This is a genomic window from Leisingera sp. ABM4_060 (genome assembly GCF_056158765.1).
Genome location: NZ_JBSWTX010000001.1, coordinates 3,015,279 through 3,070,851, shown reverse-complemented (window position 1 = coordinate 3,070,851; position 55,573 = coordinate 3,015,279). Strand labels below are relative to the sequence as shown.

Here is a 55,573-nt window from a genome sequence, read left to right as displayed (position 1 = left end):
AAGCGGGAGTCCACCGTCACCGCCTCGCCCGAGCGGTCCGGCGCGGTAAAGGACAGCTCCTCGAACACCCGCTCCATCACCGTATAAAGCCGGCGGGCGCCGATGTTCTCGACCGACTGGTTTACCTCCGCCGCAATCTTGGCCAGCGCCGCGATACCGTCTTCGGTGAAGGTGACCTCAACCTCTTCGGTGCCCATCAGCGCAGTATACTGACGGGTCAGCGCGTTGTCGGTCTCGGTCAGGATACGCACGAAATCGCCCTCGGTCAGCGCCCGCAGGTTTACCCGGATCGGCAGGCGGCCCTGCAGTTCCGGCAGCAGGTCCGAGGGTTTGGCGATATGAAAGGCGCCCGAGGCGATGAACAGGATATGGTCGGTCTTCACCGGCCCGTGCTTGGTGCTGACGGTGGTGCCCTCGATCAGCGGCAGCAGGTCGCGCTGTACGCCCTCGCGGCTGACATCGCCGCCGCGGGTCTCCTGCCGGGCGCAGACCTTGTCGATCTCGTCCAGGAACACGATGCCGTTCTGCTCCACCGATTCCAGCGCGCTGCGGGTGACGGTTTCATCATCCAGCAGCTTGTCGGCCTCTTCGCCGATCAGCACCTCATAGCTTTCAGCAACGGTCATCTTCTTGCGGGTGGTGCGCCCGCCCATCGCCTTGCCGAACAGGTCGCCCAGGTTCAGCATCCCCATATTGCCACCGCCGGGCTGGCCGGGGATGTCGAACATATTGCCCATCGGGTTGGAAGTATCGGCCACGTCCAGCTCGATCACCGTATCATCCAGCTCACCTGCCTTCAGCTTCTTGCGGAACATATCGCGGGTAGCCTCGCGTGCGTCAGTGCCGGCGATGGCCTCGACCACACGGTCCTCGGCGGCCTTGTGGGCATTGGCCTTCACCTCTTCGCGCATATACTCGCGGGTCTGGGCAATGGCGCTGTCGACCAGATCACGGATGATCTGCTCCACGTCGCGGCCGACATATCCGACCTCTGTGAACTTGGTGGCTTCGATCTTGATGAAAGGCGCGCGGGCCAGTTTCGCCAGTCGGCGCGAGATCTCGGTCTTGCCGACGCCGGTGGGGCCGATCATCAGGATGTTCTTCGGATAGACCTCGTCGCGCAGGTCGTCCGGCAGCTGCTTGCGCCGCCAGCGGCTGCGCAGGGCCACGGCCACGGCACGCTTGGCCTCCTTCTGGCCGATGATGAAGCGGTCCAGTTCGGAAACGATTTCGCGCGGGGTCAGATCGGTCATGTCTCTCAGCTTTCTTGTTTCACCGGGAACCTAATCATGGAGGCGGAAAACACAAGCCGATCACGCCTTGATCACGGATACCTCACGCCGGAACACGCGCCAAACACGCCAGATAATAGGCCGGTGAGCCCCGGTATCTTTTTCACCGCGAACCTGCCCAGATGCAGCCAGCATCTTGTTCAGGAGCCAAAGGGAGACAAACATGCTGAACCGCCGATCCTTCTTTGCAGCCGCCGCTGTAACCACCGCCGCCGTGACCCTCACCGGCGCAACCGCTGCCATTGCCGGCGGCGCCAAAGGCCACTTCGAGGGCCGTTCGAACCACGTGACTTCAGGCGTGGTCAAAGTGGTCGAAGAAGGCGGCCGCTACATCGTCGAGCTGGGCGACGATTTCTCGCTGGACGGCGGCCCGGACCCGCGTGTTGCCCTGGGCAAGGACGGCAAGTATGACCCCGACACCAAACTGGGTGCCCTGCTCAGCCTGACCGGCAAGCAGCGTTATGCGGTGCCCGCCACCTGGGACATTTCCAAGCACAACGAGGTGTACATCTGGTGCGAGGTTGCCGGTGTGCCGCTGGGTGTTGCCAAGATCAAATAACCGGCCTGCCACTCACGCAACACGGCCAATTGGAGGGCTGGGCATCTGCTCAGCCCTCTTTTGCTGCGCCTCAATGAGAGGGCGGCAGCCGGTGCAAGGGCAGCACCGAGGCAAGCGGCGCCAGCAGCGCAGCCCGGATCCGGCTCCAAAACGCACCCAGGGCTACCAGGAAAACGCCAAGCGCCAGGATGGTGATCGCCGTGCCCTCGCCGTTGAACACGGTGCCGGCCAGGGTGACGCTGTAACCGATGGCGGCGATCAGGAACGAGCGGCGGTCGATGATGATCGCGATCAGGGCAAACAGCAGCAGCACACCCAGCAGCAGCATGTGCGACCCGGAACCGCCGGTGTCCAGCAGGCTCAGCGCGATGGTGTTGACCAGGGCCGGCGCGGCTACCACATGCAGCCAGAACCCCTGCGCCGACCGCCGCGTCACCCGGTGCGGGTCGCTGAGGTCAAAAGCCATCGCTACTGCAAAGACGGCAAAGCCGACGGCCAGGGTGATCCACGCAAAGGGCCCGCTTGCTGACAGCAGGAACAGATCGCTGATCCCGGCTGGCGTGCCGCCCCGGATCGCGGCGGTCAGAAAGGCAAAGACAAAGACACCCAGCGCAATCAGCGCCATCGCGAAAGGCACCCGGAAGCGCAGCCAGAACACCGCAATGGCAGCGGTGCTGAGTGCAAATGGCAGCGGCAGGCTGGAAAAGTCGTTCTGCGCGATCATGAAGGGCTGCGAGAAATGCGCGGCAAAGCCGGTGCCTGCGTTGCCGGCCCACAACAGCGACAGCGCAATGGCCGGCGCCACCATCCGGCGGCGGCGGATGAAGTATTCGGACAGCAGCCACAGAACCACGGCGCCGGCAACGGCGGACCAGACTGCCTTTTGCTGATAGCCGCCCAGCGAACCGGCCAGATCCACCGCGGTGAAGGCCATCCAGCCCGATGCCAGGATCAGCAGGCCGATGACAATGAAGATCTCGTTGAACCCTTTGAACAGCTCAAACGGCTCATCGCCCGGGGCCAGGTTCTCCCGCGCGCCGCGGCGGCTGTCGGCCAAGGCCAGCAGCGACGCCGCCTGCGCCTCGCTCAGCAGGCCGGAGCCAACCGCCGCCCGCAGATCGTCCTTGCCGATCCCAGCCACATCAACCCTCCTGGCCGATGGATTCGACGGTCAGCTTGCCATTGGTGTAGACGCAAATATCGGCGGCAATGGCCATCGCATCGCGGGCCACGCCTTCGGCGGACCTGTCGCTGTCCATCATGCCGCGCGCCGCAGCCAGGGCGAAATTCCCGCCCGAGCCGATAGCCGCAACATCGTGTTCCGGCTCCAGCACATCGCCGGCGCCAGTGATCACAAACATGTCCTTGCCGTCTGTGACGATCAGCATCGCCTCCAGCTTTTGCAGGTACTTGTCGGTGCGCCAGTCCTTGGCAAGTTCAACGCTGGCCCGCGCCAGCTGGCCGGGGGTGGCCTCCAGTTTCGCCTCCAGCCGCTCCAGCAGGGTAAAGGCATCGGCAGTCGAGCCGGCAAACCCCGCCACCACGTCAAAGCCTCCGGGCGACAGGCGGCGCACCTTGCGGGCGGTGCCCTTGATCACGGTCTGGCCCAGCGACACCTGTCCGTCGCCGGCGATGACCACCTCACCGCCCTTTTTCACGCCGATGATGGTTGTGCCGTGCCAGCCGGGGAATTGATCGTCTGCCATTCATGCCTCCAATTTTCTGCCCTCTATATGGAACCATCACTTGCAGGGCACAAGGGATAGGATGCGCTGGGATCCGCCTGCATACGCTATGCAGTGCGTGCAGATCGGGGCTGAGATTCCAGCAATTGTGGGACTCATAAACACATCCTACATGGGGCTCACAACCGGCACAGGGTCGGCTGTTTCTCAGAAGGACTAGCGCTATGACTACCGCAAACATCTACGCGCCGCTCGGAGCAGTCACCGTTCTCCGCGTGGTCGACGCACTGATCAACGTGAAAACTGCTCTCGTGGAATGGAACGAGACCCGCCAGACGCGCAACGCGCTGGACAAGCTGTCGGACGCCCAGCTGGCAGATATCGGCCTGGTCCGCGGCGACATCGCTGCGCTGTAACCCGCCGGCCAGAACCGAATTCAAAAGCCGCCCCGTTCCGGGCGGCTTTTTCTTTGTTAGAGCCTGTTTTCAGCCGCGGATCTTGTACTTCCCGGCCTGATCCGGAACCCAGGCCTCAATCGCGGCGGTGGCCACCACATGGCGGCTGCCGGCCTCAGCGTCCTCCACATCCAGCCCGCCCTTGACCGCGCGCACGCTGGCCCGGCCCCGCGGCAAGTCCTCAGCCACCAGACCGCAATCCACCGCCTCCGGCTGTTGCACGCCGATGGTCACCTCCACCCGCATTTCGCTGTGATCGATCCCCAGCTTGGAAAACAGCGTGATCGAGGAGTGATGCAGCGCGTCCTGCACCGCCCGCCGCGCCGCCTTGGTATAGTCCTGGCCATACAGATCATTGCCCATGCCCATTTCCAGGATGATGCGTTTTTCGCTCATTCTGCGGCCTCCATGTCAAAGGACACCACCACCGCGGCATTGGCGATCACCGTGCGCCCGCCGTGGGGTTTGTCGATGTTCAATCCGCCTTCCACAACCCGGATGCTGGGCCGGCCGTAGGGGAAGATCTCCATCAACGCGTCCGTGTCCACCGCTTCCGGTTTCTGCACCCCGATCTCGGCGTCGATGATCATGTCTTCCTTCTGGAAATCAAACAGCTCCGCCATGCTGACGGAGTTGTGCCACAGCGCATCCTTGATCGCGCGGCGGGCGGCTTCGGTATAATCCTCACGCCTCAGCGACGTGCCCATGCCGAATTCCACCAGTACCCGTGTCTTGGCCATAATGCCTCCTGTACCTGTCTCAGCGCGGACCGTCGCAGGGCGGCGGCGCAATGAAAAGAGCCAGTTTGCAATCACCCGCTACACCAGTGGCCCCGGCACAAAAAGAGCTGTCCCCGCGGGGACAGCCCTCTGAAACCCTTGAGAGGGATCCGGCTTAGATGGCTTCTTCGATCCAGCTCTGCAGCGCGGCCTTGGGGGCGGCGCCGGCGCGGTTCGAGATCACCTGGCCGTCCTTGAAGATGAACAGCGCCGGGATGCCGCGCACGCCCATGGCGGCGGCGGCGTTCGGGTTGCTGTCAACGTCGACCTTGGCAATCTTTACCTTGCCGTCGAATTCCGCGGCCAGCTCTTCCAGAGCCGGGCCGATCTGCTTACAGGGACCGCACCACTCAGCCCAGAAATCCACCACTACGGGGATGTCTGAGTTCTTGACTTCGGCGTCAAAGGTGGCGTCGGTGACGGCAACGGTGGACATATGCATGTCTCCATAGAGTTATGTGGCAACTGGAGTTGGAACCTAGGTACGGCTTAACGGATCGTCAAGGTTCCATCCGCCGCATCAGCGCCGCTGTCACGCGCTCGTGCGGCAGCGGCATCAGGGATGCAGTGCGGGTCCACAGTAGCGCGGTTTCAATGGTGCGATCGGGATAAATCTGTGCCAGCGCATGGGCATAGGCGCCCATCTGCCGCAGCAGGCCTTCGGGGCATTGGTCAACGGTTTCAGGCACTGTGGCGTTGGATTTGAAATCCACCGCGAGGATTTTCCCTGGCGTGACTATCAGCCGGTCGATGATGCCATGCAGGCGGCTGCCGTGCAGCTCCGCAGTTACCGGCACCTCCGCCAAAGTTTCCGGCTGGAAGATGTGCGACAGCTCCGGGTTTGTCAGCACGGCTGACGCTTCCGCCAGCAATTCTGCGGTGTCTTCGGCCCCCTGCAACAGGTTCCGCGCCAGTTGCGGCCAATCCGCTCCAGCCGGCCCGGCAGGTGCTCCAGCAGCAGGTGCAGCCGGCTGCCGCGGGCCTTTGCGGCGTCCTCATCCAGACCCTGATCACCGGGCAAGGCCTTGGCCCCGCCCAAGTCCGAGGGGCTCAGCGTCGGCGCCGGCGCTGTATAGGCGCGGGCAGGCCGGGTGAAGACCTCCGGCAGCCTGTGCGTTTCGGCTTCAACAACCGTCGGAATGTCCAGCGGCAGCCCGTCCCAATCGCCATGCTGCAGGCGCAGGCCGCTGCCGCCTCCGGTCTCACACTCCTGGGCGCCGCCTTCGCGCATGGCGCCTTCAACCATGCGGTACCAACTGTCGCCGGCGTCTCCCGCATCGCCAGCCGCAGCCACGATCAGCCACTTTTCAGCCCTAGTTAGAGCCACATACAACAGCCGCAGCCGCTCATTCTGCAACTTCTCCTGCGCTGCTTCGCGGGCCGCCAGCATGGCAGCGGGCATTTGCTCTTTCGGCACCTTCCAGACGGGGGTGCCCTCGGCCAGCATGATCTCCGCATCCCGCGGCGCTTGCCGTTTGGCGGTGTCCGGCAGGATCACGATCGGCGCCTCCAGACCTTTGGAGCCATGCACCGACATCACCCGGATCATGTCGCCGGCGGCACCCATCTGGCGTTTGATCTCCAAATCGTCGGTCTGCATCCAGACCAGAAACCCGGTGAGGCTGGGCACGTCCGTCCGCTCATAGGCCAGCGCCTGCGACAGCAGCGCGTTGATACCGTCCTCCGCCTCCGGCCCCAGACGGCCCAGCAACTTCTGGCGGCCGCCGTGGCGGGTCAGGATGCGTTCGATCAGGTCAAAGGGGCGCAGGAAATCGGCATTGGCGCGCAGGTCATTCAGCACCGCCATGGTCTCAGGGAACTCCCCTGACCGGTCGCGCAGCGCCGGCCACAGATACATCGCCTCGCGCCGGTGCGCGAGATCGAACAGCGCCTGCTCGCCCCAGCCGAACAGCGGCGATTTCAGAGCCTCCGCCAGCGACAAAGAGTCTTCCGGCAGCGCCAGGAACCGAAGCAGTGCCGCAATATCCTTTACTGCCAGCTCCGCCCCCACCTTCAGCCGGTCGGCGCCGGCGATAGGCAGTTCGGCCTTTTTGCAGGCGCGGATGATTTCCGAGAACAAATCCGAACGGCGCTGGACCAGAACTAGGAAATCTCCAGCTGTCACAGGCCGGCGCCGGAATGTACCGCGCTCCGGGCCGTCCTCGGGAATTGTCACGCCGGTGTCGATCATCTCCTTGATCGAGTGCGCGATCCGTTCGGCCAGGATCACCGTGTGATGGCGGCTGCTGGGGCGGTCGACGGGGCTGGTCCAGTCGGGGTCCTCGTCATCCGCCACCTTCTCGACCACCGGCCACAGGTCCACCCGGCCTGGCAGGTCCGACTTGAAGGCCCTATGCAGCGCCTCCTTGCGGAAGCCAGCGCGCGGGCTGTCTTGAAATACCAGATCAACCAGTTTCAGGATCGCCGCCGACGAGCGGAAGGAGAAGTCGAGCGAGGCATCCTGCAGCCCCGCCCCGGTTTCCGCCAGCCGTTTGCCAAACTCCTGCTGCATCCGGTCAAAGGCATCCGGGTCCGCCCCTTGGAAGGAATAAATCGACTGTTTCTTGTCGCCGACCACAAAAATGGTGCGCTCCACACCCGAACGCGCGCCCTCGCCGGCGGTGAATTCCTGTGCCAGCTTCTCGATCACGTCCCATTGCACCGGGCTGGTGTCCTGCGCTTCGTCCACCAGGATGTGGTCGATGCCGCCGTCCAGCCGGTAGAGCACCCAGGCCGCCACGCCCGGGTCGTTCAGCAATTGCCGGGCCTTCAGGATCAGGTCGTCAAAGTCGAGCCAGCCGCGCAGCTGCTTGCGGCGCTCATACTCCGGCAGGAAGGCGGCGGCAAAGCGGTGCAGATCATGGCTCTTGCGCGCGGCGGTGAGGCCAAGGCGCTTGGCACGGGCATCCTCCACCCGCAGCATCAGCGGCTCCAACTGGTCCATCAGCGGCAGGTGGGATTCGCGCAGCTTCTTGGTGGGGAACTTGCCCAGTTTGGCCGTAAATGGCTCCTTGGCGCTCGCACCAGTCAGAAAGACGCCTTCCAAAGTGCTCAGATCAGCAAGCGTGGGTTTGCCGATGCCCGCCAGCTTGGCGGCGGCCTTCTGATCGGTCGCACCGCCCTGCCCCAGCATGTCGCGGCTGCGTTGCAGCAGCTCTTCCTCGCCGCCAAGGAACACCAGCGCTTCCAGCGCGGCCTCATCAAACCCTTCGGGCAGCTCAAACAGTTCCAGCAGCCCGGCCCACTCAAGCGGCTGGGTGAAATCGGCACGGCGCTGGCAGATGGCCGCTGTCAGAGTCTCAAAATCGCTGTCGCTGACATGGCGTGCCAGCGCATCGACCAGCGGGGCCTCCTCCCCTTGGGCAAAATCTTCCATGATTTCAGCCCGCAGCAACTGGCCCGCGCGGTCGTCCATTTCCGAGAACTGCGGGCTGACGCCGGCCTCCAGAGGGAAGCGGCGCAGGAGCGACGAACAGAATGAGTGGATGGTCTGGATCTTCAGCCCGCCCGGCGTCTCGATGGCGCGCGCAAACAGGGTGCGGGCCTTGGCCAGATCCTCGGCCGCGGTGTTGACTTCGCCCAGCTCGGTCAAAGCTCCAATCAGCGCCGGATCGCCCAGCATTGCCCATTCACCCAGCCGTTTGAACAGCCGGTTCTGCATCTCGCTGGCGGCTGCCTTGGTGTAGGTGAGGCACAGGATATGCTGCGGCTGCACGCCCTTCAGCAGCAACCGCGCCACCCGGTCGGTCAGCACCTTGGTCTTGCCGGAGCCGGCATTGGCCGCCAGCCAGGTCGAGGCATCGGGGCGAGCGGCGCGGAACTGCGCCTCGGAGGCGGCGTCGCGGATGGTCATGCCAGATCCTCCGGCTGCGGCGTGGCGCTGCGGTCCCATTCCCCGTAACGCGCCAGGTGGTCATAGTCGCCGGCGATGTCGTCGCGGTGCACCATGCGCCGGCTCGAATAGCCTTGATCAGTCTCGAAATAGGCCCCGATCAGCGCGCGCAGCTCATCCCAGACCTTGGCGGGCGGCTCTTCATCCAAGGGCGCGCGCACCTCCTTCATTTTGCTGCCCAATCCTATGAACAGCGCGCGGGCGACCTCGGCCGGGCCAAGATCGTCAAAGGCGCCTTCCTCGGCCATGGCAGCCTCGATCAGAAGCTGTTTCTCGAACTTCTTCTGCTGCGTCTCTGTAGGCGGCGCGCCGGTCTTGTAGTCATAAAGATGCAGGAAACCGCGCTCATCCATGTCGATCCGGTCGGCGCGGCAGGCGATGGTAAAATCCAGCGGATCCAGCCGGGCGCTGCCCTTGGCCTCAAACGCCACCGGCCTGGCGCGGGACTGGCGCTCCTGCTCCGCCAGCACAAAGTCGCCGGCGATCTTGCGGATGCGGGTGTGCCACAGGATGCGGGCGACGGGCCAGGGAACATGGGTGTCCAGCAGCTCGCGCGTCTTCTCTATGAGGTGATCGGTGGTCAGCAGTGAAGGATCGTCCTGGGCTTCCTTGATGAAATGCTCGAACACCTCATGCACCACGATGCCGCGCAGCAGGGCGTCGGGCTCCTGCACCAGCGAATTCAGCGGCTTCAGCCGCAGCACATGCTTGGCGTAGATCGCATAGGGGTCGCGGATCAGCCGCGGGATTTCGGTGATCGTCAGCCGCCGCGGCCGGCTCGCCACCGGCGGGCGCGGCGAGGGGCGCGGCATTTGCGGCACCGGCGCCGGTGCCTCCAGCGCTTCGGCCCAGCCCAGCCACTTGCGGCCCTTGGCCTGCATCTCCTTCAGCGCATCGCGGCCGCCTTGTTCCGGCAGGCCGGACAGCAGGTTGGTCAGCCGGTTCAGCCAGCGCGAGGGCACGGTGTCGGCCTCCTCAGACCGCTCTGACCGGGTCAGCCAGACCTCGGGCGCGGCAATCGCCTGCTGAAAGTCATGCGCCGACAGGCCGATGCGGCGTTCCGGCAGCAGCAGCCCCGCCTGGTTGCGCAGCTGGCGGTTCAGCCAGGGATCGGGTGCGGCCGCCTCGGGCCAGCTGCCCTCGTTCAACCCGCCAAGGATCACCAGATCGGCGCCCTGCACCCGTGCTTCCAGCGTGCCCCAGATCATGATCGAGCCATAGGGCGCATCGCGGTCGCGCACTTCGCCCTGGCTGAGGAGAGCGCCCAGCAAGTCGGCAAAATCGCGGGCGGTCATCTCGCCGCCATAAGGCGCTTCAGCTTCCAGATTTTCGATGCAGGCAAGGGCGGCCTGGCCGGCCTTCTTGTCCCACAGGGTGCCGGCGCCATCGGCCTGACTGCCCGCAGCAATGCGTTCGGCCAGACCGCGCAGGCGTTCCACCCAATCCGCCAGGGGCAGGGTGCCTGTGATCTCCTGATCCGCAAAACAGGCTGACAGCCAATCGGTCCAGCCAGGCGTCAGCTCACGGCCTTTCTCAAACCCGGCAAAGGCCGCGGCATCGGGAAAGGGCGGCCCGTTGCGGCGCAGGGACAGCTCCAGCTCGCGGGTCTGGCGCAGGTGGTCGCCGCGGCCGGCACCATCATGGGTTAGCGGATGTTTCAGCAGCGTCAGCAGGCTGTCGCAGGCCAGCGGTTTGCAGAACAGCCCGGCCGCATGGCGCAGGAAGCGGCCCGGCGGCGACAGCTGCAAGGGCTGGCCGGCCGAGTCGTCGGGCAGGATGTCCCAGCGGTCCAGCGCGGCCGAAACCTGACGGGTCAGCATCCGGTCCGGAGTGATCAGCGCAGCGGTCTGGCCGTCCTCTGCTGCCTGACGCAGGCGCAGCGCGATGGCAAGCGCTTCCGAGCGGGGACTGGGCACCTCGACCAGCGTGACGTTTTCGGTGGCCCTGTCCAGCCCGGTCAGCTGCGGGCCTTCGCTCATCCAGGCGTCAGTAACCGGGGCAGGGCGCAGGGCCAGCGACACCAGACGGTTGCGCTCAGGCGACACCGGCAGCGCATCGGTCCAGGGCAGCACATCCGCCGGCGAAATCTCCAAGTCTTTCATCAGCTTGTGGAACCGGTATTGCGGGTGATCCTCTGAGATCAACGGATCATCCAGCCCGCTCCAAACACGCTCTGGCTGGTCAAAATCGAACCCGGGCAGGACCACAGCGCCCTGCGGCAGGCGGGCAATGGCCTCCATCAGCAGCAGTGTCGTCCCGCGCGAGCCGGTGGAGCCGGCCAGAATGACAGGGTGCTGCGGCGGGGTCTCCTGCCATTGCTCGATCAGGTTCAGCACCACTTGCCGCTGACGCGCCTGGGCATCCATCGCACCCTCATGCAGGCCGGTGAATTCATCGGCGATGCCGATAAAGGCCTGCGCCCGCGCCCAATGGCCGGACATGTCGGAAACATCCAGATCGCGGATCGTATCCGTGCTGACGCCTTCGCCCTGCATCTCGTCGATCAGCGCCGCCAGGCTGTCGGACAGATCATAAAGCGAGGCGCGCGAAGCCAGATCGGGCTGCGCATCCAGCAGTTTCGCGATCAGCTGCGACAGCTCCAGCCGGCGCCGCAGCGGGGGCAGGGCGGGCGGCAAGCCTTCCAGCGTCGCCCGCTGGGCCAGGTCGGTCAGCATCAGCATCCGCGGCAGCAGCATGGCGGGGCCATCGTCAAACAGCCCCCGCACCCGCCGCGCCATGCGGGAGGTGTTGAGGATCAGTTCGGCCTTTGCCAGCGCCTCTGGCGGCTGGCCTAGGGCGCGGGCGCGCAGGCCCTCAACCAGCGCCCGCGGAAAATCGACGCCGCAGGGCACGGCAAAGACGCGCGCGGTGCTGGAGGGTTCAAACATCATCTGCGGCGATCAGCTCCTCGGCCAAGGTAATCCCTTCGGGATGGCCCACATCGCACCAGCGGCCGGGATATTCCAGCGCAAACAGCCGGTTGTTTGCCGCCATCCGGTTCCACAGCACGTTCAGCGAGAACACCTGCTCCGCAACCTGATGCAACCCGCCTGTTTTCAGGATCTGCACCCCGCCATAGACCAGATTGCCGCCGCGGCTTATGCGGCCCTCGGCATCTGCCGAGAAATCGCCGCCGCCACTGCGGCCTACTGCCCGTTCCAACGGCACACAGACCAGCAGCGCATCCATGCGGTCCGGATCCCAGGCCTCACGCGCCAATTGCAGCGGGTTCGGGCCTTTCCAGATGGCATCGGTATTCATGGTGAAGACCGGTCCGCCGCCAAGCAAGGGCAAGGCCTGGCGCAGCCCGCCGCCGGTGTCGAGAATATCGGGGCTTTCGAGACTGATCTGCACGTTTTCAGGCTCTAACAAGGCCTGCAACGGCTCGGGTTTGTAATGCAGATTCGCCACGATCCGGACGGGCTGGAAGGCCTTGGCCAGCGTCAGCGCGTGGGAAATCAGCGGCAGGCCGGCAACTTCGATCATTGGTTTCGGCTTGTCGCGCGTGAGCTCCCGCATCCTTGTGCCAAAGCCCGCGGCAAACAGCATCACGGCATCGGGGGAATGCTGCATCAGGGCCTCAGCTTGTCCAGATTGTCCGGGGTTGGCGCGGGCAGGCTGTCGCGCAACAGCCCGGCCACCGGCGCCAGAGCGGGATGCTCCAGCCCGCGGATGAAATGGTCCCAAACCCGCGGGATCAGGTCCACGTAATGCGGCTTGCCATACTCCTGGCTGAGGCGGGCAAAGACGCCAAGAATGCGCAGGTTCCGCTGTACGCCCAGCACCGTATAGGCGGTGCGGAAACCGGACTCATCCGCGCCGGCGGCGGTGATATAGCGGTCGATCATCTGCATCTCGATACCTGCCGGCACATCGCGGCGCGCGTCCTGCAACAGCGACACCAGATCATAGGCCGCATGGCCGGACCGCGCGTCCTGGAAATCCAGCAGGCCGACGCGGGCCACACCTTGCCGCCCGGGCAGCCACAGCAGGTTTTCGGCGTGATAGTCGCGCTGGACAAGCACCGGATCGCCCTTGATGGTCTCGCGCAGGATATCCTCGAACTGATCCTCGAACCGGGACTGAAGCTGCGGGTCGTGGCCGCCAAGAATGCCGTCGCGGTATTTGGACAAGGCGAGCCCCGCCATTTCTGCCATCATCCGCGGGCCATAGGGCTCCAGTTCCGGCATCGGCGCCTGGTGCAGCGCCGCAAGCGCATCGGTCGCCGCCTCGTACAGCTCCCTTTCCAGCGCCGGTTCGCGCAGCACAACACGGGCAAACAGATCGTCGCCCAGGTCCTCCAGCAGAAGAAAGCCGAACTCTACATCCCGGGCCAGGATCTCCGGCGCGCTGAGGCCCTGGGCGCGCAGGTATTCGGCGATGCGGATGAAGGGGCGCACATCCTCGCCCTTTTCCGGCGGCGCATCCATCAGCACAACGGTCCGGCCATCCTTCACCAGCCGCTCGTAGCGCCGGTTGGAGGCGTCGCCGGCCAGCGGCCCGCGCTGCCAGTCTGCGTAAGATGCGGCGGCGAGAAAATTCTCGCACAGGGTGTTGCGGTCACTCATGCGCAGATGCGCTCCATCAGGGGCTGCCACTTCGCGTCGCTCCAGCAAAGCGTCAGGTGGCGGCGGTCATCGTGTTCGGGGTCCAGGGCAAGGTCCAGGTGCAAGGCATGGGGCGGCGTCAGCCCGGCCAGCCGGTCCGGCCATTCAACCAGGCAGATGGCAGTGTCGAAGGCCTCGGTCAGACCCAGTTCCTCCAGCTCATCCAGCGAGGACAGCCGGTAGAGATCGGTGTGCCACAGCTCGCCCGCCGGCACCTCATAGGTCTGCACCAGGGTGAAGGTCGGCGAGGGCACATCTTCGGGGATCTCCATCAGCGACTGGATCAGATGGCGGGCGAAATGGGTCTTGCCGGCCCCGATCACCCCCTCCAGCAGCAGGCAATCGCCGGGGCGCAGGGCCCCGGCGATCTTTGCGGCCAGCGCGGCCGTATCATCCGGTGAGTTCAGCGTGCAGGACGCGGTAATCGGTGTCATGGCGCTAGAATGGCGCCGCCGTCTGCCTGCTGCAAGCGGGTTTCCGGTCTCAGCCTTGGCTGATGGCGGGGAAACGCTGCTGATCCGCTGGCAGGGCGGTGGTTTCCGGGGCGTGGAACCTGACCATGGTGGCGCCGTTCTGGATCGCGGAGACCTTGCAGATCATGGCGGTGCCGTCGCGCAGCTGCACATGGGACCACCAGGCGTCGCGGCCCTCGCAGCCAGCGACAAAGTCGCGGATCTCGCCCCAGACCGGGGTGGGGGCGCAGGTGTCCTGCCAGACGCGGCTGGCGTCCATGATCGACACTTTGGCAAAACTCGCTTCGGGGTCCATCTGCCACAGGCTGCCATAGGCGCTGTTGGAGAAGGTCATGCTGCCGTCATTGGCAAAGACCGCGATTGCCTCGTCCATCTGGTCCATGATCGACTGGCCCATTTCCAGCTCGGCACGGAACTGGCGGGTGAGGGTCACCTCGGCGGTGATATCCTCGAACAGGAAGGCGATGGCGCCATCCGGATGCGGCCGGCCGGAGACCTTGTAGACCGAGCCCGACGGCAGCGACCAGGTTTCCTGGTAACGGCCCTCGGCGGCGGCCTCCAGCAGGTCGGCCATCTGATGGCGCCAGCTGGAATAGCTCTTCGGTTCCGGCATCATCCGCTGGTCGCGCAGCCGGTCAAAGAAGGTCAGCAGGTTGGGGCGCGAGCTGAGGAAATTGGCGGGCAGGGCGGTGAGGTCGATCAGCACCGGATTGAACAGCACCAGCTGGCGGTTGCGGTCAAAGATCGCCAGGCCGATCGACAGCTGGGCAAAGGTCTTGGCCAGGGTCTGCACAAAATTGCGCTGGGCCACTTCGGCGTCGACCACGGCGTTCACGTCGACCGCGTGGCACAGCCAGCCGGCCTCGGTTTCGGTGGTGGAGACGTTGTACCACAGCTTCTTGTTGCTTTCGGGCAGCGGGATATTGATCCGCTCGGGCTTGCCGCTGGTCATCGGGTCGTGCAGATCGGTGAACAGGGGTTCGGCAAAATCGGCGTTGCGGCCGCGGATCTTCTGGCTGAGGTCGTCATAGGCCAGGTTGGACCAGGTGACATTGCCCTCTTCCGACTGCAGCCAGACCGGGTAGGGCGCCTGATGCACCGCGGCGCGCAGGGTGGTCAGCTCCTGGTCCAGGGACTTGTTCTGCTCTTCCAGGGTGCTGCGGCGCAGCTGCACCCGGGTGACCCCGTCGATCCATTCGCAATGCGCCTCGCGGCTTTCAGCAGAAGCGGTGCCGGAGAGGACCAGCGGCCCGACATCCTTAAGAAAACCAGGCGATTGCGGCAGGCCGGGGTAGCTGCGGGCAAGCTGGTCGCGCAGCATGCTCCAGTCAAAGTTCTCGGCCTGGTCGCCAATGAACTTGCGGGCGCCCGAGGACCAGCCGATCAGGCTGTTTTCGTCAAACAGGAACACCGCATCGGTGCGGCCGTCGCCGGCCAGCAGGTCATGCTCCATGCCGCGGCGGCGCGGCGCCGGCGACAGCCACCAGACCGCCGCCGCTGCTGTCGCAGCACACAGCGCTGCCAGTACAAACCACTCGATCGAAGCGAAATTCTGCATGTCGTTCTGCCCAGTTCAGCTCTCGTTTACCGGCATGGTTCCCTAATAAAGGTTAAATCAAGTTTAATTGGTTGCCCAAAAGTGAATAGTTAAATTTCTAGAGGAATATTTTTTCCCAGCGCCGGGCTGCTGCCGCCGGCTAGGGCATCGATCTTCTTGCGCGGCCAGGAGACCTCGACGATTGCACCGCGGCGGTCCTGATAGGGGTTGAGGGTCTGGAACGTGTCTGTTCCGTTGGCGAACCGCAGCTGCGCGCCGGTGCGTTCCAGCAGCGTCTTGGCGATGAACAGGCCCAGCCCCATGCCCTCGTATTCCGGCCGCTGCTTCAGCTCGCTCTCGCCCTGGCGGCGGCGCACGAAAGGGTCGCCGATGCGGCCGATCAGCTGCGGCGGGAAACCGCGCCCGTCATCGCAAATCCGCAGGGTGATGCGGTCATCGTTCCAGGCAGCATCGATCCAGACAGTGGTTTTGGCAAAGTCGACGGCGTTTTGCACCAAGTTGCGCAGCCCGTGGATGATCTCGGGTTTGCGCATGACGGTGGGCTGCTGGAAATCGCCGCCCTCCAGCGGCTCCTCATTGTAAAGGATCGCCTTGCCGCGGTTCATATGCGGCTCGGCGGCCTCGTTCACCAGGGTCGAGAACGGCGCCTGCCGCAGGTGCAGGTCGTCCTTGCCGGCCCGGCCCATGCCGCGCAGGATGTCGCGGCAGCGGTCGGCCTGTTCGCGGATCAGGGCCGCATCCTCGCGCAGGTCTGGACGGTCGTCGAGCTCCTCGATCAGCTCGGCGCTGGTCAGTTTGATGGTGGCCAGCGGCGTGCCCAGCTCATGCGCGGCGGCGGCAACCACGCCGCCCAGATCGGTCAGCTTCTGCTCGCGCGAGAGCGCCAGCTGGGTGGCGCTCAGAGCATCTGACATCGAGCGCATCTCGTTGCTGACGCGGAAGGAATAGGCGCCGATGAACAGGATGGCGATCACAATCGCGATCCAATTGCCAAAGATGAACACATCCGGAATGCGCAGGATGAACCCCTGTTCGGTGCGCAGCGGCAAGTGGAATTCCGCCATCAGGGTGACCAGAATGATGGCGGTGGCACCGATGATCAGGGTCGAGCGCAGCCCCATCACTGCAGCCGAAATCGTCACCGGCCCCAGCACCAGCAGTGCAAACGGATTGTTCAGCCCGCCGGTCAGATACAGCAGGAACGCCAGCTGCAAGAGGTCGAACAGCACCATCAGGAAGTTCTCGAACTCGCTCAGGCGCTTGTTTTCAGGGAAGGCAAAGACGGCGATCAGGTTGCCGGCAGCCGAAACACCGATGGCCAGATAGCAAAGCGCCAGCTCCAGCTGCAGGTTGAACCGGTACTGGGCAACGGCAATGGCCGTCACCTGGCCCGCAATTGCGACCCAGCGCAACAGGATCAGGGTGCGCAGCCGGATCCAGTTGCTGTGCTCCTGGCCGCTCAGCAGCCGGTAAGGGCGTTCGCTCATGTGCTTTCGGTGCTCCCGCGGATGTGACGCCGTGCGGCAGTTGCATCGGCTGTATTTCTTGATAGGTCTGGCGCCGCAAACGATCAACAACCCTTCCCTGACGAAAAGTGTGATCTCATGACCCGCCTTTATGCTCTTCTTGCTGCCGTTTTTGTTGCTGCCCTGCTGGGCGGCGCCTGGATGCTGACCCGCGGCGGCACCGGGGGCGACAAATTCGCACAGTGCCGCAGCAGCCAGATCGCCGGCGGCGCCGACACCATCGGCGGCCCGTTCGAACTGGTCAACGCCCAAGGCGAAACCGTCACCGACAAGGACGTGATCACCGAGCCCTCGATTGTCTACTTCGGCTATACCTTCTGCCCCGACGTCTGCCCGATGGATTCGGCCCGCAACGCCGATGCCATCGATGTGCTGGCCGAGCGCGGTATCAGCGCAACACCGGTGTTCATCTCCATCGACCCGGAGCGCGATACCCCTGAGGCCGTTGGCGATTATGCCGAAAACCTGCATGAAAAGATGATCGGCCTGACCGGCTCGCTGGACCAGGTCAAGGCCGCCAGCAAGGCCTACAAGACCTACTTCAAGAAGAACGAGGGCGACGACGAATATTACCTGGTCGACCACTCCACCTTCTCTTACCTGGTGCTGCCCGAAGACGGCTTTGTCGAGTTCTTCCGCCGCGACGAAACGGCGGAGCAAATGGCCGAGAAAACCGCCTGCTTTGTCGGCAAAACCTGAGGCAGGATAGCTGTTTGACCTTTCCTGCCGCGCGGACATATTCTTGCGTGAACAGAAAAAGGACGCGGAGGACCGGGCATGGCCGAAACTGCTCTGCAGGAAATTGGACCGGATAAGACGCTGCTGCTGGTCGATGACGACGAGCCGTTTCTGCGGCGTCTGGCCAAGGCAATGGAAAAGCGCGGCTTTGAGGTTGAGACCGCAGGTTCGGTTGCGGCCGGCAGCGCCATCGCAACCGCCCGCCCGCCGGCCTATGCGGTGGTCGACCTGCGGCTGGAGGATGGCAACGGGCTCGATGTGGTCGAGGTGCTGCGCGAAAAACGCCCCGACAGCCGGGTTGTGGTGCTGACCGGATACGGCGCCATCGCCACTGCGGTGGCGGCGGTCAAGATCGGTGCAACGGATTATCTGTCCAAGCCGGCCGATGCCACCGACATCATGAACGCGCTGCTGGCCAGCGGCGATGAGCTGCCGCCGCCGCCGGAAAACCCGATGAGCGCGGACCGGGTGCGCTGGGAGCATATCCAGCGGATCTATGAGCTTTGCGACCGCAATGTCTCGGAAACCGCGCGGCGGCTGAACATGCACCGCCGCACCCTGCAGCGGATCCTGGCCAAGCGCAGCCCGCGCTGAGCCCTGCAATTGCCGCCTGCCGCTTGCCGGCGGGTGGAACCGCCCGCCCTGCGGCCGCCTGCAGGTGTTGCGCATCCAGCGCACGCAGGCTTCACTTGAAGTTTTCTTCTGTCTGTCACAGTGCTCCCTGATCGCGGTCACCGCCGGGCCTGACACCCCCGGCACCTTGGAACAGGTTCCCCTATGGGGGACGTGCAGAGACAACGTTTAGCACGCGGGCGGATACGCCCGTACCGATTCCGCCATTGTTGGCGGCGCCGCCATCCTTACCTTGCTTGATACGCAAGACCGGCAGAACAGCAGAAACAGAGACGGCAAACACCGGCAGGGCAGGACCCCTGGCCGGGCAAAACCGCAGGGCGTGCCGTCAGCCCCTCAGGCGTCACATCTGCTCAAGCAGCTCAAGATGTCGGGCCACAAAATCCTGCCGCACCTCGACGGGCGGCCGCAGATGGATCTCCAGGCTGCGGACGATATCCTCATTCGGCCGGCCAAAGAACTTGGTGGCCTCCTTTTCCGAGAACCCGGCGATTTGCACCGCCTCCATCCAGGCGCTGACCTTGTCGGCCCGCTTGATCTGCGCCTTGACGGTCTTGGGCAGGGCCGCAGGCAGGCCGAACCGTAAATGGATCGCCGCGGTCAGCCGCAGGTCCAGCTCGCCGTACCCTGGCCCGACAGCGGCCTTCACCGGCGAGATCATGTCGCCGATCACATATTCCGGCGCATCATGCAGCAGCGCCGCCAGCCGCCATTTGACCGGCGCCTTGGGCTGCATCCGGCTGAAAATATCCTCAACCAGCAGCGAATGCTCGGCCACGGAATAGGCAAAATCACCCCTTGTTTGGCCATTCCAGCGCGCCACAAAGGCCAGACCGTGGGCGATGTCCTCGATCTCTATATCCACCGGTGTCGGATCCAGCAGATCCAGGCGGCGGCCCGAAAGCATCCGTTGCCAGGCGCGGGGATTTTTCATGAGCTGCCTTTCCTGCTTTCGACCACCTGCGTGAGGCCGCACAATAAGGCGCAAGCCTCGGATTCCATAGGCTGAAACTGAAAAAACAACGCGGCCGCGAACCCTGTTTCCTAACCTGCGCTGACGGCTGCTTGACCGGTTGTGAATTTGATATGAGCCCGCCGCGCCCCCATATCATTAGTACGACGGGGGTCATTGCCCCTCCCAGGCAAGCCCCTTTCGCGAACGTGATGCGAACGAAAGGAGCAAGTCATGTTTAAGCGTCTGTTAGGTCTTTCCCTGCTGTTCGGCATGGCGGCAACCGCCCCGCCGGCATGGGCAGCCAGCTGCGGCGACCGTGAAGCGATGACCGCCAAGCTGGAAAGCGGATACTCCGAACGGCTGACCGCCGGCGGATTGCAGAAAAGCCGTCCTGAGGCCACTGTGATCGAGGTCTGGTCGTCGGATGAAACCGGAACCTTCACTGTTCTGGTCACACATGCAAACGGGATCAGCTGCGTTGTGGCAACAGGTTCCTCATTCTTCCAGATCAAGGAAGTAAAGAAAGTCCCGGGCACGCCAAGCTGACCTTGGCAGCCCCGGCGGGCTCCCCCCAACAGCCTGAACCGTCCTGACGGCCTGAGGTGCACTCTCCGGTTGCCGGTATCTTCGTTGAATCTAAACACTCTCAGTGTTAGGGCCTTCGGCAAGATAACGTGTAACCGGAATGGAGCAGACTATGGCCGGGGATTATACCGTCAAGGACATCGCGCTCGCAGGCTTTGGCCGCAAAGAGCTGGATATCGCTGAAACCGAAATGCCGGGCCTGATGGCGCTGCGCGAGGAATACGGCGAAAGCAAACCGCTGAAAGGCGCCCGCATTGTCGGCTCGCTGCACATGACCATTCAGACCGCGGTTCTGATCGAAACGCTGGTGGCGCTGGGTGCGGATGTGCGCTGGGCCTCCTGCAACATCTTCTCGACCCAGGACCACGCCGCCGCGGCCATCGCCGAGGCCGGCATCCCGGTCTTTGCGATCAAGGGCCAGACCCTGGAAGAGCATTGGGATTACCTCGACAAATCCTTCATGTTCCCCGAAGGCGCCAACCTGATCCTGGACGATGGCGGCGACGCCACCCTTTACGTGCTGCTGGGTGCCCGCGCCGAAGCCGGCGAAGACATCATCCCGGTGCCGCAGTCCGAGGAAGAAGCCGTCATCAAGGCGCAAATCTTCAAGCGCATGGAGGCGTCGCCCGGCTGGTTCACCAAGACCCGCGATGCCATCCTGGGTGTCTCTGAGGAAACCACCACCGGCGTGCACCGTCTGTACGAACTGCAAAAGAACGGCCAGCTGCCGTTCCCGGCGATCAACGTCAACGACTCGGTCACCAAGTCCAAATTCGACAACAAATACGGCTGCAAGGAATTGCTGGTCGACGGTATCCGCCGCGCCACCGACACCATGCTGGCCGGCAAGGTTGCCGTGGTCTGCGGCTATGGCGACGTGGGCAAAGGCTCCGCTGCCTCCCTGCGTGGCGCTGGCGCCCGGGTGAAAGTGACCGAGGCCGACCCGATCTGCGCCCTGCAGGCCGCCATGGACGGCTTTGAGGTCACCCTGCTGGAAGACGAAGTCGCCAGTGCTGACGTCTTCATCACCACCACCGGCAACAAGGACGTGATCCGCATCGAGCATATGCGCGCGATGAAGGACATGGCGATCGTCGGCAACATCGGCCACTTCGACAACGAAATCCAGGTTGCTGCGCTGAAGAACCACAAGTGGACCAACATCAAGGACCAGGTCGACATGATCGAGATGCCCTCGGGCAGCCGCATCATCCTGCTGTCCGAAGGCCGTCTGCTGAACCTCGGCAACGCCACCGGCCACCCTTCTTTCGTGATGTCGGCCTCCTTCACCAACCAGGTGCTGGCCCAGATCGAACTGTGGACCCGCGGCGACAACTACGAAAACGACGTCTACATCCTGCCCAAGCATCTGGACGAGAAAGTCGCCCGCCTGCACCTGGGCCGTATCGGCGTCAAGCTGACCCAGCTGAGCGCCGAGCAGGCCGCCTATATCGGTGTGAAGCCGGAAGGCCCGTTCAAGCCGGAGCACTACCGCTACTAAGCGGCTTCGCTTTTGAATAATCAGCGCCGCTGGAGAAATCCGGCGGCGCTTTTCTTTTGCCTGCCCGGCAGGCTCACCTCTGGTTTGGCATATGGCTGCCGCGCCCCTCGGGCGTCAGGTCGAACAGGTTCCACAGCGGCCACAGCGCGTCTACGTGGCGGGGCTGCCAGGGGCTGGGCTCAAAGAACATCTCCGACCCCCAGAAATGACGGATGCCATCGCTGTCCCGGGTAAAGACATGCAGCATCGGCAGCTGAGCGCCGGTTTCATTCTCGGCCAGGTAATCCTGCTGATAGCTTGTGTCTGCCGCAGAATAGAGCGGCAGTGCCTGCCAGCCCAATTCGTCCTGCAACGCCGCCAGCCGCTCTGGCGCAGACTGGGCCACCACCGCAAAGCCCATGCGCTCCTGCACATGGGCGACCTGCCCGCGCCAGCCGTCCAGAAAGGCAGAACACATCGGGCAGGCGGATTTGGCATCCGGGCCGTACATCAGCGAATAGATGGCCAGAGTTCTGTGGCCGCCGAACAGCTCCCGCATGGACACCTCATCCCCGCCGGTGCTGCGAAAGCTGTAGTCTTGCGCAACCAGCCCGCCCTCCGGCAGGGCGCGGCGCAGGGCGGCGACCTCTTCGGTCTGCGCCCTCAGCGCAAGCTCGGCTTTCAGCAGCTCATTGCGGGCAGCCCGGTAGGCCGCGCTTTCATTGGGGAGGCTTACAGGCATGGTTCACCCTCTCTGGCTGGCAAGATTTATATTTAACAATATTGTTAAATAATGAGCCGCCCTGTCAAGTACCGGGGCTGCCAAAGGCAAGCGGTTTCCATTTGTCTCGCATTGTCCGGGTTATTGCTTTGCGGAATCGGGGCCGGAACGCATATACCTGAATGCACGGTCAGGACGGCCAAGACACAGATTTTCATACGCGTGTGGTGGATATGGAGCACGCGGGGTGGAAGGGAAGGTCTTGTTTGTCCGCAAGACCTTCCCTTTTTCAATTCATATGCAGCGGGCTTAGAACAGCCCCAGCACCGCACCGGCCGCGGCGCAGGCCAGCGTCGCATAGCCGCCGTCGATCAGCGTCAGTTTCACCGGCCGCATCCCATACATGTTGTTCAGCGCGATCCAGGGGCTGATGAAGAACAGCCCGACACCGGCGCCGCCGACCAGGCCTGCGCCAAAGGAATCGATGCCCGACAGGGTGAACACATGGCGCATCATGCCAGCGACGATCAGCTGGAGCACAAAGGCCATGGCAAAGATTGCCGGGCTCTGGCCGCCCTTCGGCTTGCCGTCCTCACCGCATTCCACGCCCGAGGCCTCAACCCAGGGTTTGGCCAAAGCGCCGTAATAGACCGCGCCCAGCACAAAGGCTGCCGCCGCCGCTGCAATCACACTGACAAGTTCCATGATGCTCTCCCTGACTGTCCTGCCTATGGAGAGCAGAGTGGCAGATCAGCCGGGATCTGTCTCCCCCAGCGCGCAGATGGCGGCCCATTCGGACTCGCTCACCGGCTGCACCGACAGGCGGGAGTTCTTGACCAGCACCATCTCCTCCAACCTCGGATCGGTCTTGATTTGGTCCAGGCTCACCGGCTTGGAAAAGGCGCGCACCGCCTTGATGTCGACGCAGTCCCAGCGCTCATCAACCGTGGTGCTGTCGGGATGCGCCTCGGCGCAGACCTCGACGATGCCGACCACGGATTTCTCTTTCTGCGAATGATAGAAGAACCCGCGGTCGCCGATTTTCATCTCGCGCATGAAGTTGCGCGCCTGATAATTGCGCACGCCGTCCCATTCCTCACCCGCGTCTCCCTTGGAGACCTGATTGTCCCAGCTCCAGGTGGAGGGTTCGGATTTGAACAGCCAGTAACGCATCAGCCGATGACTTTCTTCCAGGTGATCAATTCGACAGCCTCGAACAGGCCTGCCTTGTTGTAGGGGTCACTGTCCGCCCAGGCCTGGCCGGCTGCCATGTCCTCGACGTCCAGAATAACCAGGGATCCGGCCATATTGCCATCCTGATCCAACAGCGGCCCGGCCTGCGCCACAACACCGGTGTCGTTGATATAGGCCAGATGGGCGTCGCGGTTGTCCAGCCGGGTCTGCAGGTGGCCGGGTTTGTCGCGGGCAATCAATGCGATGAGCATTTTATTCCTCTTTTAATGGTCTTTTAAGCAAATGTGCCGCTGCCTCGCTGATCGTCAAGCGCTGATCGAGCAAATTGGTTACCGTGAGCGTGATCGGCATGTCCAATCCCATCCGCTGGGCCTGCGCTGCCACCGCCCGCGCGGTGGCGGCACCTTCCACCGTGATGCTGGAATCAAACTCTTCGTCCCGGCCGATGGACAGGCCCAGCCGGTAGTTGCGCGACAGGTCCGAACTGCAAGTGAGCGTCAGGTCGCCAAAGCCGGAAAGGCCCGCCAGCGTTTCTGCCTTGGCGCCGCAGGCCAGCGCCATGCGCTGCATCTCGGCGTAGCCGCGGGTCATCAGGGCGGCCCGCGCGCTGTCGCCAAGCCCCGCCCCGATGACCGCACCGCAGGCAATTGCCATGACGTTCTTCAGGGCGCCGCCGATCTCGGCGCCGGCGGTGTCCGTCGTGCGGTAAAGGCGCAGGTTGGCGGTGGTCAGCTGCTCCTGCAGGTCCTTGCCCAGTTCCGCATCCTCGCAAGCAAGGGTCAGCGCGGTTGGCAGGCCGCGGGCAATATCGGCGGCAAAGCTTGGGCCGGTCAGCAGGGCGGCGCTTGCATCTGGCAGGACTTCCTGAATGACCGCAACCGGGCCCAGGCCGGAGTCCAGCTCGATCCCTTTGCAGCAGGCAACCAGTGTCTTGCCGGTGAAGAGATCACGATGCGCTTCCAGCACCCCGCGCAGTGTCTGCATCGGCACCGCCAGCAGCAGCACCTCCGCGGCGCAGGCCTGCGCAATATCCGCGGTAACGGCCAGGTTCTCCGGCAGCACCACGCCGGGCAGGCGGGTGCCGTTGCGGCGGCTGTCCTGCATCAACTGCGCCTTCATGGGGTTGCGCGCCCACAAGGTCACCGGCCCGTTGCCAGCCAGTGAAATTGCCAAAGCGGTGCCGAACGCACCCGATCCCAGAACGGAAATGCTCATGCCTTGGCTCCTTTGCGGCCGGATCCAATCAGCGCCGGACTGCTTTGGTCCAGCGGCCAGCGCGGGCGGGCGGTCAGGTCCAGCCCGTCGCGGGCGCCCGCCTTGAACCGCTCAAGGCCGGCATAGGCAATCATCGCCGCATTATCCGTGCACAGCCGCAATGGCGGCGCGGTGAAGGCGGCGCCGGCCTCGGCGCAAACAGTCTCTAACGCGGCACGAATGGCGGTATTTGCCGCCACACCGCCAGCCACGGCAACGGTTGGCTGCGCAGGGCTCTCTTCCAGATAGAGGCGGATCGCACGGCGGGTTTTCTCCGCCAGCGTATCCACCACCGCGGCCTGAAACCCGGCACACAGATCGGCGCGGTCCTGACGCGTCAGCCCGCCTTTCTCCGCCACGATCTGATCCCGCATCCGCATCAGCGCGGTCTTCAGCCCCGAAAACGACAGGTTGCAGTCCGGCCGGTCCAGCAGCGGCCGCGGGAAGCGGTAGCGTTTGGGGTCGCCGTTCCCGGCCTCCATCTGCACCGACGGACCGCCGGGCTGCGGCAGCCCCAACAGGCGCGCGGTCTTGTCAAAGGCCTCGCCGGGCGCGTCATCAATAGTGCCGCCCAGGCGGGTGAAATCCTCGGGCCCGCGTACCAGCAGGTATTGGCAATGGCCACCAGAGACCAGCAGCATCAGATAGGGATAGGCGATGCCATCTGTCAGCCGCGGGGTCAGCGCATGGCCCGCCAGATGGTTCACCCCCACCAGCGGCAGGCCGGTGGCAGCCGCGATCCCCTTGGCGCACATCACGCCGGACATTACCCCGCCGATCAGGCCGGGGCCGGCGGTAACGGCCACTGCATCCATATCCTGCAGGCTCAGCCCGGCCTCGGCCAGCGCGTCGCGGACGCAGGTGTCCAGTTTCTCGGCATGGGCGCGCGCCGCAATCTCCGGCACCACGCCGCCAAAGGCGCTGTGCAGCTCGGTCTGGCCGAACACGATGGAGGACAGAACTTCGGGCCGCGCCCCATCTGCCTGCCGCACCACGGCGGCGGCGGTGTCGTCGCAGCTGCTCTCCAGCCCCAGAATGGTCAGGGTCTTTGTCATGGCCTTACCGTTGCATCGAATTGCCGCCGGGGCTACCACCTAAGCTGCCTGCAAACAATCCCGGGAGCCCTGCGATGGTCCCTTTGCTGATGACACGCCCGCTTGCGGCGGCAGAGCGGTTCGCGGCCGGGCTGCCGGATGCGGCGCGCGCCGGGCTGCAGGTGATCTACGCGCCGCTGATCGAAATCCGCCCGGCAAATGCGCCGGTTCCGCTGGGGGATGCCGGGGCGGTTATCTTCACCTCAGCCAACGGGGTGGAGGCCGCTTCACGTGAAACCTCCCTCCGCCTGCCTGCCTATTGCGTGGGAGAGCGCACGGCGCGGGCGGCTGAGAAGACGGGCTGGCAGGCGTCCTGTGCGGGCACATGCGCGGATGAGCTGGTTGCGGACCTGTTGCAGCAGCGCCCTGAGGGGCCGTTGCTGCACCTTCGTGGAACCCATGCGCGCGGGGAGATCGCGCAGCGGCTTTCGGACGCCGGGCTGCCGTGCCGCGAGCAGGTGGTCTATGATCAGGTGCTTCTGCCGCTCACCGGTGAGGCCGAGGCCGTGCTAGCTGCGCAAAAGGATGTGATCGTGCCGCTTTTCTCTCCCAGAACTGCGCGCCATTTTGCCAATCTGTGCGGGGATGCCGCGAATTTGCATCTGATTGCGCTGAGCCCGGCGGTGGCGGAGCCATTGAAAGGCTTGAATTGCAAGACGTTGCGCGTAAGTAGGGCTCCGGATGCCAAGGCGATGGGCGAGGCCGTCCTTGATGCCGCAGCGCAGCTGTCCCGGCTTGAGGGCGGGGATTGCGCAGAGTAGTGTCCAGCGTGTTCGCGAGAATGTATTTTTTAGGAATTGAGGGGGGAGGCCGGCGTGGCTGACAAGAAAACTCCGGAAGACGTGATTGAGCCAGGCCCCGGCGAGACCCAGCCGGTTGAAGAAGCTGCGGAGACTTCGGAACAGGACGTGAGCACGGACACCGCCGAAGAGGCAGTTGACGCTTCCGGCGATTCCGGGTCCCCGGTTTCCGAGACCGAGACCGAGACCGAGACCGAGACCGAGACCGAGACCGAGACCGAGACCGAGACCGAGACCGAGACCGAGACCGAGACCGAGACCGAGACCGAGACCGAGACCGAGACCGAGACCGAGACCGAGACCGAAGAAACCGCCGCTGAGGATGCGGCGGTTGAAGAGGCGCTTGCAGATCCGGTTGAAACAGCCGCCGCTGCCGAGCCTGTGCGCGAGGTGGAGCGGGTTGTCGAGAAACGCGGCGGATTCGGCGCTGCGGTTCTGGGCGGCGCTGTGGCGGCGGTGATCGGCTTTGTGGCCGGTCAGGGCGGCTGGCTCGATTCAGTTTTGCCCGCTTCGCTGAAAGGCAGCAGCGCGGATGTTGCCGCGCTTGAAACAGGCCAGTCCGATCTGGAGGCTGCGGTTGCGGCGCTGAAACAGCAGGTTGAGGCCAATCAGGCGCCGGACCTCGCACCGATCGAAACCCGGATCAGCGAATTGGCTGCTGAGATCGAACCCTTGAAATCCGCGCAGGCCCCGGACGCGGCGCAGCGTTCAGATCTGGATGCCCTGGCGGCCCGGGTTGCCGGGCTGGAAACCCGCCCGCTGGAAGGCGCCTCGCCGGAGGCAGTTGCCGCGTTTGAAACCGAACTGGCCAAGCTGCAGGACAGCCTGGCGGCGCAGCGCTCGGAAGTCGAGCAGATGCTGGCCGAAGCCCAGGCGATGGATGCCGCCAGCGCCGAGGCCGCGCGCATTGCCAGCGCCCAGACCCAGCTGGCGCAGCTGCGCTCTGCCCTGGACAGCGGCAACAGCTATGCCGCCAATGCGCAGGAACTGGCGGGCCTTGGCGTTGCGCTGCCCGCAGCCCTGTCCGGCCCGGCCGAAAGCGGTGTCGCGACCCTGTCCGCGCTGCGCGACGGCTTTGCCCCGGCGGCGCGCGAGGCGCTGGCCTCTGCCCGCGCGGAAACCAAGGACGGCGGCAGCCTGCTGGATTATGTGAACCGCCATCTGGGCGCCCGCTCGGTCGAGCCGCGCGAGGGCGATGACCCGGATGCTGTCCTGTCACGGGCCGAAGCGGCGGTGGCCGCAGGCAAGGTACAGGATGCGCTGGATGAGATTGCGGCGCTGCCCGAGGCGGCCCGCGCGGCCCTGTCCAGCTGGGAAGCCGCCGCAAATGCACGGGTGGCAGCGGTGGCTGCCGCTGCCGATCTGGCCCAAAGCCTGCAAGCCAAATAAGGAAGCCGCCATGCTCTGGTCATTGTTGAAGATCCTCGTCTTTTTTGCGGCCGTCGCGCTTTTGGCTTTTGGCGCCGGGCTGCTGATGGAAACTGCCGGCGGGGTGCAGATCACCGTTGCCGGCACCGAATACACGCTTGGCCCGCTGCAATCGGTCCTGGCGCTGGGCGTGCTGGTGGCTGCCGTCTGGGTGTTTTTCAAGCTGCTGGCCCTGCTGGCCGCCACCTGGCATTTCCTGAACGGCGATGAGACCGCCTTGTCCCGCTATTGGGACAAGGGGCGCGAGCGCAAAGGCTATCAGGCGCTGGCCGACGGGCTGATGGCGCTGGCCTCGGGCGAGGGCCGCCTGGCGCTGGCCAAGGCGGCGCGGGCCGAGAAATATCTGCAAAAGCCCGAGCTGACCGACCTGCTGGTGGCCCAGGCCGCCGAGATGAGCGGCGACACCCATAAGGCGGCCGAAGCCTACAAGCGTCTGCTGTCGGGCCAGACCACCCGCTTTGTCGGGGTGCGCGGGATCATGAAGCAGAAGCTGTCGGAGGGTGACACCGACACCGCCCGGCAGCTGGCCGAAAAGGCGCTGGCGCTGCGGCCCAAGCATGAGGAAGTGCAGGACACTCTGCTGCGCTTGCAGGCCCAGGCCGAGGATTGGGCAGGCGCACGCAAGACGCTGTCGACCAAGCTCAAGACCGGCACCCTGCCGCGCGATGTGTTCAAACGCCGCGACGCGGTGCTGGCGCTGTCCTCCTCCAAGGGGCTGCTGGATGAAAACGCAACGGTCGAACAGCAGGAGCAGGCCATCGAGGCCAACCGCCTGTCGCCGGACCTGGTGCCCGCCGCGGCGATGGCGGCGCGCGCCTATATCGCCAAGGGCAAGAAGCGCCCGGCGGTGCGCCTTCTGAAAAAGACCTGGGAAAGCCAGCCGCATCCCGATCTGGCGCATGCCTTTGCCGAGGTTGAGCCGGAGGAGAGCGCGGCAGAGCGGGTCAAGCGGTTTGACCAGCTGGCCCGCCTGAAGCCGCAGGATGACGAGACCCGCTTGGTGATGGCAGAGCTGAACATTGTGGCCGAGGACTTCCCCGAGGCGCGCCGCTGGCTGGGGGATCTGGCCGAGCGCGCGCCGGATGCCCGGGCGCTGACGCTGATGGCCGCGGTGGAGCGCGGCGAGGGCGCCGGCGACAAGGTGGTGCAGGGCTGGCTGGCCAAGGCGCTGACCGCGCCGCGCGGGCCGCAGTGGGTGTGCGATAGCTGCAACCATATCCACGCGGACTGGGCACCGGTCTGCGAGCATTGCACCAGCTTTGACACCCTGTCCTGGAAGCGCCCGGAAACGCCGGAAGTGGCCAGTGTTGCGGCCGCCCACATGCTGCCGTTGATCACCGGCGCGCTGGAGGACAAGGCTGCGGACACCGCGGAAGAGGCGGAGATACTGGAAGCTGGCGAAGAGACCGGCGCCGAGCCGCAGGACGCGGTCAAAGCGGCGGGCTGAACCGCGGAAAAATCGATCAACAAAGCGGCGGGAGTTTCCCGCCGTTTTTTATGGGGCAGCCGCGGCGCAAATGCGGAAGGGCACCGATGCAGGCGCGGCTTTTTCGATGCTTTGGGGGGGATGGTGCCCAGGAGAGGACTCGAACCTCCACGTCCATGCGGACACTAGCACCTGAAGCTAGCGCGTCTACCAATTCCGCCACCTGGGCCGGTGTCGTGAGCAGGGCGTATAAGGCGGTTTGCAAGGGGCGTCAAACAGAAATCCGCTGCGGTGCCGCCTGAACTGCGGCCTGCGGTTCAGACCCGGGTGAGGAAGTTCATTTTGGCTGCCACATATTCCAGGAAACCGGCCCATGCGACCTGTGTGGCGCTGTCCCAGTCCGGCCCCAGGGTTTCGGCCAGGGCGCCAGTGAAACTGGTGATGAAGCCGTTGAAATGGCTGTCCGAAACCTCCAGCCGGCGGTGCTTGTTCCCCTGGTCCAGCAGCAGCGCGTCCAGCCGTTCGGAATCATCCAGCGCTTCGGCGATATGGGTGAGCGATGCCAGCAGCTTGTCCTCCTGCTGGGTCATGTCGTCGGAAAACAGATCCCGGATGTCCGGGCAGGCCGCAAAGAACTTTTGGTAGAAGACCGGCACAAAGGCCTCAAGATCCATCCGCTCGCTCTCGATGCTTTGCCGGATCAAAGCCTTGTCCTGTTCGCTCACCATAAAACCGACCTCCTGCATCACTCGGAAAACGCGCATTCTGTGTGTATCAATTTTCCTTACCGCGACAAGGCTGAAGGCGGGGTTAACCAATTCCGGCAATTCAGCGGGCCCTGTTAACGGGAGCTGCAAATTCCACGGCCATTGTGGCGAAAAGCCCGTGTTTTGCGCCTTGTTTGGCGGCCGTTGCGGCGCTAGAGCATAAGGGCAGCTAAATTCAGGAGCCAAATGATGTCCAGACTGGTCACGATCTATGGCGGATCCGGTTTTGTGGGCCGTTACATCGCCCGGCGCATGGCCAAGGAAGGCTGGCGGGTGCGGGTTGCGGTGCGCCGTCCCAACGAAGCCATGCATGTGAAGCCCTACGGCGTGCCGGGCCAGGTTGAGCCGGTGTTCTGCAATGTCCGCGACGATGCCTCGGTGGCGGCGGTGATGCAGGGGGCGGATGCGGTGGTAAACTGCGTCGGCGTGCTGAACGAGCTGGGCAAGAACACATTTGGCGCCATCCATGCCGAGGGCGCGGGCCGGATTGCCCGCATCGCCGCGCAGCAGGGTGTTGCCAGCCTGGTGCATATTTCCGCCATCGGCGCCTCGGCAGAGGCTGCCAGCGAATACGCCCGCACCAAGGCCGCGGGCGAGGCGGCCGTGCGGCAGCATTTCCCGGCTGCGGTGATCCTGCGACCGTCGGTGATCTTTGGGCCCGAGGATGGTTTCTTCAACCGCTTTGCCGGCATGGCCACCCTGTCGCCGCTGCTGCCGATTGCGGCGGGCGGCACCCTGTTCCAGCCGGTGTTTGCCGATGATGTGGCCAAGGCCGCGGTCAAGGGCGTGCTGGGCGAGGCTGAGGGCGGCATCTATGAGCTGGGCGGGCCGGAGGTGAAGAGCTTCCGCGCGCTGATGGCGCAGATGCTGGAGGTGATCCACCGCCGCCGCCTGATCCTGTCGCTGCCGCGGCCGGTTGCCCACCTGGTGGCCTTCGGTTTTGACGTGCTGCAGTTTGCCAGCTTCCAGCTGATCGAAAACAAGATCCTGACCCGCGACCAGCTGTGCAGCCTGAAATCGGACAATGTGGTCTCGGACGGGGCCAAGGGGTTTGATGATCTGGGCATCAGCCCGGTGACGGCTGGCTCGGTGCTGCCGGATTACCTGTGGAAGTTCCGCCCCTCCGGCCAGTATGACGAGATGACCGGTTCGGCCCGCAATCTGCGCAAGAACGGCGCCTGATCCGCAAGCCGGACTGAATTGTTGAAAGCGCGGGGGGCGCCTCCGCGCTTTTTGTTTGCTTAGCTGTAGGCCACCGCCAGCAGGATCACGCCCAGGATCACCCGGTAGATCACGTAAGGCGTGAAGCTGACCGAGCGCAGCAGCCGCATCATCAGGCTGAGTGCGGCCAGGGCCGATAGCATCGCCAGCGCGGCGGCAATGGCGGCGTCGCGCATCAGGGCGGTGTTGGCCTCCAGCACCACCTCGGCCCCCAGGAGCACGCCGGAGGCGATGATGGTCGGGATCGACATCAGCATGGCAATGCGGGCGCCGTCCTCGCGGGTGTAGCCCAGCTGGCGGGCGCCGGTGATGGTGATGCCTGAGCGCGAGGTGCCGGGGATCAGCGCCAGCATCTGCCACAGCCCCATGATCAGCGCATCGCGCGGGCCCCAATCCTGTGCTGCCTTGACCTCGGCGCCTTTCTGGTCGGCCCAATAGAGCAGCAGGCCAAAGCCCAGCATGGTCCAGCCGATCACCGCCATCGACCGCAAGGCATCGCTGAGGCCGGTGAAATGCAGTGCGGCGCCAGCCAGCACGGTGGGGATGGTGGCGATGATCAGCCCCATGGCGAGCCGCGACCCAGGCGTGTCGGTGCGGCCGGTGAGCGCCCGCGGCAGGCCCGCCAGCCCGTCGCGCACATCGCTCCAGAAATAGATCATCACGGCGGCCAGGGTGCCGACATGCACGGCGACGTCGATCACCTGGCCCTGGTCCTTGAGACCGGTCAACCCGGGCAGCAGAATCAGGTGGCCGGAGGAGGAAACGGGCAGGAATTCGGTAACACCCTGGATCAGCGCAACCAGGATCAATTGAAAAAGCGGCATAAAACGAAGGTCCCATGGTGGCCGCGGATGGGCCGTAAACTGTCGCGACTCTGTATAAATCCCGGTCCCGAATTGGAAAGTCCGTATTTGAGACCGATTCGGACCTAAAAATCCTGTACATTTCCGCCAAACACGCTATCAGAAATCAAGCGCTGGCAAAATAGGTCAGCACAGTTGACATAAAACGTGCCCGTACCTGCAAAGGTGCCTGCGCAGCCAGACAAACGATGGAGTCCAGCCCGTGGCCAAGCAACCGATGCTGAAATTCGTGCAGATCGAACGCGACATGCCTCAAAAGCGTGACGCAAGTGTACGCAAGGAAGACTTCAACGAGATTTACGCGGAGTACGCTGCCGCCAAGGCCGAGGAGCAGGCCAGCCGCTGCAGCCAGTGCGGTGTGCCCTATTGCCAAAGCCACTGCCCGCTGCACAACAATATCCCCGACTGGCTGCGGCTGACTGCCACCGGGCGTTTGGAAGAGGCCTATGCCACCAGCCAGGCCACCAATACCTTCCCGGAGATCTGCGGCCGCATCTGCCCGCAGGACCGCCTGTGCGAAGGCAACTGCGTGATCGAGCAGTCGGGCCACGGTACCGTGACCATCGGCTCGGTCGAGAAATACATCACCGACACCGCCTGGGAAAACGGCTGGGTGAAACCGGCCGCACCGCTGGCCGAACGCAGCGAAAGCGTTGGCATCATCGGTGCCGGCCCCGGCGGGCTGGCGGCGGCGGACATGCTGCGCAAGGCCGGTGTGCAGGTCACCGTCTATGACCGCTATGACCGCGCCGGCGGGCTGCTGATGTACGGTATCCCCAGCTTTAAGCTGGAAAAGGACGTGGTCGAGCGCCGCAACAAGCTGCTGGCCGACGGCGGCGTGACGTTCAAGCTGAACTGCAACGTGGGCGAGGACATTTCCTTTGAAGAGATCCGCGGCAAGCATGACGCGGTGATCATCGCCACCGGCGTTTATAAATCGCGCGATCTGGCGATGCCGGGCAGCGGCTCGGAGGGCATCGTCAAGGCGATCGATTTCCTGTGCGCGTCGAACAAGAAGAGCTTTGGCGATGAGGTTGCCGAGTTCGACAATGGCGACCTGAATGCCGAGGGCAAGAAGATTGTGGTGATCGGCGGCGGCGACACTGCGATGGACTGCGTGCGCACCTCGATTCGCCAGGGCGCGACTTCGGTCAAATGCCTTTACCGCCGCGACCGGGCCAATATGCCGGGCTCGCAGCGCGAGACCCAGAACGCCGAGGAAGAAGGCGTGGTCTTTGAATGGCTGTCGGCGCCCAAGGGCTTTACCGATGAGGGCGGCAAGGTTGCTGGCGTGATGGTGCAGAAGATGCGGCTGGGCCAGCCGGATGCCTCGGGCCGCCAGGCACCGGAAGTGATTGAAGGCGCGGATTACGTGGAAGAGGCCGATCTGGTGATCAAAGCCCTGGGCTTTGAGCCGGAAGAACTGCCCGTGCTGTGGAACCAGCCGGAGCTGCCGGTGACCCGCTGGGGCACCGTGAAGGCCGCGTTCAAGACCGGCGCTACCGAGCTGGACGGCGTCTATGCGGTGGGCGACATCGTGCGCGGCGCTTCGCTGGTGGTTTGGGCGATCAAGGACGGCCGCGACTGCGCCGAGGCGATCCTGGAGCGGTTCAACAGCAAGGCCGCGGTGGCCGCGGAATAAGGCGGCACCCCCCGTACACCGGTTGTGCACCCCCTGTGCACTGCCTGTGCACCGGCGCGGCAGAGAGTTAGCGCAGCAAGGTCAGCAATGCTGACCAAGCCAGCAGAAGGAAGACGGACATGAGTGAGTTGAAGGGACAATGCCTGTGCGGCGCGGTGACCGTCACCGCCACGCCTGCGCGCGCCTCCGTCTCGGCCTGCCACTGCGAAATGTGCCAGCGCTGGGGCAGCGGCCCCTATCTGAGTTTTCAGGCTGAATCCGGTTATGCCGCATTGGGGCCGGTGCAGACCTATCAATCCTCAAGCTGGGCTGAGCGAGCGTTTTGCGGCCAATGCGGATCGTCGCTGTGGTACCGGGTGACCTCGGGCGAGCATAAGGGCCAGACGCAGATGTCGGCCGGCCTGTTCGAAAACGCCGGCGGCAACGCGCTGGGGCTGGAGATCTATGTCGACAAGAAGCCTGCGGGCTATGCCTTTGACAGCAGCTGCCGCAAGCTGACCGGGGCGGAGGTGATCGAAATGTTCACCCAGACCAGCAAGGAGGAGGCGTGAGGCCCCGGGCCCCGCGCTGATTGCCATGCGGCTGAAGCTACGCAAATCCCTCCGCCAGGCCATGTTCCGCCTGAGATCGCAGCGTCTGCACAGCGATGCGGCGCTGGAGATCCGTGCGCTGCAAGGCCGCGGCGACGGCGGGATGATCGTGTTCACCAGCTACAACGCCAATGCCGCCAAGCGCGGGCTGATGGAATTTGCCCGCAGCGCCTCGGACGGCGGTGCGCGGCATTGCATCTTTGTCACCGACCGCCGCCAGGGCTGGTTCCAGGGCGAAGGGCTGGCTGCGGCGCTGCTGCAGACCGTTGCGGCATATGTGCAGCGCCACGGGCTGCGCCGGCTGATGACCGTGGGCGTGTCGATGGGCGGCTACGGGGCGCTGTCCTTTGCCGCCGGCCTGGGCGCAGGCCGCGCGCTGGCGCTGGCGCCGCAATTCTGCCCGCGCCCGGAGACCTTCCCGGAAGACCAGCGCTGGATCGCGGCGCGGCGCCGGATCGAACACTTCACCCGCCCGCCGCTGGATCAGGCGATGGGCGGCGATACCCGCTATACCCTGCTGCACGGGCGCCGCAATCCCGAGGATGCGCGGCACTGGCAGGCCTTCCCGCAAGGTCCCGGAATTGATCACTACCTGGCCGACCGCGGCACCCACGATGTCATTGACCCGCTGCGCGAGGCAGGGGCGCTGTACCCGGTGATCGAAGCCGTCTGGCAGGACGACCGGGACCAGGTGAACACACTAATGCAACGGATCCGCGCGGTGCCCCGCGCCTGGGGCGAGCGCGCCCTGGATCCGACCAGTCAACCGGCCGCAGCTGTCAGCTACGCCACCAGTTAATCGGAGAACGTCATGACCAAATTTGATGCCGCATGGGTCAAGGCTGAGGAAGCCAAGCGCAAGTTTATGGCCGAAAACGGTCTCTATTCCGAGGAAGAAGAGCATTCTTCCTGCGGTGTGGGCCTGGTTGTTTCGGTGGATGGCAAGGCCAGCCGCAAGGTGGTTGAGGCCGGGATCGACGCGCTGAAGGCGATCTGGCACCGCGGCGCGGTGGACGCTGACGGCAAGACCGGTGACGGTGCGGGCATTCATGTGCAGATCCCGGTGCCGTTCTTTTATGACCAGATCCGCCGCACCGGCCACGAGCCGCGCCAGGATCAGCTGATGGCGGTGGGCCAGGTGTTCCTGCCGCGCACCGACTTTGGCGCGCAGGAGACCTGCCGGACCATCGTCGAGACTGAAATCCTGCGGATGGGCTATTTCATCTACGGCTGGCGCCATGTGCCGGTGGATGTGTCCTGCCTGGGCGAGAAGGCCAACGCGACCCGGCCTGAGATTGAGCAGATCCTGATCTCCAACTCCAAGGGGGTGGACGAGGAAACCTTTGAGCGCGAGCTCTATGTGATCCGCCGCCGGATCGAGAAGGCCGCTGCTGCGGCCGGCATTGGCGGGCTGTATCTGGCGTCGCTGTCCTGCCGTTCGATCATCTACAAGGGGATGATGCTGGCCGAGCAGGTTGCGGTGTTCTACCCGGACCTGATGGATGAGCGTTTTGCCTCTGCCTTTGCGATCTACCACCAGCGCTATTCCACCAACACCTTCCCGCAGTGGTGGCTGGCGCAGCCGTTCCGGATGCTGGCGCATAACGGCGAGATCAACACGCTGAAGGGTAACGTCAACTGGATGAAGAGCCATGAAATCCGCATGGCGTCGGCGACCTTTGGCGACCATGCTGAGGACATCAAGCCGATCATCGCAGGCGGCGCATCCGACTCCGCGGCGCTGGACGGCGTGTTTGAGGTTCTGGTGCGCGCGGGCCGCTCGGCGCCGATGGCAAAAACCATGCTGGTGCCGGAAAGCTGGTCCAAGCAGGCGGTGGAGCTGCCGCAGGCCTGGCGCGACATGTATTCCTACTGCAACTCGGTGATGGAGCCCTGGGACGGCCCGGCCGCGCTGGCAATGACCGACGGCCGCTGGGTCTGCGCGGGCCTGGACCGCAACGGCCTGCGCCCGATGCGTTACGTGGTGACCGGCGACGGGCTGGTGATTGCCGGTTCCGAGGCGGGCATGGTGCCGATCGACGAGGCATCGGTGGTGGAGAAGGGCGCGCTGGGCCCAGGCCAGATGCTGGCCGTCGATATGCAGAAGGGCAAGCTCTACAACGATACCCAGATCAAGGACAAACTGTCCCGTGCGCTGCCGTTCGGCGACTGGGTCAAGCGGATCAACGATCTGGACGCAACGCTGGCCAGCGCCACCGAGCAGCCGCTGTTCAGCGGCGAGGAACTGCGCCGCCGCCAGATCGCGGCCGGCTATTCGATCGAGGAGCTGGAGCAGATCCTGGCGCCGATGGCCGAGGACGGCAAGGAATTGCTGGCCTCGATGGGCGATGACACCCCGTCGGCGGTGCTGTCCAAGATGTACCGCCCGCTGAGCCATTTCTTCCGCCAGAACTTCAGCCAGGTGACCAACCCGCCGATCGACTCTTTGCGCGAATTCCGGGTGATGTCGCTGAAGACCCGGTTCGGCAACCTGAAGAACGTGCTGGACGAGGACAGCAGCCAGACCGAGATCATCGTGCTGGAAAGCCCGTTTGTCGGCAACGCCCAGTGGGACATGCTGATGGATCAGCTGAACGCGCCGCTGGCCGAGATCGACTGTACATTCGAGCCGGGCCAGGGCGCGCTTAGCGCGGCGCTGGCACGGGTCCGGGCCGAGGCCGAAGAGGCGGTGCGTTCCGGTGCCGGCCACATCGCGCTGACCGACCAGCATTCCGGGGCGGGCCGGGTGGCGATGCCGATGATCCTGGCCACCTCTGCCGTGCATTCGCATCTGACCCGCAAGGGGCTGCGCACCTTCTGCTCGCTGAACGTGCGTTCCGCCGAATGCATCGACCCGCATTACTTTGCGGTGCTGATCGGCTGCGGCGCCACCGTGGTAAACGCCTATCTGGCCGAGGATTTGCTGGCCGACCGCATCGAGCGCGGCCTGCTGGATGGCAGCCTGACCGAAAACGTGGCGCGCTACCGCGAAGCCATCGACCAGGGCCTGCTCAAGATCATGGCCAAGATGGGGATCTCGGTGGTCTCCTCCTACCGCGGCGGGCTGAACTTTGAGGCCGTGGGCCTCAGCCGTGCCATGTGTGCCGAGTATTTCCCGGGCATGACCAGCCGCATTTCCGGCATCGGTGTGACCGGTATCCAGACCAAGGCGGAGGAGGTCCACGCCAAGGCCTGGAACACCACCGAGAACGTGCTGCCGATCGGCGGTTTCTACAAGGCGCGCAAGTCGGGTGAGACCCACGCCTGGGAAGCCACCAGCATGCATATGATGCAAATGGCCTGCAACAGAGCCTCATTCGAGCTGTGGAAGCAGTATTCGGCCAAGATGCAGTCGAACCCGCCGATCCACCTGCGCGACCTGTTGCAGATCAAGCCGCTGGGCAAGGCGGTGCCGATTGAAGAGGTCGAATTGATCACCTCGATCCGCAAACGGTTCGTGACCCCGGGCATGTCGCTGGGCGCGCTGAGCCCCGAGGCGCATAAGACGCTGAACGTGGCGATGAACCGGATCGGCGCCAAGTCGGATTCCGGCGAGGGCGGTGAAGATCCGGCGCATTTCGTGCCGGAACCCAATGGCGACAACCCCTCGGCCAAGATCAAGCAGGTGGCCTCGGGCCGGTTCGGCGTCACCGCTGAATACCTGAACCAGTGCGAGGAGCTGGAGATCAAGGTGGCCCAGGGCGCCAAGCCGGGTGAGGGCGGCCAGCTGCCGGGGATGAAGGTCACCGACCTGATTGCCCGCCTGCGCCATTCGACCAAGGGCGTGACCCTGATCTCGCCGCCGCCGCACCACGACATCTACTCGATCGAGGATCTGGCGCAGCTGATCTATGACCTGAAGCAGATCAACCCGCGCTGCAAGGTGACGGTGAAGCTGGTGGCGTCTTCGGGCGTTGGCACCATCGCGGCTGGCGTTGCCAAGGCAAAGGCGGACGTGATCCTGGTGTCCGGCCACAACGGCGGCACTGGCGCGTCGCCTGCGACCTCGATCAAATATGCGGGCCTGCCGTGGGAGATGGGCCTCACCGAGGCGCATCAGGTGCTGGCGATGAACAACCTGCGCGACCGGGTGACGCTGCGCACCGACGGCGGCCTGCGCACCGGCCGCGACATCGTGATGGCGGCGATGCTGGGGGCCGAGGAATACGGTATCGGCACCGCGGCCCTGATCGCGATGGGCTGCATCATGGTGCGCCAGTGCCAGTCGAACACCTGCCCGGTGGGCGTCTGTACCCAAGACGAGAGCTTGCGCGCCAAATTCACCGGCAACGCCGACAAGGTGGTGAACCTGATCACCTTCTACGCCCAGGAAGTGCGCGAAATCCTCGCCTCCATCGGCGCCCGCAGCTTGGACGAGGTGATCGGCCGGGCCGACCTGCTGGCGCAGGTGTCGCGCGGCTCGGCGCATCTGGATGACCTGGACCTCAACCCGCTGCTGATCACCGTCGATGGCGCCGCGGACATCGTTTACGACCGCGAGCGCGCCCGCAACGAGGTGCCGGACACGCTGGATGCGGAGATCGTGCGCGATGCCGCCCGCTTCCTGCAGGACGGCGAGAAGATGCAGCTGTCTTATGCGATCCAGAACACCCACCGCACCGTGGGCACCCGCACCTCCAGCCATATCGTGCGCAATTTCGGCATGCGGAATTCGTTCCAGCCGGACCACCTGACGGTGAAGCTGCAAGGTTCCGCCGGCCAGGCGCTGGGCGCCTTTGCGGCACCGGGGCTGAAACTGGAGGTGTCGGGCGATGCCAACGATTATGTCGGCAAGGGGCTGTCAGGGGGCACCATCGTGGTGCGTCCGCCGCAGGTGAGCCCGTTGACCGCCTCGGAAAACACCATCATCGGCAATACTGTTCTGTACGGTGCCACCGATGGCTACCTGTTTGCCGCGGGCCGCGCGGGCGAGCGTTTTGCGGTCCGCAACTCCGGCGCCAAGGTGGTGATCGAGGGCTGCGGTGCTTGCGGCTGCGAGTATATGACCGGCGGTGTGGCGGTGATCCTGGGGTCGATCGGCGCAAACTTTGGCGCGGGCATGACCGGCGGCATGGCCTATCTCTATGATCCGGAGCGCAAGGCCGAGACCGTGATGAACATGGAATCACTGGTGACCTGCCCGGTGACCGTGGCCCATTGGGAGGCGGAGCTGAAAGGCCTGATCGCCCGCCATCTGAACGAGACCGGCAGCCGCAAGGCGGCGGACATCCTGCAGAACTGGGACGTGGAAAAGGCGAACTTCCTGCAGGTCTGCCCGAAGGAGATGCTCGACAAGCTGGCACATCCGGTGATGCAGGAGCAGGCCGCCGTTCCCGCCGAATAAGCCTGGTTAGAGACTAAAAACAAGCCCCGCAGCTGCCAGTTGCGGGGCTTTTTGCTGCCCGGCGGCAGGGGCGCTGAGGATTCGGTCTTCTTCTGGCCCGAAAAATCCCGGGGGAGCGGCCCAACGGGCCGCGGGGGCAGCGCCCCCTGGCTGTGCCGTCCCGCCGCCTCCCCGGCAGCGGATTGCAGCAGGTGGCGAACTCAGCCTTTGTGAATGTCCTGCCGCCGTCTTATAGAGGGTCATGGCCAAGGCAGTTGCAAATAAGAAGAAAGCCAAGAGCAGTAAGAAGGCGGCGAGGGGAAAGCTTCAGCCGCTGCGCCGGCTGCGGCGCTGGCTGCTGAGGGCTGCGCTGGGCGTGGCCGCGTTTTTCATGGTTCTGGTGCTGCTCTATTCGGTGGTGAACCCGCCCGTCACCCATACCATCTGGGCTGAACAGCGCCGTCTGGGCGAGGTGGACCGGATGTGGGTGCCGCTGGAGGAAATCGCGCCGGTGCTGGCGCGTTCGGTGGTTGCGGCGGAGGATGCGCAGTTCTGCCGCCACTGGGGGTTTGATGCCCGCGCCATCCAGGCCGCGATTGCCGCGGGCGGTGCGCGCGGCGGCTCGACGATTTCGCAGCAGGTGGTGAAGAACGTCTTCCTGTGGCAAGGCCGCAGCTGGCCGCGCAAGGTTCTGGAGACATTGCTGACCCCGGTGGTGGAGATTGTCTGGAGCAAGCGGCGCATTCTGGAGGTCTATTTGAATGTGGCCGAAATGGATGAAGGCGTCTTTGGCGCCGAGGCGGCATCGCGCAAGTATTTCGGGGTGGGCCCGGATGAGCTGAGCGCGCGCCAGGCGGCGCTGATTGCCGCGGTGCTGCCCAATCCCAAGGAACGCTCCGCCCGCCGCCCCAGCAGTTTTGTGCAGCGCCGCGCCGGTCAGATCCAGGACGGGGCGGCCACCATCCGGGCGGATGGCCGCTCAAGCTGTTTCGAGGATTGAATCTTTGCCCCGGCCAAGGCATTGCTGAAACAACCGTTGTAAGTTTTCTGGAGACCCCCTGTAGCCATGGCGCGCCTGTACCACGTTCCCCTGTCCCCCTATTGCCGCAAGGTGCGGCTGTCGCTGGCGGAAAAGAAGATCGAGGTAGAGCTGGTCGAGGAGCGCTATTGGGAGCAGGATCCGGATTTCCTGCGCCGCAACCCGGCCGCCAAGGTGCCGGTGGTGCGGCTGGATGGCCAGATGATGGCCGAAAGCGCTGCGATCTGCGAATACCTGGAGGAAACCCGGCCCGAGCCGCCCTTGATGCCCAAGGATGCCGAGGGCCGGTATGAGATGCGCCGCCTGGTCAGCTGGTTTGACGACAAGTTCCACCATGAGGTGACCTCGAAGCTTTTGTACGAGCGGGTGAACAAGAAGATCACCGGCGAGGGCTACCCGGACAGCCGCAACGTCAAGGCCGGTGCCAAGGCGATCAAGTACCATCTGGATTACATGGCCTGGCTCTTGGACCACCGGCGCTGGCTGGCGGGCGACATGATGACTTTGGCGGATTTCGCTGCCGCGGCGCATCTGTCGTCGCTGGACTATATCTCGGATGTGGACTGGAACCGCTCGGCGGTGGTCAAGGACTGGTATGCCAAGATCAAGTCGCGGCCTGCGTTCCGGTCGATCCTGGCTGATCAGGTGCCGGGCTTTAGGCCGCCGCCGCATTACACCGACCTGGATTTCTGATATCAACGGGGTTAGGGGGCGCTGCCCCCGCGGCCCGGCGGGCCGCTCCCCCGGAGTATTTTTGGCAAGATGAAAGAGCGAGCCGGCATCAAGGATAAACTGGTGGCGCAGGCGCTGGCGGAGGGGTTTGTCTCCTGCCGGATCTGCCGCCCGTGGGATGTGCCGCAGGTGCCCGGGCGGCTGCAGGCCTTTCTTGAGGCCGGGTATCACGGTCAGATGGGCTGGATGGCGGAACGGACCCATTGGCGCGGCGACCCGGCTGAGCTGTGGCCGGAGGCGCGCTCAGTGATCATGCTGGCCGAAAGTTACACGCCGGAGGAAGATCCGATGGCGGTGGTGGGGCAGGCGGATCGCGGCGCGGTGTCTGTCTATGCCCGCAACAAGGATTATCACGATCTGGTCAAGAAACGGCTGAAGCGGCTGGCGCGCTGGCTGATTGCGGAGGCCGGAGAGCCTTGCGAGGTCAAGGTTTTTGTCGACACAGCGCCGGTGCCGGAGAAGGCGCTGGGACAGGCGGCGGGCCTGGGCTGGCAGGGCAAGCACAGCAACCTGGTGAGCCGGGATTGGGGGAATTGGGCCTTTTTAGGCTCTGTTTTCACCACGCTGGAGCTGCCGGCGGATGCGGCGGAGCGGGATCGTTGCGGGTCCTGCCGGGCTTGTCTGGACAGCTGCCCGACCGATGCCTTTCCGGCGCCTTACCAGGTTGATGCGCGGCGCTGCATTTCTTACCTGACGATTGAGCATAAAGGGCCGGTCGAGGAAGAGCTTCGCAGCAAGCTGGGCAACCGGATCTATGGCTGCGACGACTGTCTGGCGGCCTGTCCCTGGAACAAGTTTGCGGTGGCGGCCAGCGACATGCGCTATGCCGCGCGCGAGGAGCTGAAGGCGCCGCGGCTGGCAGAGCTGGCGGTTCTGGAGGATGCTGCGTTCCGGGAAAAGTTCTCCGGCTCTCCCATTAAGCGTATCGGGCGGGACCGTTTTGTGCGCAATGTGCTCTATGCCATCGGTAATTCCGGGCGGCCGGAGCTGCGGTCCGTGGCGCAGGGGCTGACTGGGGATCCGGACCCGGCGGTGGCGGATGCGGCGGCCTGGGCGGTTCAAAGGCTTTCGTGACGCAAACAGGATGGACGCGGCGCAATTAGGCGTTACACCCGGTCCGGCGAACAAAGTTTGAGAGGACCGGGCATGGCGCTGTTGCTGGGAGTGGACACGGGCGGAACCTATACCGATGCGGTGCTGATCCGTGACGAGAAAGAGGTGATCGCCTCGGCCAAGTCGCTGACGACGCGCCAGGATCTGGCGATTGGCGTTGGCGGTGCGATCCGGGCGGTGCTGGAACAGTCGGGAGTGCAGCCGCAGGAGGTGTCGCTGGCGGCGCTGTCCACCACCCTGGCCACCAATGCGCTGGTCGAGGGCCAGGGCGGCCGGGTGGCGCTGATCTATATCGGCTTTAAAGAGGATGATCTGGACCGGCACGGGTTGCGGGACGCGCTGAAGGGCGATCCGGCGCTGGTGCTGGCGGGCGGCCATACCCATGCGGGCAGCGAGGCGGCGCCCTTGGACGTGGCGGCGCTGGAGGCGTTTCTGCGCACCGAGGGGCCCGGGGTGACCGGCTTTGCGGTTGCCGGGGTTTTTGCCACCCGCAACCCGGCACATGAGGTTGAGGCGGCACGGATCATCCACGAGCTGACCGGCGCGCCGGTGACCTGCTCGCATCAGTTGTCGGCCAAGCTGAACGGACCGAAGCGGGCGGTGACGGCGGTGCTGAATGCGCGGCTGATCGGGATGATCGACCGTCTGATCGGACGGGCGCAGGACACGCTGGGCGACATGGGTATTGAGGCGCCGATGATGGTGGTGCGCGGCGATGGCGCCTTGATGAGTGCCGAGCAGGCGCGGGAGCGGCCGATCGAGACGATCCTGTCGGGGCCTGCGGCCTCGATCGTGGGCGCGCGCTGGATGACCGGGGTGGAGCATGCGCTGGTGAGCGACATTGGCGGCACCACCACGGATGTGGCGCTGATCAAGGACGGCAAGCCAGCCATTGACCCGGCCGGTGCCCGTGTTGGTGATTTCCGCACCATGGTTGAGGCGGTGGCGATGCGCACCACGGGTCTGGGCGGCGACAGCCAGGTGCATCTGCAGGCAAGCGGCATGGCTGGCGGGCTGTTCCTGGGGCCGCGCCGGGTGGTGCCGGTGTCGCTGATTGCGACTGACGCGCCCGAGGTGGTGCATGCGGCGCTGGATGAGCAGCTGCGGGCCTCCACCGTAGGCGAGTATGACGGGCGTTTTGTGCGCGCGGTGCCCGGGGTGCCGGTGGCGGGCTTGAGCGAACGCGAGGCCGGGCTTTTGGCGCGGATCGGCATGCATGTGCACCCCTTGGGCAAGATCCTGCGGACCCGGATGGAGCAGGGATCCTTGAACCGGCTGGTGGACCGCGGGCTGGTGCAGGTCTCGGGCATCACGCCGTCGGATGCGAGCCACGTGCTGGGCCGGGTCGAGGCCTGGGACCGGGAGGCGGCGGAAAAGGCGATGACGCTGGTGGCGCGCAAGCGGCTGGGCAGCGGCGACATGGTGGCAAAGGACGCGCAGACGCTGGCGCAGATGATCATTGATCAGCTGACCGAACAGACGGCTTTGACCTTGCTGGAGTCTGCTTTTGCCGAAGAAGCCGAGGATTTCGGCCTGCCTGCGGATCAGCTGGCGCGGCATGTGCTGATGCGGCGCGGGCTGGCCGGGCACCGCGGGCTGCTGGCGCTGGATGCGTCGGTAAACGTGGATGTGGTGGGATTGGGCGCCTCGGCGCCGAGTTATTACCCGGCGGTGGGCGAGCGGCTGCATTGCAAGATGATCCTGCCGGAGCACGCCGGTGTCGCCAACGCCATTGGCGCGGTGGTCGGCCGGATTACGATGCGGCGCAGCGGCACCGTGACGGCGCCCTCGGAGGGCCGGTTCCGGGTGCATCTGGAAAGCGGGCCGGAGGATTTCCAAAGCGCCGATGCGGCGATGGAAGCGCTGGAGGCGGCGCTGACGGATGAGGCCCGCGGCGCGGCGGAAGCGGCGGGAGCCGAGGATATTCACCTGCATACGGAACGCGACATCCGCACCGCCGAGGTGGAGGGCAAGGAGGTCTTCTTTGAAGGCTCCCTGACGGTGGAAGCCAGCGGCCGCCCGCGGGTGGCGCACGATTGACTTCGGTCTCGGTGTAGCGGGTTTTCGTGGAAAACCCGCTGCCTCCGGCGGGGATATTTAGGGCCAGAAGAAGAGCCGGGGTTTGGAATACTCTGGAAACGAAAAGCCCCGCCGGATGGCGGGGCTGAAGGTAGGGCCTTGTTAGAGCCTATTCTGCGGCGGCATCCCGTTTCGGCAGCACCCAATCGGGGCGGGCAAAATGGCAGGTGTAGCCATTGGGCAGGCGTTGCAGGTAGTCCTGGTGCTCGGGCTCGGCCTCCCAGAAATCGCCCACCGGCTCAAGCTCGGTGACCACTTTTCCAGGCCAGAGGCCGGAGGCATCGACGTCGGCGATGGTGTCGAGCGCCACCTGCTTCTGAGTCTCGTCCGCGTAATAGATCGCCGAGCGGTAGCTGGCGCCGAGGTCGTTGCCCTGGCGGTTCGGCGTGGTCGGGTCGTGGATCTGGAAGAAGAACTCCAGCTGTTCCCGGAAGGAGGTGACGGCGGGGTCGAAGATGATCTCGATCCCTTCGGCGTGGGTGCCGTGGTTCTTGTAGGTGGCATTGGGCACGTCGCCGCCGGTATAGCCGACGCGGGTGCTGATGATGCCGGGACGGTGCCGGATCAGTTCCTGCATGCCCCAGAAACAGCCGCCTGCCAGGACGGCGCGTTCGGTGGTGCTCATGTTGCGGCCTCCACTTGGTTGATATAGGCGCCATAGCCCTCTGCCTCCATGTCGTCCAGATGGATAAAGCGCAGGGAGGCGGAGTTGATGCAGTAGCGCAGGCCGCCGCGGTCCATCGGCCCGTCCGGGAAGACATGGCCCAGGTGGCTGTCGCCATGGGTGGAGCGCACCTCGGTGCGGATCATGCCGAGGGTGCGGTCTTCCAGTTCCTGGATATGGGCGGCCTCAATGGGTTTGGTGAAGCTGGGCCAGCCGCAGCCGCTTTCGTATTTGTCCGAGGAGGCAAACAGCGGCTCGCCCGAGACGATGTCCACATAGATGCCCGGCTCCTTGTTGGAGAGCAGCTTGCCGGTGCCGGGGCGTTCGGTGCCGGAATTCTGGGTCACGTAGAATTCCTCTTCCGAAAGCGCGGCGATGGCGTCGGGGTTTTTGAAGTATTTGGTCATGATGTCCTCCCGCCTGTTCGCGTTTGGTGCAGAACATGGGGTCTGGATGCGGAAATGCAAATCCCTGTTACAGGCGGCTCGCAAAGCCGTGTTTTGGGCTGCTCAGGCAGCGAAGGCGCCGGCCAGCTCTGCGGGCAGGGTGAATTCGCTCAGCACCCGGGCGCGGGCGTCTGCTGACATCTTGCGGGCGGTTTTTTCGACAATGCGCTGCACCTTGTCTGCGGGGTGTTTGGCGGCAAAGGGGGCAAAGTACCATTTCAGGAAGACAAAACAGATGATGTCCTCCAGCGCCTGCACCTGATCATCGCGCTTGATGCCTTCCTTGCGCAGCATCTTTGCGGCGGCGTCCACGTCTTCTGCGCTATAGCCTGCGTCCTGCATCAGGGCGGTGACCACGTCTGCGTGGTGCTCTGCCTCTGCCTTGCGCCAGGCGAGATAGCCGGCCCGGCCTTCGGGGAAGGCGCTGCGCTCCAGCTTCCAGCGCTCCACATGCTGGCCGCGGGCGGCGATCTGCAATGGTTCGGCTGCGTCCGGGAACAGGCGTTGCTGCTCCGTGCTCATCCGCTGGCCGTAAAGCAGCGCGGCGGGCTTGCCGTCTTCCAGGGTCGGGTCCTTGGCATTGGCGGCGTCGATGGCGTCCAGCACCTGGGATAGTTGCGCGCTCATGCCGCGTCCTCCTGCTTATGTCTTTGGGGATCAGGTTACGGCGGAAACGCAAGGACTTGCAACGGGGCCGCGCCGCGGCAGCGGCGCCGGGCCCAAGGGGCAGGGACGGGCGTCAGCCCGGTTTTGCCGCGCGGGAGGGCTCTGCTGGCGGCGGGGCGGGCTGCCGCGCCAGCTGCACGGCCAGGATGCCAGCGGTGACGATGGCCACGCCGAGCAGGTCGAGGGGGCCGAGTTTTTCCCCCAGCAGCACGCTGGCAACTGCAACGCCGAACACCGGGTTCAGGAAGTGGAAGGTGGCGGCGCGCACCGCACCAATGCGGTTCAGCAGCAGCACCCAGATGAAGGTGGCCATCAGCCCCGGCACAATGGTGGTGTAGGTAAAGGCCGCGGCCAGGCGCCAGGTGGGGGTTACGAAAATCTCTTCGGTCAGCGGCGCGGCGATGAACAGGATGGCCGAGCCGACCAGCATCTGCAGCCCGACCACCATCATGAAGTTGCCGCCCGAGGTGGCGCCGCGCAGAGCCAGCGTTGCGGTGGTGAGGGCGAGGACGCCAATGACGCAGAGACCAACGCCCAGCATATCGACGCCGGCGCTGAGGCGGGTGCCCATGATCAGGGCAACACCCAGAATGCCTGCCGCCAGCCCGGCATAGCCCAGGGGCCGCAGCCGTTCGCCGAACAGCATCCAGCCGGCCAGCGCCACCAAGAGGGGCATGGTGGAGGCGATGATGGCGGCCAGCGAGGCCTCGATCCATTGCATGGCGACGAAGTTCAGGCCGAGGTAGAGCGCGTTCTGGCAGATGCCGAAGATCACCGTGGCGCGCCATTGGCCGGGGGTCAGCCGCCAAGTTTGGCCCATGGCACGGGCAATGGCGACACCGATCAGGCCGGAGATCAGGAAGCGCACCGCCAGCGAGAACAGCGGCGAGGCATCCTGCACGATGATCCGGGCCGAGGTGAAGGCCGAGGACCACATCAGGGCAAAGGCCAGCCCCATGGCAATTGCGCGTGCGTCCATCGTGAATTCCTTCCTGCTGCGGCAGACCTTCGGGGAATTGGAGGCAGAGTTCAAGCGGGCTGAAGCTGGTGGTCAGCCCAGCCGGGCCACCAGAATCTGCCAGCTGGCGGCGCCGAAGGCGGCGGCAAAGACGGCCTCGAAACCGCGTCGCAGGCGCAGGTACAGGCGGCTGGCTGCGGCGCTGGAGAACAGCAGTGCATAGCCGTGGAACACCAGCGTGCTTTGCACCGCGATGGCGCCGATCACCACCAGCAGCACCGAGGGTTCGGTGCCGGGGGGGATGCCGATGGCATAGACAGAGCCGAAGAACAGAATGGCCTTGGGATTGGTCAGATGCAGCGCCAGCCCCTTGGCAAAGGCGGCGCGCAGGGAGGCGGCAGAAGACGGGCGCAGGTCCGGCGTGCCGGGCCGCAAGGCAGAGCGGGCGGAGCGGATGGCGAGATACATCAGATAGGCCGCACCGAAATAGCGCACGGCTTCGAACATCCAGGCATTGGCCAGCATCACCGCGCCAAGCCCGAAGGCGGCGGAGACCGACCAGATCAAGGAGCCGGTGCTGACCCCGGCTGCCAGCGCCAGCCCGGCGGCGCGGCCGCGCTGCATGGAGGTGCCGGCGATGGTCAGGGTGGCGGGGCCGGGGCTGACGCCGGCCAGCAGGGCGGCGCCCAGAATCAGGATCAGATTGACGTCTTCCATGGCGCGGCTCCCTTGCGGCGTGGCGGCAGGGTGCGCCTCTGCGCCGGCCTTTGCAATCAGGAACGCTGCGGCGGCGGGCGAACTGTCAGCCGGGACTGCTGCGGCAAAAGAAAAGGGCCGCCCGCAGAGGGCAGCCCTGAAACCGTCCGGATGATCTCCGGTCTCAGCCGTTGACGCTGTCTTTCAGCGCTTTGGCGATGGTCATCTTGACCACCTTGTCGGCTTCCTTGGTGAACTTCTCGCCGGTGGCCGGGTTGCGCACTTCGCGCTCGGGGCGCTCGCGGCAGTAAATCTTGCCGACGCCCGGCAGAGTCACGGCGCCGCCGCCCGACACTTCGCGGGTGATCAGCGAGCAGACTGCTTCCAGCGCGGAGCCAGCGGTTTTCTTGTCGCTGCCCATTTCCTCGGCCAGAGCGGCCACAAGCTGGGTTTTGGTCATCGGTTTGGACATTCTTCGTCTCCTTAAACTGCCCGAACTGTGGGGCCTCATTGCGCGACATTATCGTTATGTTGTGAGCTAACACAACTTCTTGTGTGCGTTGGAGGCGGCAAAACAGGCATTTTTTCGGGGAAATCTGCGTTTTTCGCCCCTAAAGGAAGGCAGTTTCGTCAAACGAGCGCAGTTTCCGGCTGTGCAACCGCTCCAAAGGCATGCCGCGCAGGCGTTCCATTGCTCTTATGCCGATTTGCAGATGGCGCGCAACCTGGGTCCGGTAAAAGTCCGACGCCATGCCCGGCAGCTTCAGCTCGCCATGCAGCGGCTTGTCGGACACACACAGCAGCGTGCCGTAGGGCACCCGGAAGCGGTAGCCGTTGGCGGCGATGGTGGCGCTTTCCATGTCCAGTGCCACCGCGCGGGACTGGGAAAGGCGCTGCACAGGGCCGGATTGGTCGCGCAGTTCCCAGTTGCGGTTGTCGATGGTGGCGACGGTGCCGGTGCGCATGATCCGCTTGAGGTCATAGCCCTCGTATTCGGTGACCTCTGCCACCGCTTCCTCCAGCGCGACTTGGATTTCTGCCAGCGCCGGGATCGGGGTCCAGATCGGCAGGTCGTCGTCCAGCACGTGGTCTTCGCGCAGGTAGCCGTGGGCCAGCACGAAGTCCCCCAGCGCCTGGGTGTTCCTGAGGCCGGCGCAATGGCCGACCATCAGCCAGGCGTGCGGGCGCAGCACCGCGATGTGGTCGGTGGCGGTCTTGGCGTTGGAGGGGCCCACCCCGATGTTGACCAGGGTGATGCCGCCGCCGTCCTTGCGCTTGAGGTGGTAGGTGGGCATCTGCGGCAGCTTGCCGTTTTCCGGGATCTCTGCCGCGGCATCGGTGATTTCGTGATTGCCGGTGCTGACAAAACTGGTGTAGCCGCTGTCCGGATCGGCGAGCTGGGCGCGGGCGTAGGCTTCAAACTCGGCCACGTAGAACTGGTAGTTGGTGAACAGCACGTGGTTCTGGAAATGCTCGGCGCTGGTGGCGGTGTAATGGCTGAGCCGGGCCAGCGAGTAGTCGACGCGCTGGGCGGTGAACAGCGCCAGCGGGCCGGTGCCGTTGGCGGGCTGATAGGTGCCGTTGACGATGTCGTCATTGGTGGTGGCCAGATCCGGCACGTCGAACACATCGCGCAGGGTGAACCCCGCCGCGCCGTCCTGCGGCACCGTGAGGTCGGGGCGGGAGGCGACGGCGAAATGCACCGGGATCGGGGTGTCTGAGACGCCGATGGTCACCGGCTGGCCGTGGTTGCGGATCAGGAGGTTGATCTGCTGGATCAGGTAATTGCGGAACAGGTCCGGCCGGGTCACCGTGGTGGCATAATTGCCGGGCGCCGAGACATGGCCAAAGCTGAGGCGACTGTCCACCTGGGCAAAGGTCAGGGTGGAAAACCGGATCTCCGGATAATAGGCGCGGATGCGCTGGTTGTCCGGGGCGCCGTCCGCCATGGCGCGGGCGAATTCCTCGCAGATGAAACCGGTGGCCTGCCGGTACAGCAGCTCCAGCCGGTCCACCGCCTCGGTGGCGTCGTTGAAGGTTTCATCCGCCGGGTGGCCGGGGTGTTTTGTTGTTATCATTGGGCAGGCTCGATTACCGGAATTTTCTGGAAAGTGCGGACGTCCACCAGGCCGAGGTCAGAGATCCTGAGTTCCGGGATCACCACCAGGGCCAGCAGCGAGTGCTGCATATAGGCGTTGTTCAAGGTGCAGCCGCAGGCCTGCATGGATTCGCCCAGTTTTTCTGCCTTGGCGGCAACCTCGGTGGCGGGGCTGTCGGACATCAGGCCGGCAATCGGCAGCTCGACCAGTGCCAGTTCCTTGCCGTCCTGGTAGAGCGTGACGCCGCCGCCGACCTCGGCCAGGCGGTTGGCGGCCAGTGCCATCTGTGCGCGGTCGGTGCCGACCACGATCATATGGTGGCTGTCATGGGCCACGGTGGAGGCCATCGCCATGCGGCCCTGGTAGCCAAAGCCCGAGACAAATGCGTTGGTGACGCCGCCGGTGGCGCGGTGACGCTCGACCAGGGCGATCTGGCAGGCCTCATCTGTGCCCTCGACCAGCCCGTCCCTGACCGGCAGCTCTGCTTGCAGCGCCTTGGTCGGGGCCTGGTTTTCGACCACGCCGATCACATTGGCGGTGACGGCATTGGCGCCCTCCGGCGCGGCCAGTTCGAAGTCTTTGGCGGTCAGCTCATGGCCCAGATGCACGGTGCCGCGGGCGCTGGCGGGCCAGTCGAAATGCGGGCAATCCACCTTGATAGAGCCTGATTCCGCCACGATCTGCCCGCGGGCAATCACCACCTCGATGGGCAGCTCGCGCAAGTCAGAGGTCAGGATCACATCGGCACGGCGGCCTGGGGTGATGGAGCCGATCTCGCGCTCCAGCCCGAAATGGGTGGCGGTGTTGATGGTGGCCATCTGCAAGGCGACGACGGGGTCGCAGCCGCAGGCAATGGCGTGGCGCACCACCCGGTTCATATGGCCGTCGTTGACCAAAGTGCCGGAGTGGCAGTCATCGGTGCAGAGGATGAAGTTGCGCGGATCCAGCCCCTTCTCGGTGACCGCGGTGATCTGGCTTTCGACGTCGTACCAGGCAGAGCCGAGCCGCATCATCGACCGCATCCCCTGGCGCACCCGGGCAATGGCGTCGGCCTCGCAGGTGCCCTCGTGGTCATCTGCCGGGCCGCCGGCCACGTAGGCCGCGAAGTCCGGGCCGAGGTCGGGGGAAGCATAGTGGCCGCCCACGGTCTTGCCCGCGCGCTGGGTCGCGGCGATTTCGGCCAGCATCTTGGGGTCGGCGTTGGCGACGCCGGGGAAGTTCATCATCTCGCCCAGACCGATGATGCCCGGCCAGTTCATCGCCTCTGCCACATCCTCGGGGGTGATTTCATGCCCGGTGGTCTCCAGCCCGGGCGCCGAGGGCGCGCAGCTGGGCATCTGGGTGAAGATGTTCACCGGCTGCATCAGCGCCTCGTCATGCATATAGCGCACCCCGTCCAGACCCAGCACATTGGCGATCTCATGCGGGTCGGTGAACATGGATGTGGTGCCATGCGGGATCACCGCGCGGGCAAATTCCGCAGGCGTCAGCATGCCGGACTCAATATGCATATGGGCGTCGCACAGGCCCGGGATCATGTAGCGGCCGCCTGCCTCGATGATCTGCGTGTCCGGCCCGGTGCAGTAGGAGGCATCCGGCCCCACGTAGGCGATGCGGCCTGCCACGATGGCGATATCATGGTCCGGCAGGCATTCGCGGGTGTGGACGTTGACCCAGACCCCCTGCCGGATCACCACATCGGCCGGTGCGCGGCCGGCGGCAACATTGATCAGTTTCGGGGCGGACTCGGGCCAGCTTGGGAATATCTGCTCTGACATATTCCAATTGTTAGGATTGTGCGGCGGAGTGCAAGGGCTTTGGCGCCATGTTGCGGAAACTTCACAACCTATGGTGGCGAGCGGCAAGACCTTGCCGTTTTTTATCTTGCCCGGCGGGGCTTTCCGCCGGAAGCTGGCAGCATGGATTATGAAACGGTAGACGGCGACAGTTTCGGGCGCTCCCTGCGCGGGATCGGGCTGAACATTCTGGTGCGCGATGTTCCGGCGGAAATTGCCTTTTTAGAGACTGTTTTTGGCCTGACGGGCCATCAGGTCACCCAGGATTTTGCCATCGTGACCTATGGCAATCAGGTGTTTCAGCTGCACAGCGACGGCACCTATGCGGAAAATCCGCTGCTGGGGCTGGTGCCCGAGAATCCGCCGCGCGGGGCCGGGATCGAGATCCGGCTGTATGACAGCGATCCCGATGCGGCGGCGGCCCGGGCCGAAGGCGCTGGGTTCAGCATCCTGCAAGCGCCCGCGGACAAGCCGCATGGCCTGCGCGAGGCCTATATCCTGTGTGAAAACGGCTATGCCTGGGTGCCGAGCCGGCCCAAGGGGTAAGGGCCGGGAATTCCTCCCCTTTTCACGAGGCGAAGGCCGGTCCATGCTGGGCGGACCCATTGGGATGCCGCGAGGGACCGCTGATGCACGCCATTGCCGACACAACTGCCCTGGTTGAAGAGGGGATTCTGACCCCGGAACAGGCCCGCAGGATCGAGGCGCGTTCGCGGGAGGTGATGGTGTCGCTGGCGGTGAATGCGATCCTGTGTTTCGGGATTGTCGCAGCAACATCCGGTTTCATCTTCTGGCTGGCCGATCCGCTGGCGGTGGCGGTGACCGGCGTGCTGATGCTGGGCGGCGGGCTGGCGGTGCTGGCCCGCGGCGGCGAGATGCTGCGGATGTTCGGCAATTCCGCGACGCTGATCGGGGCGGGGATGCTGCTGGGCGGCGCCTCGATCGAGCTGGTGGACAAATACGAGGATATTGCCGGCTGGGTGATGATGCCCGGCGGCGCCTTGGTGGCGCTGATCTGCACCTGGCGCTGGCGGCACGGCGCCTGGTCGGCGGGGTTTGTGCTGGGGGCGATCCTGCTGATGGGGCTGGCGATGCATCTGGGCGGGATTGAGCTGCTGCTGCAGCAATATGAGATCGGCTCGCCGCTGCGCAATCTGGCGCTGCTATACTATGCAGCGGCGCTGGCCGCGGCCGGCTGGCAGGTGGATGTGCGCTTTGTCACTGCGCTGGCGATTGCGCCTTTTGCTCAGATGCTGGAGACCGGCACCAGCTATTTCCATGCGGCCTATGTGTTCTATTCGCCCGAGTCGACGCTGACAATTCTGCAGATGGTGCTGCTGATCGTGCTCTGTGTCTGGGGTGCTGCCCGGCTGGCGGAGCGCGATGCGCGGCACCTGCTCATCCTGGCGATCCTGGGGTTTGTGGTGGCAAACCTCTGCGCGCTGGTCGGCTCGCTCTGGGGCGATGTGGTTGGCGAATCCGTGTGGGGACCGGGAAGCCGCTACTACAGCAGCGAGTACGACGATTGGGACAGTTACCAAGCTGCCCGCGAGGCCTTCCGCGACAGCGCGCTGTTCATTTCCGAGAACGTCTATTCCGTGCTCTGGGCGGCGGTTCTGGCGATGGTGATCTTCTGGGCGGCGCAGCGGCACCAGCGCGGGCTGTTCAATGCAGCCCTGACCTTTGCCGCGATCCATGGCTATACGCAGATGTTCGAATCCTTCGCAGATGAGCCGCTGGCCTATGTGATCGGCGGGCTGGCAGCGATCCCGCTGGCCTGGGGGCTATGGCGGCTGAATTTGTGGATGGCGGCGAAGCAGGGCTAACTGCTGCGCAAGATGCGGGGCGTGGTTCCAAATTCTGCCTTGAAGGCCCGTGTGAGGGCGCTCGGGTCGTCATAACCGCAGCGCAGGGCGATCTCGGAGATGTTCAGATTCGTCTCTAACACAAGCTTTCTGGCCTGGATCAGGCGCAAACGCCGGTAAACAGCCTGCGGTGTGGCGCCGAGCTCTGCCTTCATCCGGGCCTCCAGGTCCTTCTGGCTGCGGCCCGCCTGCCGGGCCACCGCGGCGATGGGCAAGGGGGTTTCCAGATTGGCCTGCATCACCGCCACCGCGCGGGCCACGGGTTTGCTGCGGGCCAGGATTGGATCCTGCGTTTCGGTCGCCTCGGGGCTCATGAACAGGGTGGCCACTTCCAGCCGCAGCGCGGCACCGTGCTGCTCGCCAATCAGCTCCATCATGGTGTCAAAGGCCGCCAGCGCCCCGGTGCAGGTGATGCGGTTGCCGTCCCAGACTTGGCGCGCGCGTTCGGCCAGCACCTCCGGGAAGGCTTCGGCAAAGCGGCTGAGTTCCTCCCAGTGGATTGTCGCCTGCTGCCCGTCCAGCAGCCCTGCCTGCGCCAGCAACCAGGCGCCGGTGTCGAAACCCGCCAGCACCCTGTAGCGGTGCGCGGCGGACTTCAGCGCCCGCGCCGTGGCCACCGTGGCATGGCGCAGGAAGTCGTATGACGGCATCGCAATCAGCAAATCGCCGCTGCAATCGGCCAGTTTCCCATGCGCCCGCACCTCCATCCCTGAGGACGACACCGCAGGCCCGCCATCCAGCGTCAGGAACCGCCAGGCATAGACCTGCCGACCGGCGAATGTGTTGGCGGCGCGCAGCGGCTCCACCGTGTTGGCCAGGCAATGGGCGGAGAAGGCATCAAACAGCAGCACATCCGTTTGCTGCGCCGCAGCGTTATCTTTTGTCCAACTTCGCATGATTATGTCTAACTCTGCATGATACGGGGGTGCAAGGCGCCTAGTCTGATCCGCAACAGATTTGCCGAAGGAAGACCGCCATGCAGTTCGGGATGACCGAAGAACAGTCGATGATCGTTGAGACCACCCGCGCCTTTGTAGAGAAGGAGCTCTATCCGCATGAGGCGGAGATTGAGCGCACCGGCCATCTGGACATGGATGTGATCCGCGATGTGCAGAAAAAGGCGATGGAAGCGGGCCTTTATGCCGCCAACATGCCCGAGGAAGTGGGCGGCGCCGGCCTCGATACCCTGACCTGGCTGATGTATGAAAAGGAGTTGGGCCGCGCCAATTATGCGCTGCACTGGACAGGTGTTGCCCGGCCGTCGAACATCCTGCTGGCCGGCACCGAGGAGCAGAAAGAGAAATACCTCGTTCCTTGCATGAAGGGCGAGAAATGGGACTGCCTGGCGATGACAGAGCCGGATGCGGGTTCCGACCTGCGCGGCATGAAGGCGACTGCGCGTCAGGACGGCGATGACTGGATCCTGAACGGCACCAAGCATTTCATCAGCCACGCTGACATTGCCGATTTTGCGATCTGCTTCATGGCCACCGGGGTAGAGGACACGCCGCGCGGACCGAAGAAAAAGATCACCGCCTTCTTCGTCGACAAGGGCACGCCGGGTTTTGAGGTGCGCGACGGCTACGGCAACGTCAGCCACCGCGGGTACACCAATGCGGTGCTGGAGTTCGACGACTGCCGCTTGCCGTCCTCGGCCATTCTGGGCGAGGTTGATAAGGGGTTTGAGGTTGCCAACACCTGGCTGGGCGCCACCCGCCTTCAGGTCGCCGCCACCTGCCTGGGCCGCGCGGAACGGGCGCTGGAACACTCGATCAGCTACGCAGCTGAGCGTAAGCAGTTCGGCCAGCAGATCGGCAAGTTCCAGGGCATCTCCTTCAAGCTCGCCGATATGGCGCTGGAGCTGAAGGCGGCGAACCTGC

51 protein-coding genes, 1 tRNA gene and 1 pseudogene (2 of these 53 only partly in view) are annotated in these 55,573 nt (G+C 64.7%); 21 read left to right on the top strand and 32 right to left on the bottom strand.

Annotated features, from left to right (window positions below):
* Positions 1-1,253: the 5' portion of an ATP-dependent protease ATPase subunit HslU gene (gene hslU, locus ACXAEH_RS14660; protein ID WP_475033805.1), read on the bottom strand. 61 nt of this gene lie to the left of the window's left edge; 1,253 of the gene's 1,314 nt are visible here — the first part of the coding sequence; it begins with the start codon at positions 1,251-1,253; its stop codon lies off the left edge, out of view.
* Between the two features lie 202 nt (positions 1,254-1,455).
* On the opposite strand from hslU, the gene ACXAEH_RS14655 reads away from it, so the two are divergent.
* Positions 1,456-1,851, top strand: a complete 396-nt coding sequence (locus ACXAEH_RS14655) for a DM13 domain-containing protein (RefSeq protein WP_475033804.1) — start codon at positions 1,456-1,458, stop codon at positions 1,849-1,851.
* 70 nt (positions 1,852-1,921) lie between these two features.
* On the opposite strand, the gene ACXAEH_RS14650 is transcribed toward ACXAEH_RS14655, so the two are convergent.
* Positions 1,922-2,992 carry a hypothetical protein gene (locus ACXAEH_RS14650; RefSeq protein WP_475033803.1) on the bottom strand — a complete coding sequence of 357 codons (1,071 nt, stop codon included), beginning with the start codon at positions 2,990-2,992 and terminating at the stop codon, positions 1,922-1,924.
* A 1-nt stretch (position 2,993) separates the two neighbouring features.
* On the bottom strand, positions 2,994-3,557 hold the full coding sequence (gene hslV, locus ACXAEH_RS14645) for an ATP-dependent protease subunit HslV (protein ID WP_475033801.1): 564 nt from the start codon (positions 3,555-3,557) through the stop codon (positions 2,994-2,996).
* A gap of 203 nt (positions 3,558-3,760) precedes the next feature.
* Here hslV and ACXAEH_RS14640 point away from each other — a divergent pair, with 203 nt between their 5' ends.
* Positions 3,761-3,952, top strand: a complete 192-nt coding sequence (locus tag ACXAEH_RS14640) for a DUF1127 domain-containing protein (protein ID WP_475033800.1) — start codon at positions 3,761-3,763, stop codon at positions 3,950-3,952.
* A gap of 69 nt (positions 3,953-4,021) precedes the next feature.
* Here ACXAEH_RS14640 and ACXAEH_RS14635 read toward each other — a convergent pair whose 3' ends face one another.
* From ACXAEH_RS14635 to regB, 10 genes and pseudogenes are all read right to left on the bottom strand, one after another.
* A complete protein-coding gene (locus tag ACXAEH_RS14635; RefSeq protein ID WP_475033799.1) occupies positions 4,022-4,387 on the bottom strand; it encodes a Lin0512 family protein in 366 nt (121 codons plus the stop codon).
* Complete coding sequence (locus ACXAEH_RS14630; protein ID WP_475033798.1) at positions 4,384-4,731, bottom strand: Lin0512 family protein; 348 nt, start codon at positions 4,729-4,731, stop codon at positions 4,384-4,386. Before ACXAEH_RS14630 ends, ACXAEH_RS14635 begins: the two co-directional genes overlap by 4 nt.
* 154 nt (positions 4,732-4,885) lie before the next feature.
* Entirely contained in the window at positions 4,886-5,206 is a 321-nt protein-coding gene (gene trxA / locus ACXAEH_RS14625; protein WP_475033796.1) for a thioredoxin, read from the bottom strand.
* 64 nt (positions 5,207-5,270) lie between these two features.
* Positions 5,271-8,623, bottom strand: a pseudogene (gene addA / locus ACXAEH_RS14620) (double-strand break repair helicase AddA).
* A complete protein-coding gene (gene addB / locus ACXAEH_RS14615; protein ID WP_475033794.1) occupies positions 8,620-11,553 on the bottom strand; it encodes a double-strand break repair protein AddB in 2,934 nt (977 codons plus the stop codon). The pseudogene addA and the gene addB overlap by 4 nt, the downstream one beginning before the upstream one ends.
* Entirely contained in the window at positions 11,543-12,235 is a 693-nt protein-coding gene (locus ACXAEH_RS14610; RefSeq protein ID WP_475033793.1) for a nucleotidyltransferase family protein, read from the bottom strand. Before ACXAEH_RS14610 ends, addB begins: the two co-directional genes overlap by 11 nt.
* Positions 12,235-13,230, bottom strand: coding sequence for an aminoglycoside phosphotransferase family protein (locus tag ACXAEH_RS14605; protein WP_475033792.1), 996 nt, complete (start codon positions 13,228-13,230; stop codon positions 12,235-12,237). The genes ACXAEH_RS14610 and ACXAEH_RS14605 overlap by 1 nt, the downstream gene beginning before the upstream one ends.
* Positions 13,227-13,703, bottom strand: a complete 477-nt coding sequence (tsaE, locus tag ACXAEH_RS14600) for a tRNA (adenosine(37)-N6)-threonylcarbamoyltransferase complex ATPase subunit type 1 TsaE (RefSeq protein ID WP_475033790.1) — start codon at positions 13,701-13,703, stop codon at positions 13,227-13,229. The genes ACXAEH_RS14605 and tsaE overlap by 4 nt, the downstream gene beginning before the upstream one ends.
* 49 nt (positions 13,704-13,752) lie before the next feature.
* Positions 13,753-15,300, bottom strand: coding sequence for a PAS-domain containing protein (locus ACXAEH_RS14595; protein ID WP_475033788.1), 1,548 nt, complete (start codon positions 15,298-15,300; stop codon positions 13,753-13,755).
* 89 nt (positions 15,301-15,389) lie between these two features.
* Entirely contained in the window at positions 15,390-16,787 is a 1,398-nt protein-coding gene (gene regB, locus ACXAEH_RS14590; RefSeq protein WP_475033787.1) for a sensor histidine kinase RegB, read from the bottom strand.
* A 117-nt stretch (positions 16,788-16,904) separates the two neighbouring features.
* On the opposite strand from regB, the gene ACXAEH_RS14585 reads away from it, so the two are divergent.
* Together ACXAEH_RS14585 and ACXAEH_RS14580 are read left to right on the top strand one after the other, a co-directional pair.
* Complete coding sequence (locus tag ACXAEH_RS14585; protein ID WP_475033785.1) at positions 16,905-17,525, top strand: SCO family protein; 621 nt, start codon at positions 16,905-16,907, stop codon at positions 17,523-17,525.
* Between the two features lie 78 nt (positions 17,526-17,603).
* Positions 17,604-18,158, top strand: a complete 555-nt coding sequence (locus ACXAEH_RS14580) for an ActR/PrrA/RegA family redox response regulator transcription factor (RefSeq protein WP_475033784.1) — start codon at positions 17,604-17,606, stop codon at positions 18,156-18,158.
* A gap of 382 nt (positions 18,159-18,540) precedes the next feature.
* Here ACXAEH_RS14580 and ACXAEH_RS14575 read toward each other — a convergent pair whose 3' ends face one another.
* Positions 18,541-19,131, bottom strand: a complete 591-nt coding sequence (locus ACXAEH_RS14575) for an HD domain-containing protein (RefSeq protein ID WP_475033782.1) — start codon at positions 19,129-19,131, stop codon at positions 18,541-18,543.
* Between the two features lie 252 nt (positions 19,132-19,383).
* Between ACXAEH_RS14575 and ACXAEH_RS14570 the strand changes: the two genes are divergently transcribed.
* Both ACXAEH_RS14570 and ahcY read left to right on the top strand, forming a co-directional pair.
* Positions 19,384-19,698 carry a hypothetical protein gene (locus ACXAEH_RS14570; RefSeq protein WP_475033781.1) on the top strand — a complete coding sequence of 105 codons (315 nt, stop codon included), beginning with the start codon at positions 19,384-19,386 and terminating at the stop codon, positions 19,696-19,698.
* Positions 19,699-19,849: 151 nt separating this feature from the next.
* Entirely contained in the window at positions 19,850-21,238 is a 1,389-nt protein-coding gene (gene ahcY / locus ACXAEH_RS14565) for an adenosylhomocysteinase (RefSeq protein WP_475033780.1), read from the top strand.
* 73 nt (positions 21,239-21,311) lie between these two features.
* On the opposite strand, the gene ACXAEH_RS14560 is transcribed toward ahcY, so the two are convergent.
* From ACXAEH_RS14560 to tsaD, 6 genes are all read right to left on the bottom strand, one after another.
* On the bottom strand, positions 21,312-21,959 hold the full coding sequence (locus tag ACXAEH_RS14560; RefSeq protein ID WP_475033779.1) for a DUF899 family protein: 648 nt from the start codon (positions 21,957-21,959) through the stop codon (positions 21,312-21,314).
* 288 nt (positions 21,960-22,247) lie between these two features.
* Positions 22,248-22,643: a DUF1761 domain-containing protein gene (locus ACXAEH_RS14555; protein ID WP_475033777.1), complete on the bottom strand. Its 396-nt coding sequence runs from the start codon at positions 22,641-22,643 to the stop codon at positions 22,248-22,250.
* A gap of 45 nt (positions 22,644-22,688) precedes the next feature.
* Entirely contained in the window at positions 22,689-23,111 is a 423-nt protein-coding gene (locus tag ACXAEH_RS14550; RefSeq protein WP_475033776.1) for an EVE domain-containing protein, read from the bottom strand.
* Complete coding sequence (locus ACXAEH_RS14545) at positions 23,111-23,383, bottom strand: YciI family protein (RefSeq protein WP_475033774.1); 273 nt, start codon at positions 23,381-23,383, stop codon at positions 23,111-23,113. The genes ACXAEH_RS14550 and ACXAEH_RS14545 overlap by 1 nt, the downstream gene beginning before the upstream one ends.
* Before the next feature lies 1 nt (position 23,384).
* Positions 23,385-24,347, bottom strand: a complete 963-nt coding sequence (locus ACXAEH_RS14540; protein ID WP_475033772.1) for an NAD(P)H-dependent glycerol-3-phosphate dehydrogenase — start codon at positions 24,345-24,347, stop codon at positions 23,385-23,387.
* Positions 24,344-25,441, bottom strand: a complete 1,098-nt coding sequence (gene tsaD, locus ACXAEH_RS14535) for a tRNA (adenosine(37)-N6)-threonylcarbamoyltransferase complex transferase subunit TsaD (protein ID WP_475033770.1) — start codon at positions 25,439-25,441, stop codon at positions 24,344-24,346. Before tsaD ends, ACXAEH_RS14540 begins: the two co-directional genes overlap by 4 nt.
* An 89-nt stretch (positions 25,442-25,530) precedes the next feature.
* Here tsaD and ACXAEH_RS14530 point away from each other — a divergent pair, with 89 nt between their 5' ends.
* The 3 genes from ACXAEH_RS14530 to ACXAEH_RS14520 are packed head-to-tail and all read left to right on the top strand — an operon-like array spanning position 25,531 to position 29,155.
* On the top strand, positions 25,531-26,241 hold the full coding sequence (locus ACXAEH_RS14530) for a uroporphyrinogen-III synthase (protein WP_475033768.1): 711 nt from the start codon (positions 25,531-25,533) through the stop codon (positions 26,239-26,241).
* Positions 26,242-26,295: 54 nt separating this feature from the next.
* Positions 26,296-27,669 (top strand): COG4223 family protein, encoded by a 1,374-nt coding sequence (locus tag ACXAEH_RS14525; protein ID WP_475033766.1) that lies wholly within the window; start codon positions 26,296-26,298, stop codon positions 27,667-27,669.
* A 10-nt stretch (positions 27,670-27,679) separates the two neighbouring features.
* On the top strand, positions 27,680-29,155 hold the full coding sequence (locus ACXAEH_RS14520) for a heme biosynthesis HemY N-terminal domain-containing protein (RefSeq protein ID WP_475033764.1): 1,476 nt from the start codon (positions 27,680-27,682) through the stop codon (positions 29,153-29,155).
* 121 nt (positions 29,156-29,276) lie between these two features.
* Here the strand turns inward: ACXAEH_RS14520 and ACXAEH_RS14515 are convergent.
* Both ACXAEH_RS14515 and ACXAEH_RS14510 read right to left on the bottom strand, forming a co-directional pair.
* A tRNA-Leu gene (locus tag ACXAEH_RS14515) sits at positions 29,277-29,363 on the bottom strand.
* A gap of 88 nt (positions 29,364-29,451) precedes the next feature.
* On the bottom strand, positions 29,452-29,862 hold the full coding sequence (locus ACXAEH_RS14510; RefSeq protein WP_475033762.1) for a globin domain-containing protein: 411 nt from the start codon (positions 29,860-29,862) through the stop codon (positions 29,452-29,454).
* Between the two features lie 228 nt (positions 29,863-30,090).
* On the opposite strand from ACXAEH_RS14510, the gene ACXAEH_RS14505 reads away from it, so the two are divergent.
* Positions 30,091-31,083: a complex I NDUFA9 subunit family protein gene (locus ACXAEH_RS14505; RefSeq protein WP_475033761.1), complete on the top strand. Its 993-nt coding sequence runs from the start codon at positions 30,091-30,093 to the stop codon at positions 31,081-31,083.
* A 59-nt stretch (positions 31,084-31,142) separates the two neighbouring features.
* Here the strand turns inward: ACXAEH_RS14505 and ACXAEH_RS14500 are convergent, their stop codons facing one another.
* Positions 31,143-31,946: an undecaprenyl-diphosphate phosphatase gene (locus tag ACXAEH_RS14500; protein WP_475033759.1), complete on the bottom strand. Its 804-nt coding sequence runs from the start codon at positions 31,944-31,946 to the stop codon at positions 31,143-31,145.
* Positions 31,947-32,187: 241 nt separating this feature from the next.
* On the opposite strand from ACXAEH_RS14500, the gene ACXAEH_RS14495 reads away from it, so the two are divergent.
* From ACXAEH_RS14495 to ACXAEH_RS14460, 8 genes are all read left to right on the top strand, one after another.
* The gene (locus ACXAEH_RS14495; protein WP_475033758.1) at positions 32,188-33,627 is read left to right on the top strand and encodes an NAD(P)-dependent oxidoreductase; all 1,440 of its coding nucleotides are present in this window, start codon (positions 32,188-32,190) and stop codon (positions 33,625-33,627) included.
* A gap of 119 nt (positions 33,628-33,746) precedes the next feature.
* The gene (locus tag ACXAEH_RS14490; RefSeq protein WP_475033756.1) at positions 33,747-34,178 is read left to right on the top strand and encodes a GFA family protein; all 432 of its coding nucleotides are present in this window, start codon (positions 33,747-33,749) and stop codon (positions 34,176-34,178) included.
* A 61-nt stretch (positions 34,179-34,239) separates the two neighbouring features.
* Positions 34,240-35,016 (top strand): hypothetical protein, encoded by a 777-nt coding sequence (locus ACXAEH_RS14485; protein ID WP_475033754.1) that lies wholly within the window; start codon positions 34,240-34,242, stop codon positions 35,014-35,016.
* A 12-nt stretch (positions 35,017-35,028) separates the two neighbouring features.
* Entirely contained in the window at positions 35,029-39,561 is a 4,533-nt protein-coding gene (gltB, locus tag ACXAEH_RS14480; protein ID WP_475033752.1) for a glutamate synthase large subunit, read from the top strand.
* 241 nt (positions 39,562-39,802) lie between these two features.
* Positions 39,803-40,540, top strand: a complete 738-nt coding sequence (gene mtgA / locus ACXAEH_RS14475) for a monofunctional biosynthetic peptidoglycan transglycosylase (protein WP_475033750.1) — start codon at positions 39,803-39,805, stop codon at positions 40,538-40,540.
* Between the two features lie 66 nt (positions 40,541-40,606).
* Positions 40,607-41,272: an FtsZ-binding protein FzlA gene (gene fzlA, locus ACXAEH_RS14470; protein WP_475033748.1), complete on the top strand. Its 666-nt coding sequence runs from the start codon at positions 40,607-40,609 to the stop codon at positions 41,270-41,272.
* A gap of 69 nt (positions 41,273-41,341) precedes the next feature.
* The gene (gene queG, locus ACXAEH_RS14465; protein ID WP_475033746.1) at positions 41,342-42,385 is read left to right on the top strand and encodes a tRNA epoxyqueuosine(34) reductase QueG; all 1,044 of its coding nucleotides are present in this window, start codon (positions 41,342-41,344) and stop codon (positions 42,383-42,385) included.
* Between the two features lie 72 nt (positions 42,386-42,457).
* A complete protein-coding gene (locus ACXAEH_RS14460) occupies positions 42,458-44,464 on the top strand; it encodes a hydantoinase/oxoprolinase N-terminal domain-containing protein (protein WP_475033744.1) in 2,007 nt (668 codons plus the stop codon).
* Between the two features lie 148 nt (positions 44,465-44,612).
* On the opposite strand, the gene msrA is transcribed toward ACXAEH_RS14460, so the two are convergent.
* The 8 genes from msrA to ade all read right to left on the bottom strand — a co-directional run bounded on the left by msrA (position 44,613) and on the right by ade (position 51,810).
* On the bottom strand, positions 44,613-45,128 hold the full coding sequence (gene msrA, locus ACXAEH_RS14455; RefSeq protein ID WP_475033743.1) for a peptide-methionine (S)-S-oxide reductase MsrA: 516 nt from the start codon (positions 45,126-45,128) through the stop codon (positions 44,613-44,615).
* The gene (gene msrB, locus ACXAEH_RS14450) at positions 45,125-45,574 is read right to left on the bottom strand and encodes a peptide-methionine (R)-S-oxide reductase MsrB (protein WP_475033742.1); all 450 of its coding nucleotides are present in this window, start codon (positions 45,572-45,574) and stop codon (positions 45,125-45,127) included. The genes msrA and msrB overlap by 4 nt, the downstream gene beginning before the upstream one ends.
* 102 nt (positions 45,575-45,676) lie before the next feature.
* Positions 45,677-46,240 (bottom strand): DUF4202 domain-containing protein, encoded by a 564-nt coding sequence (locus ACXAEH_RS14445; protein WP_475033740.1) that lies wholly within the window; start codon positions 46,238-46,240, stop codon positions 45,677-45,679.
* A 112-nt stretch (positions 46,241-46,352) separates the two neighbouring features.
* Positions 46,353-47,258: a DMT family transporter gene (locus ACXAEH_RS14440; RefSeq protein WP_475033739.1), complete on the bottom strand. Its 906-nt coding sequence runs from the start codon at positions 47,256-47,258 to the stop codon at positions 46,353-46,355.
* Positions 47,259-47,330: 72 nt separating this feature from the next.
* Positions 47,331-47,954 carry a LysE family transporter gene (locus tag ACXAEH_RS14435; RefSeq protein WP_475033737.1) on the bottom strand — a complete coding sequence of 208 codons (624 nt, stop codon included), beginning with the start codon at positions 47,952-47,954 and terminating at the stop codon, positions 47,331-47,333.
* A 163-nt stretch (positions 47,955-48,117) separates the two neighbouring features.
* Positions 48,118-48,405, bottom strand: a complete 288-nt coding sequence (locus tag ACXAEH_RS14430) for an HU family DNA-binding protein (protein ID WP_008553440.1) — start codon at positions 48,403-48,405, stop codon at positions 48,118-48,120.
* A gap of 139 nt (positions 48,406-48,544) precedes the next feature.
* Positions 48,545-50,011 carry an AMP nucleosidase gene (locus ACXAEH_RS14425; protein ID WP_475033736.1) on the bottom strand — a complete coding sequence of 489 codons (1,467 nt, stop codon included), beginning with the start codon at positions 50,009-50,011 and terminating at the stop codon, positions 48,545-48,547.
* Positions 50,008-51,810, bottom strand: coding sequence for an adenine deaminase (gene ade, locus ACXAEH_RS14420; protein WP_475033734.1), 1,803 nt, complete (start codon positions 51,808-51,810; stop codon positions 50,008-50,010). Before ade ends, ACXAEH_RS14425 begins: the two co-directional genes overlap by 4 nt.
* 141 nt (positions 51,811-51,951) lie before the next feature.
* Between ade and ACXAEH_RS14415 the strand changes: the two genes are divergently transcribed.
* Both ACXAEH_RS14415 and ACXAEH_RS14410 read left to right on the top strand, forming a co-directional pair.
* Complete coding sequence (locus ACXAEH_RS14415) at positions 51,952-52,374, top strand: VOC family protein (protein WP_475033732.1); 423 nt, start codon at positions 51,952-51,954, stop codon at positions 52,372-52,374.
* An 83-nt stretch (positions 52,375-52,457) separates the two neighbouring features.
* Positions 52,458-53,654 carry a hypothetical protein gene (locus tag ACXAEH_RS14410; RefSeq protein ID WP_475033730.1) on the top strand — a complete coding sequence of 399 codons (1,197 nt, stop codon included), beginning with the start codon at positions 52,458-52,460 and terminating at the stop codon, positions 53,652-53,654.
* Here ACXAEH_RS14410 and ACXAEH_RS14405 read toward each other — a convergent pair.
* Positions 53,651-54,589 (bottom strand): GlxA family transcriptional regulator, encoded by a 939-nt coding sequence (locus ACXAEH_RS14405; protein ID WP_475033728.1) that lies wholly within the window; start codon positions 54,587-54,589, stop codon positions 53,651-53,653. The two genes, ACXAEH_RS14410 and ACXAEH_RS14405, sit on opposite strands and share 4 nt — an antisense overlap.
* An 80-nt stretch (positions 54,590-54,669) precedes the next feature.
* Here ACXAEH_RS14405 and ACXAEH_RS14400 point away from each other — a divergent pair, with 80 nt between their 5' ends.
* Positions 54,670-55,573 carry the 5' portion of an acyl-CoA dehydrogenase family protein gene (locus tag ACXAEH_RS14400; RefSeq protein ID WP_475033726.1) on the top strand. 260 nt of this gene lie beyond the right edge of the window, so 904 of the gene's 1,164 nt are visible here — the first part of the coding sequence; the start codon lies at positions 54,670-54,672; the stop codon falls past the right edge of the window.

Excerpts from the sequence above, each read along its gene's own strand:
- ACXAEH_RS14655 (WP_475033804.1), top strand. The coding sequence starts at position 1,456 with ATGCTGAACCGCCGATCCTTCTTTGCAGCCGCCGCTGTAACCACCGCC.
- fzlA (WP_475033748.1), top strand. The coding sequence starts at position 40,607 with ATGGCGCGCCTGTACCACGTTCCCCTGTCCCCCTATTGCCGCAAGGTG.
- ACXAEH_RS14530 (WP_475033768.1), top strand. The coding sequence starts at position 25,531 with ATGACACGCCCGCTTGCGGCGGCAGAGCGGTTCGCGGCCGGGCTGCCG.
- ACXAEH_RS14555 (WP_475033777.1), bottom strand. The coding sequence starts at position 22,643 with ATGGAACTTGTCAGTGTGATTGCAGCGGCGGCGGCAGCCTTTGTGCTG.
- ACXAEH_RS14430 (WP_008553440.1), bottom strand. The coding sequence starts at position 48,405 with ATGTCCAAACCGATGACCAAAACCCAGCTTGTGGCCGCTCTGGCCGAG.
- ACXAEH_RS14575 (WP_475033782.1), bottom strand. The coding sequence starts at position 19,131 with ATGAAAAATCCCCGCGCCTGGCAACGGATGCTTTCGGGCCGCCGCCTG.
- ACXAEH_RS14550 (WP_475033776.1), bottom strand. The coding sequence starts at position 23,111 with ATGCGTTACTGGCTGTTCAAATCCGAACCCTCCACCTGGAGCTGGGAC.
- ACXAEH_RS14415 (WP_475033732.1), top strand. The coding sequence starts at position 51,952 with ATGGATTATGAAACGGTAGACGGCGACAGTTTCGGGCGCTCCCTGCGC.
- ACXAEH_RS14510 (WP_475033762.1), bottom strand. The coding sequence starts at position 29,862 with ATGGTGAGCGAACAGGACAAGGCTTTGATCCGGCAAAGCATCGAGAGC.
- queG (WP_475033746.1), top strand. The coding sequence starts at position 41,342 with ATGAAAGAGCGAGCCGGCATCAAGGATAAACTGGTGGCGCAGGCGCTG.
- ACXAEH_RS14540 (WP_475033772.1), bottom strand. The coding sequence starts at position 24,347 with ATGAGCATTTCCGTTCTGGGATCGGGTGCGTTCGGCACCGCTTTGGCA.
- ACXAEH_RS14630 (WP_475033798.1), bottom strand. The coding sequence starts at position 4,731 with ATGGCCAAGACACGGGTACTGGTGGAATTCGGCATGGGCACGTCGCTG.
- ACXAEH_RS14635 (WP_475033799.1), bottom strand. The coding sequence starts at position 4,387 with ATGAGCGAAAAACGCATCATCCTGGAAATGGGCATGGGCAATGATCTG.
- msrB (WP_475033742.1), bottom strand. The coding sequence starts at position 45,574 with ATGACCAAATACTTCAAAAACCCCGACGCCATCGCCGCGCTTTCGGAA.
- ACXAEH_RS14640 (WP_475033800.1), top strand. The coding sequence starts at position 3,761 with ATGACTACCGCAAACATCTACGCGCCGCTCGGAGCAGTCACCGTTCTC.
- ACXAEH_RS14595 (WP_475033788.1), bottom strand. The coding sequence starts at position 15,300 with ATGCAGAATTTCGCTTCGATCGAGTGGTTTGTACTGGCAGCGCTGTGT.
- ACXAEH_RS14405 (WP_475033728.1), bottom strand. The coding sequence starts at position 54,589 with ATGCGAAGTTGGACAAAAGATAACGCTGCGGCGCAGCAAACGGATGTG.
- ade (WP_475033734.1), bottom strand. The coding sequence starts at position 51,810 with ATGTCAGAGCAGATATTCCCAAGCTGGCCCGAGTCCGCCCCGAAACTG.
- ACXAEH_RS14425 (WP_475033736.1), bottom strand. The coding sequence starts at position 50,011 with ATGATAACAACAAAACACCCCGGCCACCCGGCGGATGAAACCTTCAAC.
- gltB (WP_475033752.1), top strand. The coding sequence starts at position 35,029 with ATGACCAAATTTGATGCCGCATGGGTCAAGGCTGAGGAAGCCAAGCGC.
- ACXAEH_RS14435 (WP_475033737.1), bottom strand. The coding sequence starts at position 47,954 with ATGGAAGACGTCAATCTGATCCTGATTCTGGGCGCCGCCCTGCTGGCC.
- msrA (WP_475033743.1), bottom strand. The coding sequence starts at position 45,128 with ATGAGCACCACCGAACGCGCCGTCCTGGCAGGCGGCTGTTTCTGGGGC.
- tsaD (WP_475033770.1), bottom strand. The coding sequence starts at position 25,441 with ATGACAAAGACCCTGACCATTCTGGGGCTGGAGAGCAGCTGCGACGAC.
- mtgA (WP_475033750.1), top strand. The coding sequence starts at position 39,803 with ATGGCCAAGGCAGTTGCAAATAAGAAGAAAGCCAAGAGCAGTAAGAAG.
- ACXAEH_RS14485 (WP_475033754.1), top strand. The coding sequence starts at position 34,240 with ATGTTCCGCCTGAGATCGCAGCGTCTGCACAGCGATGCGGCGCTGGAG.
- ACXAEH_RS14570 (WP_475033781.1), top strand. The coding sequence starts at position 19,384 with ATGTTTAAGCGTCTGTTAGGTCTTTCCCTGCTGTTCGGCATGGCGGCA.
- tsaE (WP_475033790.1), bottom strand. The coding sequence starts at position 13,703 with ATGACACCGATTACCGCGTCCTGCACGCTGAACTCACCGGATGATACG.
- hslV (WP_475033801.1), bottom strand. The coding sequence starts at position 3,557 with ATGGCAGACGATCAATTCCCCGGCTGGCACGGCACAACCATCATCGGC.
- ACXAEH_RS14460 (WP_475033744.1), top strand. The coding sequence starts at position 42,458 with ATGGCGCTGTTGCTGGGAGTGGACACGGGCGGAACCTATACCGATGCG.
- ahcY (WP_475033780.1), top strand. The coding sequence starts at position 19,850 with ATGGCCGGGGATTATACCGTCAAGGACATCGCGCTCGCAGGCTTTGGC.
- trxA (WP_475033796.1), bottom strand. The coding sequence starts at position 5,206 with ATGTCCACCGTTGCCGTCACCGACGCCACCTTTGACGCCGAAGTCAAG.
- ACXAEH_RS14520 (WP_475033764.1), top strand. The coding sequence starts at position 27,680 with ATGCTCTGGTCATTGTTGAAGATCCTCGTCTTTTTTGCGGCCGTCGCG.
- ACXAEH_RS14585 (WP_475033785.1), top strand. The coding sequence starts at position 16,905 with ATGACCCGCCTTTATGCTCTTCTTGCTGCCGTTTTTGTTGCTGCCCTG.
- ACXAEH_RS14610 (WP_475033793.1), bottom strand. The coding sequence starts at position 12,235 with ATGCAGCATTCCCCCGATGCCGTGATGCTGTTTGCCGCGGGCTTTGGC.
- ACXAEH_RS14500 (WP_475033759.1), bottom strand. The coding sequence starts at position 31,946 with ATGCCGCTTTTTCAATTGATCCTGGTTGCGCTGATCCAGGGTGTTACC.
- ACXAEH_RS14505 (WP_475033761.1), top strand. The coding sequence starts at position 30,091 with ATGTCCAGACTGGTCACGATCTATGGCGGATCCGGTTTTGTGGGCCGT.
- ACXAEH_RS14560 (WP_475033779.1), bottom strand. The coding sequence starts at position 21,959 with ATGCCTGTAAGCCTCCCCAATGAAAGCGCGGCCTACCGGGCTGCCCGC.
- ACXAEH_RS14545 (WP_475033774.1), bottom strand. The coding sequence starts at position 23,383 with ATGCTCATCGCATTGATTGCCCGCGACAAACCCGGCCACCTGCAGACC.
- ACXAEH_RS14445 (WP_475033740.1), bottom strand. The coding sequence starts at position 46,240 with ATGAGCGCGCAACTATCCCAGGTGCTGGACGCCATCGACGCCGCCAAT.
- ACXAEH_RS14490 (WP_475033756.1), top strand. The coding sequence starts at position 33,747 with ATGAGTGAGTTGAAGGGACAATGCCTGTGCGGCGCGGTGACCGTCACC.
- addB (WP_475033794.1), bottom strand. The coding sequence starts at position 11,553 with ATGATGTTTGAACCCTCCAGCACCGCGCGCGTCTTTGCCGTGCCCTGC.
- regB (WP_475033787.1), bottom strand. The coding sequence starts at position 16,787 with ATGAGCGAACGCCCTTACCGGCTGCTGAGCGGCCAGGAGCACAGCAAC.
- ACXAEH_RS14580 (WP_475033784.1), top strand. The coding sequence starts at position 17,604 with ATGGCCGAAACTGCTCTGCAGGAAATTGGACCGGATAAGACGCTGCTG.
- ACXAEH_RS14440 (WP_475033739.1), bottom strand. The coding sequence starts at position 47,258 with ATGGACGCACGCGCAATTGCCATGGGGCTGGCCTTTGCCCTGATGTGG.
- ACXAEH_RS14605 (WP_475033792.1), bottom strand. The coding sequence starts at position 13,230 with ATGAGTGACCGCAACACCCTGTGCGAGAATTTTCTCGCCGCCGCATCT.
- ACXAEH_RS14410 (WP_475033730.1), top strand. The coding sequence starts at position 52,458 with ATGCACGCCATTGCCGACACAACTGCCCTGGTTGAAGAGGGGATTCTG.